45 protein-coding genes and 1 riboswitch (2 of these 46 only partly in view) are annotated in these 57671 nt (G+C 45.4%); of the genes, 8 read left to right on the plus strand and 37 right to left on the minus strand.

Annotated features, from left to right (window positions below; all coding sequences use genetic code 11):
* Nucleotides 1-4313 carry the 5' portion of a Spy0128 family protein gene (locus IGI73_RS15575; protein WP_142973488.1) on the minus strand. Its footprint begins 1870 nt before the window's first position, so the window shows 4313 of its 6183 coding nt (coding positions 1-4313); the start codon lies at nucleotides 4311-4313; the stop codon falls past the left edge of the window.
* 292 nt (nucleotides 4314-4605) lie between these two features.
* Between IGI73_RS15575 and IGI73_RS15580 the strand changes: the two genes are divergently transcribed.
* Nucleotides 4606-6021, plus strand: coding sequence for a helix-turn-helix domain-containing protein (locus tag IGI73_RS15580; RefSeq protein WP_142973487.1), 1416 nt, complete (start codon nucleotides 4606-4608; stop codon nucleotides 6019-6021).
* A 64-nt stretch (nucleotides 6022-6085) separates the two neighbouring features.
* Here IGI73_RS15580 and IGI73_RS15585 read toward each other — a convergent pair whose 3' ends face one another.
* The 8 genes from IGI73_RS15585 to rpoB all read right to left on the minus strand — a co-directional run bounded on the left by IGI73_RS15585 (nucleotide 6086) and on the right by rpoB (nucleotide 18902).
* A complete protein-coding gene (locus IGI73_RS15585) occupies nucleotides 6086-6985 on the minus strand; it encodes a ketose-bisphosphate aldolase (RefSeq protein ID WP_005230365.1) in 900 nt (299 codons plus the stop codon).
* Between the two features lie 21 nt (nucleotides 6986-7006).
* A complete protein-coding gene (locus IGI73_RS15590; protein WP_123834797.1) occupies nucleotides 7007-7861 on the minus strand; it encodes a class II fructose-bisphosphate aldolase in 855 nt (284 codons plus the stop codon).
* A gap of 17 nt (nucleotides 7862-7878) precedes the next feature.
* Entirely contained in the window at nucleotides 7879-8958 is a 1080-nt protein-coding gene (locus tag IGI73_RS15595) for a PTS fructose transporter subunit IIC (protein WP_086332800.1), read from the minus strand.
* A gap of 46 nt (nucleotides 8959-9004) precedes the next feature.
* On the minus strand, nucleotides 9005-9319 hold the full coding sequence (locus IGI73_RS15600; protein WP_005230357.1) for a PTS fructose transporter subunit IIB: 315 nt from the start codon (nucleotides 9317-9319) through the stop codon (nucleotides 9005-9007).
* A 16-nt stretch (nucleotides 9320-9335) separates the two neighbouring features.
* Nucleotides 9336-9833: a PTS sugar transporter subunit IIA gene (locus IGI73_RS15605; RefSeq protein WP_086332801.1), complete on the minus strand. Its 498-nt coding sequence runs from the start codon at nucleotides 9831-9833 to the stop codon at nucleotides 9336-9338.
* Nucleotides 9834-9835: 2 nt separating this feature from the next.
* Nucleotides 9836-11302 (minus strand): BglG family transcription antiterminator, encoded by a 1467-nt coding sequence (locus IGI73_RS15610; protein ID WP_142973486.1) that lies wholly within the window; start codon nucleotides 11300-11302, stop codon nucleotides 9836-9838.
* Nucleotides 11303-11546: 244 nt separating this feature from the next.
* Complete coding sequence (gene rpoC / locus IGI73_RS15615; RefSeq protein ID WP_034871965.1) at nucleotides 11547-15197, minus strand: DNA-directed RNA polymerase subunit beta'; 3651 nt, start codon at nucleotides 15195-15197, stop codon at nucleotides 11547-11549.
* Between the two features lie 87 nt (nucleotides 15198-15284).
* Nucleotides 15285-18902, minus strand: a complete 3618-nt coding sequence (gene rpoB / locus IGI73_RS15620; RefSeq protein WP_008381746.1) for a DNA-directed RNA polymerase subunit beta — start codon at nucleotides 18900-18902, stop codon at nucleotides 15285-15287.
* 433 nt (nucleotides 18903-19335) lie between these two features.
* On the opposite strand from rpoB, the gene IGI73_RS15625 reads away from it, so the two are divergent.
* Complete coding sequence (locus IGI73_RS15625; protein WP_016608366.1) at nucleotides 19336-20298, plus strand: biotin--[acetyl-CoA-carboxylase] ligase; 963 nt, start codon at nucleotides 19336-19338, stop codon at nucleotides 20296-20298.
* A 326-nt stretch (nucleotides 20299-20624) separates the two neighbouring features.
* Here the strand turns inward: IGI73_RS15625 and menA are convergent, their stop codons facing one another.
* The 3 genes from menA to pplA form a co-directional block, all read right to left on the minus strand.
* Complete coding sequence (gene menA, locus IGI73_RS15630; protein ID WP_142973485.1) at nucleotides 20625-21578, minus strand: 1,4-dihydroxy-2-naphthoate polyprenyltransferase; 954 nt, start codon at nucleotides 21576-21578, stop codon at nucleotides 20625-20627.
* 12 nt (nucleotides 21579-21590) lie between these two features.
* Nucleotides 21591-22667, minus strand: coding sequence for an FAD:protein FMN transferase (locus IGI73_RS15635; RefSeq protein ID WP_005230331.1), 1077 nt, complete (start codon nucleotides 22665-22667; stop codon nucleotides 21591-21593).
* 264 nt (nucleotides 22668-22931) lie between these two features.
* A complete protein-coding gene (gene pplA, locus IGI73_RS15640) occupies nucleotides 22932-23870 on the minus strand; it encodes an extracellular electron transfer flavoprotein PplA (protein ID WP_016608361.1) in 939 nt (312 codons plus the stop codon).
* A 270-nt stretch (nucleotides 23871-24140) separates the two neighbouring features.
* Between pplA and IGI73_RS15645 the strand changes: the two genes are divergently transcribed.
* The 4 genes from IGI73_RS15645 to IGI73_RS15660 all read left to right on the plus strand — a co-directional run bounded on the left by IGI73_RS15645 (nucleotide 24141) and on the right by IGI73_RS15660 (nucleotide 28264).
* The gene (locus IGI73_RS15645; protein WP_005230327.1) at nucleotides 24141-26081 is read left to right on the plus strand and encodes an NAD(P)/FAD-dependent oxidoreductase; all 1941 of its coding nucleotides are present in this window, start codon (nucleotides 24141-24143) and stop codon (nucleotides 26079-26081) included.
* A gap of 206 nt (nucleotides 26082-26287) precedes the next feature.
* Nucleotides 26288-26695 carry a NusG domain II-containing protein gene (locus IGI73_RS15650; RefSeq protein ID WP_010748871.1) on the plus strand — a complete coding sequence of 136 codons (408 nt, stop codon included), beginning with the start codon at nucleotides 26288-26290 and terminating at the stop codon, nucleotides 26693-26695.
* Nucleotides 26696-26705: 10 nt separating this feature from the next.
* Nucleotides 26706-27266 (plus strand): Gx transporter family protein, encoded by a 561-nt coding sequence (locus IGI73_RS15655; protein ID WP_005232987.1) that lies wholly within the window; start codon nucleotides 26706-26708, stop codon nucleotides 27264-27266.
* A gap of 11 nt (nucleotides 27267-27277) precedes the next feature.
* Nucleotides 27278-28264, plus strand: coding sequence for a polyprenyl synthetase family protein (locus IGI73_RS15660; protein ID WP_164890366.1), 987 nt, complete (start codon nucleotides 27278-27280; stop codon nucleotides 28262-28264).
* 75 nt (nucleotides 28265-28339) lie between these two features.
* Here IGI73_RS15660 and IGI73_RS15665 read toward each other — a convergent pair whose 3' ends face one another.
* Entirely contained in the window at nucleotides 28340-29128 is a 789-nt protein-coding gene (locus IGI73_RS15665; RefSeq protein WP_142973484.1) for a response regulator transcription factor, read from the minus strand.
* 211 nt (nucleotides 29129-29339) lie between these two features.
* Here IGI73_RS15665 and IGI73_RS15670 point away from each other — a divergent pair, with 211 nt between their 5' ends.
* Entirely contained in the window at nucleotides 29340-30695 is a 1356-nt protein-coding gene (locus IGI73_RS15670; protein ID WP_244323075.1) for an aldehyde dehydrogenase family protein, read from the plus strand.
* Between the two features lie 118 nt (nucleotides 30696-30813).
* Here IGI73_RS15670 and gor read toward each other — a convergent pair whose 3' ends face one another.
* From gor to IGI73_RS15760, 18 genes are all read right to left on the minus strand, one after another.
* A complete protein-coding gene (gene gor, locus IGI73_RS15675) occupies nucleotides 30814-32160 on the minus strand; it encodes a glutathione-disulfide reductase (RefSeq protein ID WP_142973482.1) in 1347 nt (448 codons plus the stop codon).
* 93 nt (nucleotides 32161-32253) lie between these two features.
* Nucleotides 32254-33495, minus strand: a complete 1242-nt coding sequence (locus IGI73_RS15680) for a peptidase U32 family protein (RefSeq protein WP_142973481.1) — start codon at nucleotides 33493-33495, stop codon at nucleotides 32254-32256.
* 13 nt (nucleotides 33496-33508) lie between these two features.
* Nucleotides 33509-34429, minus strand: a complete 921-nt coding sequence (locus IGI73_RS15685; RefSeq protein WP_074934236.1) for a peptidase U32 family protein — start codon at nucleotides 34427-34429, stop codon at nucleotides 33509-33511.
* Between the two features lie 269 nt (nucleotides 34430-34698).
* On the minus strand, nucleotides 34699-37179 hold the full coding sequence (locus tag IGI73_RS15690) for an ATP-dependent Clp protease ATP-binding subunit (RefSeq protein ID WP_008381720.1): 2481 nt from the start codon (nucleotides 37177-37179) through the stop codon (nucleotides 34699-34701).
* Nucleotides 37180-37184: 5 nt separating this feature from the next.
* Nucleotides 37185-37652 (minus strand): CtsR family transcriptional regulator, encoded by a 468-nt coding sequence (locus IGI73_RS15695; RefSeq protein ID WP_005230319.1) that lies wholly within the window; start codon nucleotides 37650-37652, stop codon nucleotides 37185-37187.
* Nucleotides 37653-37875: 223 nt separating this feature from the next.
* Nucleotides 37876-39879: a Stk1 family PASTA domain-containing Ser/Thr kinase gene (pknB, locus tag IGI73_RS15700; RefSeq protein WP_005232981.1), complete on the minus strand. Its 2004-nt coding sequence runs from the start codon at nucleotides 39877-39879 to the stop codon at nucleotides 37876-37878.
* Nucleotides 39876-40616: a Stp1/IreP family PP2C-type Ser/Thr phosphatase gene (locus IGI73_RS15705; RefSeq protein ID WP_005230317.1), complete on the minus strand. Its 741-nt coding sequence runs from the start codon at nucleotides 40614-40616 to the stop codon at nucleotides 39876-39878. The genes pknB and IGI73_RS15705 overlap by 4 nt, the downstream gene beginning before the upstream one ends.
* 14 nt (nucleotides 40617-40630) lie before the next feature.
* Entirely contained in the window at nucleotides 40631-41989 is a 1359-nt protein-coding gene (rsmB, locus tag IGI73_RS15710) for a 16S rRNA (cytosine(967)-C(5))-methyltransferase RsmB (RefSeq protein ID WP_086332808.1), read from the minus strand.
* The gene (gene fmt, locus IGI73_RS15715; RefSeq protein WP_042890360.1) at nucleotides 41979-42932 is read right to left on the minus strand and encodes a methionyl-tRNA formyltransferase; all 954 of its coding nucleotides are present in this window, start codon (nucleotides 42930-42932) and stop codon (nucleotides 41979-41981) included. Before fmt ends, rsmB begins: the two co-directional genes overlap by 11 nt.
* Nucleotides 42925-43416, minus strand: coding sequence for a peptide deformylase (def, locus tag IGI73_RS15720; RefSeq protein WP_005230314.1), 492 nt, complete (start codon nucleotides 43414-43416; stop codon nucleotides 42925-42927). Before def ends, fmt begins: the two co-directional genes overlap by 8 nt.
* A gap of 10 nt (nucleotides 43417-43426) precedes the next feature.
* Nucleotides 43427-45829: a primosomal protein N' gene (priA, locus tag IGI73_RS15725; protein ID WP_142973480.1), complete on the minus strand. Its 2403-nt coding sequence runs from the start codon at nucleotides 45827-45829 to the stop codon at nucleotides 43427-43429.
* 128 nt (nucleotides 45830-45957) lie between these two features.
* On the minus strand, nucleotides 45958-46263 hold the full coding sequence (gene rpoZ / locus IGI73_RS15730; RefSeq protein WP_005232977.1) for a DNA-directed RNA polymerase subunit omega: 306 nt from the start codon (nucleotides 46261-46263) through the stop codon (nucleotides 45958-45960).
* A gap of 5 nt (nucleotides 46264-46268) precedes the next feature.
* Entirely contained in the window at nucleotides 46269-46883 is a 615-nt protein-coding gene (gene gmk, locus IGI73_RS15735; RefSeq protein WP_005230308.1) for a guanylate kinase, read from the minus strand.
* A 124-nt stretch (nucleotides 46884-47007) separates the two neighbouring features.
* Nucleotides 47008-47289 (minus strand): hypothetical protein, encoded by a 282-nt coding sequence (locus tag IGI73_RS15740; protein WP_005230307.1) that lies wholly within the window; start codon nucleotides 47287-47289, stop codon nucleotides 47008-47010.
* Between the two features lie 13 nt (nucleotides 47290-47302).
* Nucleotides 47303-48187, minus strand: a complete 885-nt coding sequence (locus tag IGI73_RS15745) for a YicC/YloC family endoribonuclease (RefSeq protein WP_142973479.1) — start codon at nucleotides 48185-48187, stop codon at nucleotides 47303-47305.
* Between the two features lie 27 nt (nucleotides 48188-48214).
* Nucleotides 48215-48430, minus strand: coding sequence for a YdbC family protein (locus IGI73_RS15750; protein WP_005230288.1), 216 nt, complete (start codon nucleotides 48428-48430; stop codon nucleotides 48215-48217).
* Nucleotides 48423-50087: a patatin-like phospholipase family protein gene (locus IGI73_RS15755; protein ID WP_016621103.1), complete on the minus strand. Its 1665-nt coding sequence runs from the start codon at nucleotides 50085-50087 to the stop codon at nucleotides 48423-48425. The genes IGI73_RS15750 and IGI73_RS15755 overlap by 8 nt, the downstream gene beginning before the upstream one ends.
* A gap of 75 nt (nucleotides 50088-50162) precedes the next feature.
* Nucleotides 50163-50879 carry a class A sortase gene (locus IGI73_RS15760; protein WP_005230283.1) on the minus strand — a complete coding sequence of 239 codons (717 nt, stop codon included), beginning with the start codon at nucleotides 50877-50879 and terminating at the stop codon, nucleotides 50163-50165.
* Between the two features lie 231 nt (nucleotides 50880-51110).
* Here IGI73_RS15760 and IGI73_RS15765 point away from each other — a divergent pair, with 231 nt between their 5' ends.
* Nucleotides 51111-51899 carry a hypothetical protein gene (locus IGI73_RS15765; RefSeq protein WP_005230281.1) on the plus strand — a complete coding sequence of 263 codons (789 nt, stop codon included), beginning with the start codon at nucleotides 51111-51113 and terminating at the stop codon, nucleotides 51897-51899.
* A gap of 55 nt (nucleotides 51900-51954) precedes the next feature.
* Here IGI73_RS15765 and thiT read toward each other — a convergent pair whose 3' ends face one another.
* From thiT to IGI73_RS15795, 6 genes are all read right to left on the minus strand, one after another.
* Nucleotides 51955-52527 carry an energy-coupled thiamine transporter ThiT gene (gene thiT, locus IGI73_RS15770; protein ID WP_074934241.1) on the minus strand — a complete coding sequence of 191 codons (573 nt, stop codon included), beginning with the start codon at nucleotides 52525-52527 and terminating at the stop codon, nucleotides 51955-51957.
* A 52-nt stretch (nucleotides 52528-52579) separates the two neighbouring features.
* Nucleotides 52580-52681, minus strand: a riboswitch (TPP riboswitch).
* A gap of 181 nt (nucleotides 52682-52862) precedes the next feature.
* Nucleotides 52863-53837, minus strand: coding sequence for a ribose-phosphate diphosphokinase (locus IGI73_RS15775; protein WP_005230276.1), 975 nt, complete (start codon nucleotides 53835-53837; stop codon nucleotides 52863-52865).
* A gap of 115 nt (nucleotides 53838-53952) precedes the next feature.
* A complete protein-coding gene (gene glmU, locus IGI73_RS15780) occupies nucleotides 53953-55326 on the minus strand; it encodes a bifunctional UDP-N-acetylglucosamine diphosphorylase/glucosamine-1-phosphate N-acetyltransferase GlmU (RefSeq protein ID WP_142973478.1) in 1374 nt (457 codons plus the stop codon).
* A gap of 176 nt (nucleotides 55327-55502) precedes the next feature.
* Nucleotides 55503-56327, minus strand: a complete 825-nt coding sequence (gene purR / locus IGI73_RS15785; protein ID WP_005230273.1) for a pur operon repressor — start codon at nucleotides 56325-56327, stop codon at nucleotides 55503-55505.
* 151 nt (nucleotides 56328-56478) lie between these two features.
* Nucleotides 56479-57309, minus strand: a complete 831-nt coding sequence (locus IGI73_RS15790) for a metal ABC transporter permease (protein WP_034858542.1) — start codon at nucleotides 57307-57309, stop codon at nucleotides 56479-56481.
* Nucleotides 57282-57671, minus strand: the 3' portion of a protein-coding gene (locus IGI73_RS15795) for a metal ABC transporter ATP-binding protein (protein ID WP_005232967.1). 291 nt of this gene lie beyond the right edge of the window; 390 of the gene's 681 nt are visible here — the last part of the coding sequence; its start codon lies off the right edge, out of view — the gene reads right to left on this strand; it ends in the stop codon at nucleotides 57282-57284. The genes IGI73_RS15790 and IGI73_RS15795 overlap by 28 nt, the downstream gene beginning before the upstream one ends.

A 57671-nucleotide genomic window follows, 5' to 3' on the forward strand; every position in this document is an offset into this window, starting at 1 on the left:
CCGTCTTCATCGGTGACGGTCACGACTACCGCTAGTTCTTTTGCATCGTAAGTGATGGTACCGTCAGTTCCTGCTTTCTCACGGATGGTGTAGTGGTACTCACCTGCTTCCTCGTAAGGGAGCGCGTCAAAGTAGATCTTGCCAGTGGCATCATTGGCTTTTGTTTGAAGAACAGTTCCTTCTTCATCTACCAGTTCAAAGGCAAACTCGTTGGCTTCCAACGTGCGGCCGGTCAATACTTTCTCAGCATTCAGCACCACTTCGCCAGCTTTTGGCGTATAGTCATTTTCAAAGACTTGATTGCCTTCGTATTCCGCAACTGCGGTCAACTGTCCATCTTCATCCGTCACGGTCACAACTACCGCAAGTTCTTTTGCATCGTAGGTGATGGTATCATCAGTTCCTGCTTTCTCACGGATGGTGTAGCGGTATTCGCCTGCTTCATCATATGCGAGAGCGTCAAAGTAAATCTTGCCAGTGGCATCATTGGCTTTTGTCTGAAGTACAGTTCCTGCTTCATTGACTAATTCGAAGTCAAATTCTTCTGCTTTCAAATCACGACCAATCAGCACTTTCTCAGCGCTTAAAACGACACTGCCGGCTTTTGGTGTATAGTCATTTTCAAAGACTTGATTGCCTTCATAGACTGCTTTCGCAATCAACTGGTTGTCTTCTTCAGTGACGATCACGGTTACCTTTAGTTCTTTGTCGCTATAGGTGATGGTTGGATCATCGCCGGCTTTTTCCCGAATCGTGTAATGATATTCGCCAGGCTCGTTGTAAGTGATGGCGTCAAAGGCAACTTGACCGTTGCCGTCATTGGTTTGGGTTAGAATCACAGAGCCAGCTTCATCCACTAGTTGGAACGTAAATTCGCCGTCTTTTAGCTCGCGCCCATCAAGCAGCTTCTGAACATTCAAGGCGTGGGTCGTTTCTTTGATTTCCCGCTTGTTGGCTAGTTCAAAGACATAATTGACTTGCTTATCAGAAATAGTGAAGGTGTACTGAGTCGCATCTCGTTCGTATCCTTCCGGTGCGGTGATTTCTTGGATCATATAATCGCCGTAACGCAGATTGTCGATCCGATCAATGGCGTTGCCGTTTTCCATGATCTGATTGTTTTTGACCACCAGATTCGACAAGATGACTTCATAGGTATTTTGCGCATTTTTGCGGCTTAATTGGAAAACCGCTTCTTTATCGATCCCTCGTTCTTTGGTGCCGTCTGCATCGTATTTCATGATCGTCAAAGAGCCGTTCGTCCCAGAAGACGTTCCGCTGCCATCTGTCGATTTGATAGTGATTTCTTTGGTCACTGTGTGAATCTCGATCTCACTACCCGTCAAATTGACACTGTTGGCCACCCGTTCATTGTTCAAAATCCCAGGATCAAGCTGTGTTTGATAAACGATAAAGTATGGGTTATCAATCATTTCTTCAAAAGCGATCACTAACGATTGCGTCCCTGCTGCCACATCCGAGGTGATTTTCGGATTGTCCTCGTTGGTGAAGGTGACTTTTTCTCCTTTTTCCCACGTGCCATTGTTTAAGACCGCTTCATACACATCTACGATCACGTTATCGTCGGCATCGCGTAAAAAGGTGTGCTGATTGTAGTTGATGGTATCGGTCACTACCGCATTGTGGATTTTGCGACTGTCAGCGTTGATCATGATTTCCCAATCGAGCAACCGATTGTTCTCGGCATTCTGGCTGCCGTTTTTCATCAACCAGTCCGTTTTCGCGGACTTGTCGACTTGGCCATCGGCAGTCAAGGTTGTGTCATTGTCCGTCAATGTGATGGTATTTTTGTAGGTAAATACCTCTTCAGCTGCTTCGGTTGCCAAGAAGACCGCCAGTGTTTCAGACGTTTCTTTCAGCAAGGTGATCGTAACTTTCTTCGTGTCAGGGTCATAAGTGTAACTGTAATCCTCGTTTAGCACCAATTGCTCTTTCAGTGCTCTGACTTGTGTCGTATATCCAGTTACCGTGACCGTGTAAAGCGCCAAGTCTTTCAAGGTTTGGCCTTCTTGCAGCTGGTCCGTGATGATTGCATCTTTGTTGATTTTTTCTTTGTACGTATTGAATAGCCCCATCCAATAGACTTGATCGCTTGAAGCAGTCTGCTCATCAAAAATAGTTCCTAGATTCCGACCAAATACAGCGGTAATCGCTTTGGCGACATCTTCTCCTTCACCAATGAATAGGCCATATTTCAAGGAATTTTTTAACCAGTTGGTATCCATCCAAGTATTGGATTCAGAAGCTTCCGTGAACGTATTGCCGGCTTCATCTTTATAATGGACAAACGCTGCATTACTAAACCGGCTGCTAGAACTTCCTAATGCGATCTGCTGTGAAACATCGAAGCTGGTTTTGAAATTAGCAGTGATCGTTGCCGAGGTCGTTTGGTACGCTCCTTGCAACTTGATGCGAAAACCAGTCTCAAGTTCCTTCGTTGAGCCATCGGCTAGCGTTTTCGTTTCTGTGATCAGCTCTAGCGTATAGTCGGTATTGAGCTCTAAAGGCTCGGTCCCCCCGCTGGCTGTCACTACTAGCGTATCCGCCAATAAAGCTAAAGCACTGCTGTTTGAGCCAGAGATCAATTGATAGCGGTCTTCTATAATCAGGTCGCTAACTTTTTGCTGATTGGTATTGGCTTCAATTTTCCATGCGACAGTCTTCGTTTCATAGTCTTTGGTGCCAGCGGTTTTCACGACACCGATCGTTTTGGTTGGTGTCACTGTCCCGCTGCCCGTCAACGAGGTATTTTGATTGTCGCGGATCGAAGCGTAATTGTATATACGGGTATCGGCTAAAACCGATTCATACAACTGGGTGTCGTATTGGATCTTGTAGTAGCCAGCTTTGGCAAACGTGATGCCAAAGCGTACGATTTCCCCCTCTTTGTCCAGCTGGTATGACCCATCAAAGGACCAGTCTCCTGAAGGGACTTGGTTGCCATCTTTGTCTGTGATCACCAAAGTCTCTGGAACAAAAAAGTGCAGCGCGTTTTCATAAGCCGTTCCTGCATAGGTCTGATCAAAAAATTGAGCTTGGTCTTTGTCCAATGTAACGGAAATTTCCCAAGATGCTCGTTTCGTTTCTGGATCGTAGCCTTTAAATCGTTTGTATTCTGATTGTTCATCGTAGGTAACCGTTGCTTCTGCGGTTTTTTCTGTAAAATCGCTACCGTTGATTGTTGCCGTGTTTTTGAAAGAAGAAGCCGTTGGATCGGTGACTGCACTATTGATCACGATGCGGACCGGTTGATTAACTGTTTGATTGAAGGTAAACGTGTTGTTAACACTGTTAAACGTATATAAGCCATCGGTACGAATCCATTCATCGGTGGATTCATCGTACAAGTAGCCTGTCGAGGTACTATAAGCTAATCCTTGTGGCATCTTATCGGTGATCACAACATCATGCAATTCACGACTGGCTTGGTTAAAAATAATTTCCCAAACCACTGAACCGCTGGAAGTCACGTTACCCGTCTTAATGATATCGACCTCATAAATAGGCAATGTAATGATGATCTCATGGCCATCTTCATCGTAAATCCCGGTAGGAATGGTCACTTCCTCAGTAACGGTGCTTACACTTAATTCAGTGATCAGATCAATAGTCCCTGAGCGGTTGGAAAGTGTTTGTGCTGCCTCATTAAAAGTAACGGTCAATGTACCATCGAGTGCTAAGGTAAATCTTCCGATCGATTGTCCGCCGGAACGGGTCAATTCACCACTGACGGTGTTATGAATGGCAAAATAATTCGGCAATTGATACGTATAATAATCACCAGCACGAATTTCTTCCGTATCTGCTAACGACCAGTCAAAATGAATTTTGATATTGTCATTATACATCGGTGGATTTTCGGCAGTGAAAGGCTGATCGTTTAAGTCAGTGATTCGGACATTGTCAAAAAGCTGCACGCCCCGTTCATTCAGGTTGGCACTAAGATTTTCAGCGGTAGCAGAAGCTTCCGTTTCCGTCTCAGCATCTGGTGCTCGGGGTTGAATGCTGTTTTGATTCAGTGTCGAAGATGCTTGGGTTGCTTGACTTTCACTAGGGACGGTTGCTTGTTCTTCTTCTGCTTGACTCGTTGCTGACTGAACTGCTCCCGCTGTCGATGAATCCGTAGGTGCTTTTTCCGCATCGATCGTTCCGGTCACAGGTTCGGTACTTTCTAACGTTTCGGTTGTGCTTTCGGTTGCGTTGATTGCTTCTGCCAGTATGATCGTTGGTTCACAAAGGATAGAACCAAGCAAGACTAGCAAACATATATAGATAGAAAATTGTTTTTTCATAATTGTTCATTCCTTTTTATAAATTTTTTCAATTGATCTCGGAAGCGCTCGACGAATAATATTGTTCAACAGTGAGCAAGATATCCCAACAAACAACTGCTTTTTGCCTCCTCCCCATGATTCAAAAATTTTGGTCTTTGCTACTTGTATCAAACGTATTACTACTATTCCACACTTCTATTTTCCCAAAATTTTGGGGTGGGATGTATTCAAAAAAAATACAACACGCAATTTTTTTGAATACATGTAAAAACGTGATACTATTTACTTAAAAGGGGGCTCAGGGGCAATCATGTTACGGAAATTGTTATCATCTACAACACAAAAGAAACTACAGCTGATTGAGTATTTATTAGACGATCAGGGGACGAGTCTTCACGATTTGGCAGTGAAATTTTCCATTTCAATGTCTGCAGCGAAAACCTATATCGCGGAAATCGACAATGAATTTTCGTTTCTGGACTTACAATTTGACGATTATTCAGCTGTTCGCCTACACTTGCAGCCTTTCGCTACTCGACTAGACGTATACAGCCAGTTTTTAAATCGCTCGTCTGCGTTTCAATTGTTAGAACTACTCTTCTCATCAAGTTTCACTAGTTATGACATGCTGGCACTAGAATTAAATTTAAGCAAGTCATCGATCATTCGTTTGATCAAGAGGATCAATTTGGTTCTGGCACCGTATGATTTCTTCATCGCAACCAAACCCATCCAGTTAAAAGGAAATGAAAACAATATTCGCCAATTTTTTCTGATTTTCTTCTTAGAGAAGTACCAGTATGAATTTGTGGATGCCAACATTAACCAAGAGCAGGATTTCTTGAAGATCGCCCGTATCATGGCTGCTGCGACACCCTTAAAACTTTATTTTTCCGACATCAAAAAAATTGCCTTTGTAATCTATATCAACACGAAGCGCGATCGCTTATACGCTTCCAATCTCAATGGGAACCACATCGAATATTTCTTAGAAAAAATCGATTTAAGCGAATTTACTGGCTACAGTCGTGCTTACGTCGAGAAAATGGTCGGCTATATCACAACCCATATCGGTCAAGACCCCGCTGTATTTCGCGAGACCAAACAAGAGTTTTATCAAATGACCAAGCGTATATTTAAAAAATACAACTATCATGAAGCCAATTTTGAAGAGAAGTTGGATGCCGTCGTCTTTTCCTATTTTCTTGGAATCAACTTGCAGGTTCCTTACTGCATCTTGGATGATCGCTTTGCTCGTTTTGTCAATAACTGTGATTTGGTCCAACAGACAGTCAATCAAGACATCGTTCAGGTTTTGACCCATTCAAATTTGCCAATCATTCGACCAAGTACAATCAATTACCTAATTTATATTTTCCATACCTCTTTTCCAAATTTCGCCAAAGAAATCATCGATGCCCACGCTGACTTTCGCTTAGCTTTGTTTTATGATACAAATAGTTACCATACGGAATTTATCCAGACGAAAATCCAACAGTTTATTCCTTATCAGCTAACAATCACGATTTTAAATCCTCTGGACTCGTTTTCTCTGACCAAACTGGACGAGACTTATGATCTGATCATCGGCAATTTGACCCCCTCCTGCAGAAAAAATGTGTTTCATTATGCAGACATCAACCTGACTTCGAATGATTTGGCGTTTATCGCTCAGCAGATTCAGGAAAAGGGGATTCGGATGCTGCAAGAAAAGAATGCGCAATAAAAAAAAACCTCGAAAAGCCGCAATTTAGCGATTTTTGAGGGTTTTTTTGTTATTTATTTACTGTTTAATTTTGTTCACTACGCCATGGCTGGACGTTTTGCTGGCGATACAGAGCTGCTTTCCCAATTGCATTGAAGAGGGTCATTTTTTGCGTAACCACTGCTTTGGCTGCCTCAATGCATTCTGGGTAAATAGCATTTGGATCCCATAATTCTGTTTCAGCTAAAATTTGACGGCATTTTTTGTAAAAGGCGTATTTATAGTCAGAGGAGATATTTACTTTTTGGATACCGATTGCCACAGCCTGAGCGATTTCTTCATCGGGATTGGCCGATCCACCATGCAACACCAATGGGATATCGACACGATCTTTGATTTCTTGCAAGACATCCATTTTTAATTCCGGTTTGATATCTTTCGGATAAATACCATGGGCAGTTCCAATCGCAACTGCTAGTGTATCAATGCCTGTCTTCTCAATGAATTCTTGTGCATCTTCTGGACGAGTATAAATCACTTCGGAGACGCCCCCTTCCACGGAGGTTCCCGTATTGCCGATCGTCCCCAGCTCGCCTTCGACAGATACCCCAATCGGATGGCAAATCTCGGTAATCTGTTTTGTCAGAGCAATATTTTCTTCAAAAGGCAGCAACGACCCATCGATCATCACTGAGCTGAACCCGCAATGGATCGCCCGCATAATACTCGCTAGACTGTCGCCATGATCCATATGGATCACGATCGGCACAGAACTGTTTTTCGCTCTGGAAACTGCATAGTGGAAAAATTCATCCTTTGTAAAGGCCAATTCTGTTGGGTGGACCGCAATGATGGCTGGTGCATCGTTTTCTTCCGCTGCTTCGATAACGACGCGTAAGAAGTTACTGTCTGCGACATTAAAGGCACCAACAGCAAATTGATTTTCTTTGGCAACGGTCAGTAATTGTTTCATATTGATCAACATATAAGTGTGCTCCATTCTTTTTTAAAGTGATTTGTTTTTTGATCCAGATAATTCGATATACTCTTTAACGACTGCTTTTCCTGCTTCGATGGTTTGGTGGATCAGGGTCGGATAATCGCTCTCGGGACAAGCATCCAGCTGTTGGTGTAGGGCATTTCTTTGGGCTTTCATAAAATCAGCCCCTACATTGATTTTATTGATTCCTAGTGCCACGGAACGCAAGATATTTTCTCTGCCGGCTCCCGAGCCACCATGTAAAACCAGCGGCAGGTCAGTGGCTTCTTTGATGGTTTGAACGATATCAAAGCGAAATGTCGGGCGGTACCCTTCTGGATAATCCCCATGACTGGAGCCGTAAGAAAGAGCGAGACAGTCGACCCCGGTTGCTCGAATAAAATGGATGGCTTCCTCTGGATCGGTATACATCCCATCGCTGGTATACTGATCCCCAGCCACTGCTCCCATGTCCCCAACTTCTGCTTCGACACTGGCATTATAGGCTTGCGCAAATTGCACGATCTCTTTGGTGATGGCGATGTTTTTTTCTAAAGGATGCATAGAGGCATCCATCATAACGCTTGAGAACCCTTCGTGGAGACATTGTTTGACGAAGGCGATATCCTGTCCATGATCCAGATTGATGGCAACCTCCACATTGACATTTTCCGCCATTCGAACGATCGGCTGGGTTAAGTAGCGATAATCCAGATGGGCCTTTAAATGGTCTTGGAGCAAGTCGACTATAATGGGTGCATGTGATTCTGCCGCGGCATCGATTACAGCTTTAGCGGTTTCCAGGTTAAAACAATTGATCGCCATAACGGCATAGTTTTCTCGATTGGCTTTTTGCAGCATCTCTTTCATTGATACATACATTTTCTTCGCTCCTTTTTTTAGGAAATTTCAATCGACGAAAAGTCAATGTCTTCTTCCTCTTCCATGATCGGCGTTTCCACGGGCGCCTTTTTCAATGCAAACAGCAAAACACCGGTGATGGCAGAACCAATCAGGAGTGCGATGGTAAATTTCAGTGGATCCGTCATGGCAGGAATGATGAAGACCCCACCAGATGGCACTGGTGAACCGACGCCCCAAACCATGCTTAGACCACCGCCGACGGCTGCTCCGACCGTACAAGAAAAAATGACGCGAAACGGATCGACGGCAGCGATCGGGATCACTCCTTCTGTAATCATACAAAGGCCCATTGGAAAAGCGATCTTGATGTTGTCTTCTTCTTCCGTAGAATATTTGGGCCGGCGTAAGAGACGAGAGAGGACCCAAGAGATCGTAACACCAAAGGGCGGCACCATTGAGGCTAAAATTTTCACGGCTTCGGGTTCTTGAATGCCTTCCAGTAATAGCCCATCAGCAAATAGCGAGGCGACTTTGTTGACGGGTCCGCCAAAATCAAAGGCAGCCATGCCACCGACAATCGCGCCAAATAAGAAATTCCCCGAGCCTTGCAGATTCGTTAAGAAGGTAGTCAACGCCTCCGTAGCCCACACGATCGGTACACCGATGACGAAGAACATCAAAGCACCGACGATCAGTGTCGACAAGACCGGTACGATCATCATTGGCATCAGACCTTGTGCCCAACGTGGTACTTTAAGGTTTTTTACTAAGAATAAGACCAGATAACCTGCGAGATAGCCTCCTAACATTCCCCCTAGAAAGCCTGCGCCAATCGCATTGGCAATCAGTCCCATAAAAAGACCCGGAGCGATTCCTGGACGATCAGCAATGGAATAGGCGATCGCGGCAGCGATCACTGGCGCCAGTAGCCCCATCCCTAAAACGCCCAACGAAACCAGTGCATCCGGGATCGTATAGGCAGCATCGTAATTTTCAATGACCGTGCCGTTGGCAAGATTGCCGATAGCGATCAAAAGTCCGGCTGTTACAACGACCGGCAGCATATACGAGATGGCGGTTAAGGCATGTTTTTTCAACTGCAGCTGTTTCATCATTTGTTTCATCCCCCTTTAAATTTGAATTGTCAGAACATTTATTGATTCATCCCTGATTTAATTTTTCTTCAATTGTTTCAAGCAAACGCTTAGGCGCTTTGATCACCATACTAGTTGGAATTTCTACTATTCGCTTGCCTTCAAAGCGGTCTCTGCCGCCGATTTTGATATCTGCCGCAATAATGACAACATCGGCTGCTTGAATAGCGGCTTCCGTCAATTCACTTTCCGTCCCGATGGTTCCTTGGGTTTCGATATGGACTTCATGACCAAGTTCTTTCGCAGCTGTTTCGATTTTTTGCTTAGCGATATACGTATGAGCGATTCCTGAAGTACAAGCAGCTACACCAACGATTTTCATCTCTTCTCCCCCTTTCTTAGTTTTCTGCCATTGGATCTTTTGCAAGCAAGGCCATCATTTGATCCTTGGTCCCTGACGCAACGAGACGATCAATAAACGATTCATCCGCTAGTAGCATCGCTACCTTTTGCAGCAGCTTGATATGCATCGTATTGGCATCGGTATTTTTGACTGCAAACAAGATAATTACTTGAACGGGCGCTTCATCGATTGACTCCCATTCAAGCGGACGCTTGGTTTTTCCGATCACTAAAGAGGTTTTTTTCACACAGTCTGACTTTCCATGTGGGATTGCTAAGCCATGTCCGATACCGGTCATTCCTTCTGCTTCTCGGGCAAAGACATCTTGGGTGAACCCTGCTAAATCGGTAATTATCTGGTTTTCATATAAAAGTTCAGACAGTTCAGTGATCGCTTCTTCTTTTGAATTCGCTTCCATTTCCATCTTGATAAGATTGGGATTGATTACATCTGCGATGCTGAACGCTTGGATCGTTTGGCTTTCGTTTTTCATCTTTACATCTCTCCTAATAGTTGTTTGACTCGCTTTTCATCCTGTTTGGTAAAAACCGAATTGACTAAAATCGTCGGCACCTTCGTTTCTACTGGCAAATTAATGGTGGTTAAGATCAGATCGATATCCTGATAGTCTTGCGCATGCTTTCGGTACATACGAGCGGAAAGCACATCCACGATATCCAACTCTGGAAATGCCCGTTGGACTTTGACTTTCAGCAGTTCAGAAGTCCCTACGCCGCTGCTGCACATAATTAAGACTCGCTGTCTGCGCCGACGAATGACTTTAAATTTCACAAAATACAGCACCAAGAAACCAATCTCGTCTTCCGATATGGGATTCGTTCCATAGGTTTGCTCCACTTCCTTGCTGACTTGTGCCACTTGCTCAAAAATCCTTGGGTACTCCAGTTGGATGTCACTTAACAGGCCATTTTTCACGATAATTTTATTCTTTAGCCGATAGAGCATCGGCTGAATATGGCAAAGTAGATCGGTCTTGTCTGTTTGCTGGTTCAATTGAATACCCAGTGCTTTTTCCATCTGCTTAGTAAAAAACTCCGTGATTTCGCTGGCTTCTTTTGTCAGATTGGTCATTGCCAAGGGTTTGTTTTCCACTCTGGAAGACACTAAATACTGGTAGAGATAAAATACCTCACTTTCTGGCAGCTCCGTCACGAGATAGGCATTGATTTTTTCAATCACTTGTTGGGCAATTTGATAAAACTCTTGGTGCTGGTCAATCAAATGCTGTTCTTCCTCATCTAAGCCCTCAATAAATTCTTCGCGGTCAATTTCTCCTTCTCTCATTCGTAAAATCAGAATATACAGATGCGAGAAAATATTCATATTGTAAGGATACGCAATACTGTTCGCGAGTTTTCGCTCAATAAATTCAAGAATGGAGGTAATAAAGTTGATATCAAAGGCATTGATGGGATACTTTTGCGTGACCATTTCTTCATTCCACACATGGGTCTTCGTAAAGAGATCGTTGACACAGCGACGGATATTTTTTTCGGTACCAATCACTGCAATTCTCTTATCGGATCGGATCAACTGGAGTTCAAAGTACTGAAAATATTCCGCAAGTCGATTGATATCACTACTTATCACTGCTTCACTCAAATAGTAAGGGGCGAACAACTCTTTGATCATTAAACGCTTTGGTGATTTAAACAATACATGCAGTGCAATCGCATGACGCCGCTCAAGCGGCTCATCATATTGATCCGTTTCTTGATTTTCAATCGTGCCTCTTAGATACGCTTCATAGTCCAAACAAAATCCTTTGCCGATTTCAGACCGAATGATTTCTGAACCAGCAGCCTCATTGATCCGCTTGATCGTCCGATAAATGGTTTTTGTTGAAACCTTAGCAGCTGTGGCTAGTTCATTAGCGGTCAAATTCATCCCCTGTATCATAAACTGCTCAATCAAACGTGTTTCTCTCTTGCTCAGCTTCATACTGTCTCCCTCCGTATCTTTACTATAGCCCTCTTTGGCTCGAGTATTTCTTAATCGATGTCCACTGATTTGGACATTTCAAAAATAACGCTTTCATTCATTGTTCCAAATGCCCTTTTTCTAGGATGAAAGAAGGACGCATTCTTTTTCGTGACATCTCCTTTTGCTAAACAAAAAAAGCTTGCCATTCCGAAGAATGACAAGCTTTTCCGTCACACTGAGTCAATCAGGTGCTGGGCATTGATTAGTTTTGGCTGTTCAATGCGTCTTCAGCAGCCATTTGTGCTTCGATGTCTGAGATGCTGTAGACATTTTCGCTGGCAACTGTTACTTCTTTTGGTTCCATTTCACGGTAACGAGGCATACCAGTACCAGCTGGGATGATCTTACCGATGATAACATTTTCTTTCAATCCAAGAAGTGGATCTTTCTTGCCGCGGATCGCTGCATCGGTCAACACACGAGTGGTTTCTTGGAAGGACGCAGCAGACAAGAAGCTGTTGGTTTCCAAGGATGCTTTCGTGATCCCTAATAGGACTGGACGGCTAGTTGCAGGAACGCCGCCGGCTACCAATGTGTCGTAGTTGCGGTCTTTGAAGTCGGCGATATCCAACAATGTTCCTGGCAAGATGCCTGAATCACCTGGATCCATGACGCGGACTTTACGCAGCATTTGACGAACCATTACTTCGATATGTTTGTCGCCGATTTCTACCCCTTGCATACGGTAAACGCGTTGAACTTCCCGTAATAGGTAGTTTTCAACCGACAAGACATCGCGAACTTGTAACAGTTGTTTTGGATCGATCGATCCTTCCGTCAATGGCGCACCACGATGGATAAAGTCGCCTTCTGCTACTTTCATCCGAGCAGTATAAGGAACGGTATACGTACGCGTATCGGTTTCCCCTTTGATGGTCACTTCTTTGGTCCGAGTTGAAGGGTCTTCTGAGATATCGATGACTTCTCCGGTAACTTCGGTAATGACCGCTTGTCCTTTCGGATTACGGGCTTCAAAGATTTCTTGGACACGAGGGAGACCTTGCGTGATATCGTCTCCGGCAACCCCGCCGGTATGGAAGGTACGCATGGTCAACTGAGTACCAGGTTCACCGATTGATTGGGCAGCGATGGTACCGACTGCTTCCCCAACTTCAACTTCAGAACCAGTGGCTAAGTTGCGACCATAACAATGTTTACATACACCATGTTTGGTGTTACATGTGAAGACAGAGCGAATGGATACTGTTTCGATGCCAGCGTCCACGATGGCTTTAGCTAAATCTTCAGTGATCAATTCATTGACCCCTAGAAGGACTTCGCCAGTTTCAGGATGGATCACTGATTTACGTGTGTAACGTCCAATCAAACGTTCTTCTAAGGATTCGATGATTTCGTTTCCTTCGCGAATTGCTTGAATGTCTAAACCACGGTCAGTACCACAATCGTCTTCACGGATGATGACATCTTGGGCAACGTCAACGAGACGACGTGTCAAGTAACCGGAATCGGCTGTTTTCAAGGCGGTATCGGTCATCCCTTTACGGGCACCATGGGTCGAGATAAACATTTCTAAGACAGACAGACCTTCACGGAAGTTTGAGATGATCGGCAACTCCATGATTCGTCCGTTAGGCGCGGCCATCAATCCACGCATCCCAGCAAGCTGAGTAAAGTTGGAGATGTTACCACGGGCACCGGAATCAGACATCATGAAGATTGGGTTTTTCGCTTCCAATGATTCCATCAGTTTTAACTGGATTTCATCTTTGGCTGCATTCCAAACACCAATAACTCGTTCATAACGCTCGTCATCGGTAATTAACCCACGACGGAATTGTTTCGTGATCGTTTCAACTTGTTTGTGGGCATTGTCGATGATTTCATGTTTTTCGTGCAAGTTCATGATATCAGCGATACCAACGGTGATACCCGCCATTGTTGAATGGCTGTATCCTAAGTCTTTCATGCGGTCAAGCATGCGTGACGTTTCAGTGATGCGGAAACGTTTGAAGACTTCTGAAATGATATTTCCTAAGTTTTTCTTCTTGAATGGGCCAACAAGCTCTTGTTCTTTGATGAAGGCAGGCACATCTGTACCAGCTTCAATAAAGTACTTGTCTGGTGTTTGAACCGTCAAGTTGTAGTCAGTCGGTTCGTTCAAGAATGGGAATTCTGGTGGCATGATCGAGTTGAAGATCACTTTACCTACCGTTGTTACCATCAAGCGTTGTTTTTGCTCAGACGTGAATGGTTTGTCCCCTAAAGTGTTTGGATTGATGGCGATCCGTGTGTGTAAATGCACGTAGCCATTGCGCCATGCCGTAACTGCTTCGTCCATGTCACGGAAGATCATGCCTTCCCCTTCGCGGCCTTCTTCTTCCATCGTCAAGTAGTAGTTCCCTAGGACCATATCCTGAGATGGTGTTACAACTGGTTTTCCGTCTTTTGGATTCAAAATGTTTTGGGCTGCTAACATCAGCATACGTGCTTCTGCTTGCGCTTCTTCGTTCAATGGTACGTGAACGGCCATTTGGTCTCCATCGAAATCGGCATTGTAGGCTTCACAAACAAGTGGGTGCAAACGAATGGCACGGCCTTCAACTAAGACTGGTTCAAATGCTTGGATACCTAATCTGTGAAGCGTAGGTGCCCGGTTCAATAGCACTGGATGTTCTCTGATAACATCTTCTAAGACATCCCAAACTTCGTCTTCTTGACGTTCGATTTTGCGTTTGGCATTTTTGATGTTTGACGCGATTTCACGAGAAACAAGTTCCCGCATCACGAATGGTTTGAATAATTCGATCGCCATTTCTTTTGGCAGACCACATTGGTACATTTTAAGGAATGGACCAACGACGATAACTGAACGACCTGAGTAGTCGACCCGTTTTCCTAGCAAGTTTTGACGGAAACGACCTTGTTTCCCTTTCAACATGTGAGAAAGAGATTTCAATGGGCGGTTCCCTGGCCCTGCAACTGGACGGCCGCGACGACCGTTATCGATCAAGGCATCGACTGCTTCTTGCAGCATCCGTTTTTCATTTTGAACGATGATGTTTGGTGCATTCAAGTCTAACAAGCGTTTCAAACGGTTGTTACGGTTGATTACACGACGATACAAGTCGTTCAAGTCACTTGTGGCAAAACGTCCACCTTCTAATTGCACCATTGGACGCAAATCAGGCGGGATAACTGGGATAACGTCCATGACCATCCAGCTTGGTTTGTTTCCTGAAGCACGGAATGCTTCTAAGATGTCCAAACGGCGGATCGCACGGGTCCGTTTTTGACCAGTCGCGTTTTTCAATTCTTCTTTTAATTCAGCAACTTCGCCTTCAAGATCAACGCCATCTAATAATTGTTTGATGGCTTCGGCACCCATCGCTGCTGAAAATTCTTGACCGTATTGGTCACGTTTTTCACGGTATTCCCGTTCAGTCAATAGTTGTTTTTTCTCAAGGCTGGTGTTTCCTGGTTCAATCACTACGTAAGAAGCAAAGTAGATGATTTCTTCCAATGCACGTGGGCTCATGTCTAAGACAAGACCCATCCGTGAAGGAATGCCTTTGAAGTACCAAATGTGTGATACTGGTGCTGCTAGTTCAATGTGTCCCATGCGTTCACGACGCACTTTTGAACGTGTTACTTCCACGCCGCAACGGTCACAAACGATGCCTTTATAGCGGATCCGTTTGTATTTGCCGCAAGCACATTCCCAGTCTTTGGTTGGACCGAAAATACGCTCGTCAAACAACCCTTCGCGTTCAGGTTTTAACGTACGGTAGTTAATGGTTTCTGGTTTTTTTACTTCACCATAAGACCAGCTTCTGATTTTTTCAGGAGAAGCCAAACCGATTTGCATACTTTCGAATTTATTTACATCGATCAAAAAAGGTTCCCTCCATTTCATTTCATGGACATATCCGATAGAACGGGGGCTATTTCCGCTAGTGGCGGAAATAGCGAGGGCCGTCTATTATTGCAAGCGATCTTCTGCTGTCTCGATTTGTTGGTTCAACGCGTCGGCGGCATTTTTAGCTTCTGTTTGTGCTTTTTGTTCTAATTCGCGGGCTGTTTGTTGCTCCGCAAATTTTGTTAAGGCATCAACGGTGATCAAATCATCATCGTCATCATCCATATCACGTAGTTCGATCTCTGCATCATCGATATCTAGGACACGCATGTCTAGACCCAGTGATTGCAATTCTTTTACTAATACGCGGAATGATTCTGGTACACCTGGTTTTGGAATTGGTTCCCCTTTGACGATCGCTTCGTATGTTTTCACACGACCAACCACGTCATCTGATTTGTAGGTCAAGATTTCTTGCAAGGTGTAAGCAGCACCGTATGCTTCCAGTGCCCAAACTTCCATCTCTCCGAAACGTTGTCCACCAAATTGGGCTTTTCCTCCCAATGGTTGTTGAGTAACCAATGAGTAAGGTCCAATGGAACGGGCATGCAATTTATCATCGACCATGTGGGCCAATTTGATCATGTACATGACACCAACGGAGATACGGCCATCAAATGGTTCGCCGGTACGTCCGTCGTAAAGCACTGTTTTGGCATCGCTGGCCATTCCTGCTTCAGCAACCGTTGCCCAAACATCTTCATCGCTGGCACCATCAAAGACTGGTGTTGCCACGTGAATGCCTAGTTGACGCGCAGCCATTCCTAAGTGTAACTCTAATACTTGTCCAATGTTCATCCGAGAAGGTACCCCTAATGGGTTCAGCATGATATCGACTGGTGTGCCATCTGGTAAGAAAGGCATGTCTTCTTCTGGCATAATGCGAGAAACGACCCCTTTGTTTCCGTGACGTCCGGCCATTTTATCCCCTTCATGGATTTTCCGTTTTTGAACGATATAAACGCGAACGAGCATGTTCACACCTGGTGACAATTCATCGCCAGCTTCGCGGGTAAAGATTTTGACATCGTGGACGATTCCGCCGCCGCCGTGAGGCACGCGTAGAGAAGTGTCACGCACTTCGCGGGCTTTTTCACCAAAGATTGCGTGCAATAAACGCTCTTCTGCTGAAAGTTCCGTTACCCCTTTTGGCGTGACTTTCCCAACAAGCAGATCGCCATCTTTGACTTCCGCACCAATGCGGATAATCCCCATTTCGTCTAGGTCTTTCAAAGCGTCTTCCCCAACGTTCGGGATTTCGCGAGTGATTTCTTCAGGTCCTAATTTTGTGTCGCGGGCTTCTGATTCATATTCTTCAATATGGACAGAAGTGTAAACATCATCTTTCACCAAACGACGGCTCATGATGATGGCATCTTCATAGTTGTACCCTTCCCAAGTCATGAATGCGACTAAGACGTTTTGTCCTAGTGCCATTTCGCCTTGTTCCATAGATGGGCCATCTGCTAAGATGTCGCCTTTTTCCACTTTTTCACCAAGTGCCACTAATGGACGTTGGTTGTAGCTGGTTCCTGAGTTTGAACGACGGAATTTGGTAACAGAATAAACGTCCAATGCGCCGTTGTCACGACGAACGCGCACTTCGGCTGCATCCACGTATTCTACGATCCCATCATGTTTACATAACAAAGCAGCTCCTGAGTCATGTGCTGATTTGTATTCCATACCAGTACCAACCCAAGGTGCTTTCGGATTGATCAATGGTACTGCTTGCCGCTGCATGTTGGCACCCATCAAGGCACGGTTGGAGTCATCGTTTTCCAAGAAAGGAATACATGCGGTTGCGACTGCGACTACTTGTTTTGGCGATACGTCCATGTAGTCGACTTTATCGATCGAAACTTCCAAGTTTTCAGAAGTAGCACGCGCCATAACAACGTCGTTTACGAAAGAGCCGTCTTCATTTAACAAGCTGTTTGCTTGGGCCACAACGTAGTGGTCTTCGGTATCGGCAGTCAAGTAATCGATCTTATCAGTAACACGGCCTGTTTCGCGGTCAACTCGACGGTATGGTGTTTCAATGAAGCCATACTTGTTGACTTTGGCATAAGAGGCCAAGCTGTTGATCAACCCGATGTTTGGTCCCTCAGGCGTTTCGATCGGACACATACGGCCATAGTGGGAATAGTGAACGTCTCGGACTTCATAGCCGGCACGGTCACGTGTCAAACCACCAGGTCCTAAGGCAGATAGACGACGTTTATGGGTCAACTCACCCAGTGGGTTTGTTTGGTCCATGAACTGTGACAACTGAGAAGAACCAAAGAATTCTTTGATACTTGCGACAACCGGACGAATGTTGATCAATTGTTGCGGTGTCAAGGTTTCAGTGTCTTGGATCGACATCCGTTCACGCACGACACGTTCCATCCGAGCAAGCCCGATCCGGAATTGGTTTTGCAATAATTCACCAACAGAACGAATCCGACGGTTTCCTAAGTGGTCGATGTCATCGACATTGCCGATGCCTTCCATCAAGTTGAAGAAGTAGCTCATTGAAGCAATGATGTCTGCTGGACGAACGGTACGTGTGGCAGTATCTGGATAGCCATTACCGATCACGTTGACTTCTTGTTCTGGATCTTTTGGTGAAAAGACTTTGATGACTTGGACTGTCATTGGTTCGGTAACGACCCCATCTTCTGATGGATAGTACGTTACACTGTTTAGTCCATTATCGATAAATGCGCCTAGTGTTTCCATGACTTGGTGAGTCAAAACAGTGCCTTTTTCAACAATGATCTCGCCTGTTTCAGGGTCAACCAAGGTTTCTGCTAAGGTCAAGTTCAATAGACGTGTTTTCAAGTCTAATTTTTTGTTTACTTTGTAACGACCAACATTTGCTAAGTCGTAACGTTTTGGATCGAAGAAACGTGCGTTCAGCAAGCTACGTGAGCTGTCTGCTGTTTTTGGCTCGCCTGGACGAAGACGTTCGTAAACATCTTTCAATCCTTCTTCGGTACGAGAATCGCTTGCGTTTTTATGCAAGTCTTTTTCGATCGTGTTGCGCAATGATTCACTGTCGCCGAAAATTTCAAAGATCGTGTCATCAGAACCAAACCCTAGGGCACGGACTAAGACCGTCAAAGGAATTTTACGGGTACGGTCAATCCGTACGTAAGAGATATCTTTGGCATCAGTTTCCATTTCTAACCACGCACCGCGGTTAGGGATAACAGTTGAACCAAAGCCTTCTTTGCCGTTTTTATCGACTTTGCCATGGAAATATACACCTGGAGAGCGGACCAACTGAGAAACGATAACCCGTTCTGCCCCGTTGATGATAAAGGTTCCTTGTTCAGTCATTAATGGGAAATCACCAAAGAATACTTCTTGGGATTTGATTTCCCCAGTTTCACGGTTCGTCAAACGCAAAGTAACATGTAATGGTGCCGAATAGTTTGCATCATGGGCACGGGCTTCTTCTACTGTATACTTTGGTTCTTTCAATTCATAATCCACAAATTCTAGGGACAAGTTACCGTTGAATCCTTCGATTGGCAAAATATCTTCAAACATTTCTCTTAGGCCCTCATCTAGGAACCATTGGTAAGAGTCGGTTTGAATTTCAATCAAATTCGGTAATTCTAATACTTCACTGATCCGTGCGAAACTTCTACGTTCGCGATGCTTTCCGTATTTTACTACGTGTCCAGCCAAGCTCTTCACCTCTTCATAAAGTCTTTCAAAAAGGCTATCCGATTATTTACAAAACTGTAACAAATATTAAATATAGGTTACAGAAAGCATTTTTTGCGGCTTTTAGGCAAAAAAAAACCAAAAATAGAACGGATGCATTGGGCATTTTCTACTTTTGTTTCCTTATTCCTAAGCCGAAACGGACAATATTTCGTTTCTGCTTTTTTCGTTCAGATAGTTTTTGCAACTCCTTATTATACAGATGAAGCACTTTTCTGTCAAGCTTTCATTGGAAGTTACAATGCTTTTCTGACGCACCCATTTCCTAAGATTTTCTAAAGAAAAAAACAAGGCTGGTGAGGACTGTTTTTCGTAAGAAACTACTTTGCTTTTTGCCGATTTCTTGCTATGCTAACGAAAACGTTACACGTGAAACATTAGGAAGGATATCCTTATGACGACAAAAGAAAAAATACTGACCTTATTACAAAAAGAAGATACTGTACTGTCCGGAGAAAAACTAGCCCAAGCCTTGTCGATCTCTCGTACAGCAGTCTGGAAAGCCATTAAAGAACTTGAGAAAGAAGGCTATCATTTCGAACACTTGGCCAACGGCTATCGCTTTGTCTCCGCTGACCGCTACGATCAAGCAGCACTTGCAGCCGCCTTGCCGATGATCCCCACGATTCAAATCAAGGATGCTGTTGAGTCCACCATGAAAGAAGCCAAGATCGCCGCTTTGGACAGTGGACTGGCAACCCCCGCCCTTTTTTTGACCGAAACGCAAACAGGCGGTCATGGCCGCTTCGAACGACCGTTTTTCTCACCGAAAAAACAAGGGATCTACATGAGCTTGCTCTTAAAACCCAACCAAGCGTTTCAAGAATTGCCCCAATATACCGTTTTGGCGGCGGTGGCAGTCGCTGAAGCCATCGATGCCCTTCTAATGAAGGAAACGGCCATAAAGTGGGTCAACGATCTGTACTTAGATGGAAAAAAAATCTGCGGTATTTTGTCTGAAGCAACCAGTGACTTTGAAACAGGCCGCATTACCTCGGTTGTAATCGGTATCGGCATCAGTTTTTCGATTCCGCAACAGCAGTTTCCAGCAGAGATTCGGGAAAAAGCGACCTCACTCTTTCCTGCTGAAGAGTATCCAACCTTTTCTCGGGCAACCTTGATCCAAGAAATTTGGCGTCGGTTCTTCCAATTATTGGCAAAGCTGCCTGACATGGATTATATGGCCCGCTATCGGCAGAAATCCTTCGTTTTGGGCCGCACCGTTCAGTTTACACAACAAGGTGTGACCTATGAAGGGATCGCCAAAGACATTACTAACACCGGTGAATTGGTGGTGGAAACAGCAACGGAGCGCAAGGTGCTTTCTTCTGGAGAAATCAGTTTGGAACGGTATTGATGCTGCAAAAAGTCGCAAATCCGCTTGCTGATTCGCTGCTTTCGTAAGGAATCAGTCAAGCATAAATGCTCCATAAACAGACCTGCTTATTCCGAGGGGTCATACAAAAGAACAACCTAGGCAGCTCCCCTTTCTATCGGGTTTAGCCACTGTCACCAAAACTTTACTGTTGCAATCAGGATCGCAGAGAAAGCGAACCTCATCTTTTCATAATAAGTAGGATGCTCGTTCTTTTATCATGTCTTTTCTACAGTTTTTATGCGCTCTTTCATTCCCCACATAAAAAAGATCGACCTGCTCTTTCAAGAGCGGGTCGATCTTTTCTTTTACAGCAATTGCCACAGCAGGCACAAAATCAAGCCTAAGGCATAGCTGCTGTTGAATAAAATCATGTTCTTAATCGAATAGCCGAAGCTACGTGGGTGCGGCAGGCTGGCTTGATGCTCCTTCAAGTTTTGGCGGATTTTTGGCAGTGTCAGAAACACGAGCAAAATCGGCCATTGAAAGAGTCCAAACAAGAGGCCCAATAAAATAGCGGCATAAGACGCCAACATCATGCCTTGAAACAGACGGATACCCGCTTCGCGACCGATGTAGTACACCAGCGTGTAGCGATGGTTTTCGATATCGGCTTCCAGATCCCGTAAGTTATTGGCTAACATGATGTCAGCAATCGTGAAAATCAACGGCAAGGATGCCAACACGATGGCGCACACGGCCCAGAGGTTCCCCACTAAGCCAAAGGTTCCGTTCGCAAAATCCAGTGCCAGATAAAACACTTTTTGATCAATGGTATTGATATAGATCGTGATGGCAAAAATCCCTAATCCCATCGTTACACCGCTGAATACCTCGCCTAAAGGCATCCGCGATAACGGAATGGGGCCAAAGGTATAAAAGACCCCGATAAAACAAACCACCAGCCCCATCACTAGCAGCAGCCAGCCGGTAACAAAGGTCAAGTAAAGACCGATCAGTAAGGTTCCTGCCAGCATCGCAAAAATCAGATTGCGAACAGTAGCTTCTGAGATGTTTTCGCGCCCGATCACATTGTGCTGGTATTTGTAGGTCTCTGATTTGGCTTTTTTGAAATCCATATAATTGTTGATGGACGTCGTCGTCAAATCAAACAGCAGCATCCCCAGAAAAAAAATTACAGTATTCAACGGATGAAATTCATGAAAATACACCAACGAGAACAACACACCCATAATGAAGGGGAAGACACTCGCCACCTTGGTGCGGATCTCCACCACTTCTAAAAACACTGAAAGAGACATCTTTCACTCCTCCTATTCTAAATCCGCACGATCACCCATCGTGTAGCCTGATTCCTCTGAAAGTTCAAAGGTATCTTTGATACCGTCGGTTACATACACTTTGTCTTCTTTTGTGATAAAGATCGCATCGGTACCCTTTTCGGTATGTTGTTCGATATAGGCTAAGCCTTCCTTGACCCCTTTATCAAACGCCACCGTAGTTAACCCATCGCCATCGATGGATTTGTCGGTGATGACAGTTACACTTGCCACATCGCTGTCGTAAGGATAGCCAGTCTCAGAATCAAAAATATGGTGATACGTTTTGCCGTCTACTTCTAAGTAGCGTTCGTAGATCCCTGAAGTAACTACTGTTTTATTGGTTTCTTTGATACTGCCGATAATCGAGCCGCGAGATTTGTTTGGATCTTGGATTCCGACATTCCATGGCTCATCTGCACCGCGGTTGCTATGACCTAACACATAGACATTCCCGCCCAAATCGACGATCGCGGAAGTCACGCCATTGTCCTTCAGCACTTTGACGACTTCATCCGTGATGTAGCCTTTGGCGATCGCCCCAAGGTCAAGGATCATGTCCTTATCTTTTAAATACACCGTGTGGTCTTCGTCGTTAAACTCGACTTGTTCATAATTGATATGTTTCAACGCTTCATCGATCTCAGATTGCTCTGGCTTGCGGGCATCATCAAAGCCGATTCGCCATAATTGGGTGATCGCACCGATGGCCATATTAAAGCCGCCTTCTGATTTCACACTATAATCATAGGCTTCTTTCAACAAATAATAGATATCATCTGAGACCTTCACTGGCTTGATGCCAGCTTGCGCATTGATTTCATCGATCTCTGACCCTGCTTGGTTGATGGTGATTTTATCGCCTAACTCTCTGATGCGGTCAAAGGCAGGCTTCATAGCGTCCTCTTTGCCTTCATCATAAATGCGAATCCGAGTATACGTACCTAATAAAAATTCTTCTTGAAAATATGGTTCTTCGCGCAGCGTCGTTGCTTCCTGATCACTGCCACAGGCTGCCAACATTGTGCCTAAAAAAACAAACATCAGAAAAAACGTTACTTTCTTTTTCATGATTTTCCTCTTTTCTATTGTCTTCAACCTTCATATAATAGCCTTTTTTTGGCAGAATGAAAAGGGGCATTCCGTGATTCATCAACGTATTTTAGGAATCCTTAATCGAACCTTTTCTTCTTTGTAAAAAACAGTTCTTTTTTAAAAAAACCTTCCCACCAGATTGCTTCCTTTTGCACGAACTTGCTTTTGTGACCTTGTTGCCCACGAAAAAAAGACAGCACTCAAAACGAATGCTGTCCTCTTAATGGAAAGAAGTTGTGATTATTCAGTAACGAAGTTATCCACTTCGATTGTTGTTTGGTCGCCTTTTTCAGCGGCATTCAACAATTGTTGTGCATAGATAACAAAGCTGTGGAAGCTGTGGGTTGCCCCTGAAACAACATCCATGTCTGCCACAGAGCCGTCTTCGGCATTGACTGCAGAAACAAAGGCTTCATTGAAGTTTGGAATGAACTCTTCTGGACTTGTACCAGATTTTGCTTCCATGTTTTCGTTGTATGATGCATCATCTTTTTTCGACTCGCCTGCTTCGTTTAGGTAGTCGTAGTTTGATTCAGAGATTTTGCCGTCAGCTACAGTCATTGAGAAGACTACGCGGTAACCGTTTGAGTAGTTCTTTTCTTCTAATGTATAGGTTCCGTCTTTCAAGTCTGCACCATTGTCGATTTCAATGGTTTCCGTGTTGCCTGCTTGCGCCGCTTGAATCAATTGTTGTGCATAGTTTTGGAAGGAATCAAAGGAATGAGTCGCGCCAGAAACTACTTCGATTGAAGAAGGGCTTTGTGCGGCAACTAACTCTTCATTGAATTTAGGAATAAATTCTTCTGGGCTGATGCCTGCTTTTTCTTTCATTGTTTCATTGTATTCAGTGTTTTCTGTTTTTGATTCGCCATCCGCATTGACGTTGTCATATTTTGATTCAACGATTTTGCCGTCTTTGACTGTGATCTCAAATGTGACACGGTAGTCGTTTTTATAGTTCTTTTCTTCTAAACGATACGTACCATCTTGCATTGGCTCGCCTGCAACGACGGTTGCTTCTGAGCTTTCTGTAGTTGCAGAATCGCTTGCAGAAGTTTGTGATGTACTTTCACTAGTTGACGAAGAACCTGTATTGTTGTCGTCTGCTCCGCATCCCCCTAACAATAATGCTGCGAATGAAAATACCGCCATACCTACAATCAATTTCTTTGCTTTCATAATTATCCACCTTTTACTTGTTTATTTTCCCCACAAAAAAGTTTGTGATACATCTAACATTGTAAAGTAAATTTACGAGATGTCAACCGCTTCCTTTCCGCTTTTTCAATAAAAAATGACTTATTTTTTGATTTTCGCAAGTTTTCACGAATTTCAGGAAATATGCGTTTTTTTCATCAGAATCGTTAGACAAATGAACCATTTGTCTATATAATAGGAACGATTGTGTAATTATTATCATAGATTATTTTTATTAAGGAGAGATTTGCAATGGCAAAGAAAAACATTGTCGTTGTCGGTGCCGGTTATGCAGGCGTTTCTGCTACGAAGTACATGGCAAAGAAATTGAAAAAAGACAATGATGTTGAGATAACATTGATCGACCGTCACTCTTATCATACGATGATGACTGAACTGCATGAAGTCGCTGGAGGACGTGTAGAACCTACCGCAATTCAATATGACTTGCAGCGCTTGTTCTCACGCAAGAAAAATGTTCGTTTAGTAACCGATACAGTAACTGGGATCGATAAAGAAAATAAAACCGTCCAAACAAAATTAGGCAGCTATTCATTTGACTACTTGATCTTAGGGATGGGTGGCGAACCGAATGACTTCGGTACACCTGGTGTCAAAGAAAATGGCTTTACTCTATGGTCATTTGACGATGCTGTCCGCATTCGCGAACACATTGAAAAAACTGTCGCAAAAGCAGCGATCGAACCAGATGCAGCATTACGTAAAGCAATGTTGACGTTTGTCGTTTGTGGTTCTGGGTTTACTGGGATCGAAATGATCGGTGAACTGATCGATTGGAAAGATCGTTTAGCTTCCGATTATAAATTGGACCCAAGTGAAATCAGCTTGAAAGTCGTTGAAGCAATGCCAACGATCTTAAACATGCTTGATCGTAACGATGCAGCCAAAGCAGAACGTTACTTGAAGAAAAACAATGTTGATCTTGTCTTGAATGCACCAATCGTTGAAGTGGCACCTGACCACATCAAACTAAAAGATGGTTCAACGATCCCAACCCACACATTGATCTGGACTGCCGGCGTCAAAGGAACTAGCGATGCTGCTGATTTCGGTTTAGAAACCGCTCGTGGTTTCCGTCTAGTTGCCAATGAGTACATGGAAGCAAAAGGCTACGAAGACAAAAACATCTATATTATTGGTGACTTGGTTTACTTCGAAGAATTCCCGAACACACCAACACCACAAATCGTGCAAGCAGCTGAACAAACTGGGCACACTGCAGCAACGAATATCGTTTCAGCCATCAAAGGCGGCGAAAAACATAAATTCAAAGGAAACTACCAAGGATTTATGGTTTCCATCGGTGCCAAATGGGGCGTGGCGAACTTATTCAATAAGATTCACCTGAGCGGTTTCTTAGCGATCATTATGAAACATATCGTTAACTTGAAATACTTCTTTGATATTCGTTCTGGTTACTACATGTTCCAATACTTGATGCATGAAATCTTCCACATCAAAGATGACCGGACAGTCGCTCGTGGTCATACGTCTCGTTACGGAAACGTCTTGTGGAGTGTTCCGCTTCGTATTTTCTATGGTCTTGTCTGGTTCGTTGAAGCCTTCAAGAAAATTTTGGGTACGAATGGGGAAGTCTTCAAACCTGGTACATGGTTCGGTGAAGGTTCTTGGTTCCAAGGCAACAGCGTTTTCCCTTGGACTTGGGAATACCAAACAGTCGCTGATGCAGCAAGTGGTGCTAGTGAAGCAGCCGATGCAGCAAGTGCCGCTAGTGGTGCCGGTGAAGCAGCCGATGCAGCGACACAAGCCGCACACTTCGGTTTGAGCTATGCCTACGGTGAGCAACCAATGATCGTGATTGAAAAATCACCTGACTGGTTCACAAAAGTTATGCAATTTATCATGCCAAACAACGACGTTGCCATGTTCTTCCAAAAATTCATGGTCTTCTTTGAAATTGCTTTAGCTCTTGCATTGATGGCTGGTCTTTTCACTTGGTTAGTGAACGCAACGACTATCGTTTTAGTGTTGACTTTCTGTATGTCTGGTATGTTCTACTGGGTAAACATCTGGTTCATTCCAGTTGCATTTGCCTTGATGAACGGTTCAGGACGCGCAGTCGGTTTAGACCGTTGGGTAATCCCATGGTTGCAACGTACCCTTGGAAAATGGTGGTACGGTACCCCTCGCTCCTTATATGGCAATAAATAAGCCAGCAAAATAGAATACCTGTACGACTTCATGAGACTAAGACATTCTGATTTTCAATCAGTGTCTTGGTCTCTTTCCAAGTACAGAACTTTTTCTTGATCGTCCTTGCACAGAAATCGGTGGATTATTGAGGATTCAGCTAGTAGAATCTTGTCTTCTTATGCTAGAATGAGACACATCACATGAAAGAACAGGAGTCTTTTTTGATGAAATTAAAAGAATTTATCCGCGATGCCCATTTAAAACCATGGGATGGCGTCATCATACTTGTTTTGATCCTCAGCTCTTTTTTACCGATTTTTATTTTTGGCCAGACGCAAACAGCGGACAAAGAAGCCGTCTTGCGGGTCGATGGGACAGAAATCAAGCGTTTTGACTTAGTTGAAGGTCAAAAAACGTACACCTATCTTTATGAAGATGAAGATGGCGATACCAATTTACTGGAGATCGAAGGGGATCGGATCCGAATCAAGGAAGCCGATTGCGGCGACCAGATTTGTGTCCGCCGTGGCTGGGCCAGTAAAAATGGGGAAACCATTGTCTGTCTGCCTCATAAATTGGTGATCGAAATCCAAGCCGCAGATGGGAGTGAGACCGACGATCTAATCTATTGATCGTTTGCTTATGAGTCGATTACAACGAATAATTTTCATCTCACTGCTGGTCGCCCAAGGGGTCGTGATTGGTTTAGTTGAAAATATGATCCCTTATCCATTTGCCTTTGCGCCTGGTGCGAAACTAGGTTTGGCAAATTTAATTACCATTATTGCTTTGTTCACCATGCCAAAAAAAGACAGCTTTCTCTTGATTTGGCTAAGACTGATCTTAACGACGTTACTAGGAGGAACGGTTTCGACCTTCTTATATAGTATGAGCGGTTCCTTATTGAGCTACTTTGGGATGTCTTTGGTGAAACAGTTGGGGCCTAAGCGTGTCAGTATCATCGGCATTAGTGCGGCCGGCGGGTTCTTACACAACGTCGGACAGTTGATCACTGCCTCATGGATCGCTCAATCCTGGAGCGTGATGCTCTACTTGCCGGTCCTGTCTTTCTTTGGGATCTTGTCCGGGATCGCTATCGGAATCGCCGCCAACTACTTGCTGCGCCGTGTCGAAACACTGCGCCGTTTTCAAATTGATTATGAACGCCAGACCAAAGTCAAATGGCGCTCGGATTCAGAATAAAGGAGTTAATTATGAAACTTCATTCCATGTGGCAAGAGTATCCAGCACTGCAAGCTGACTTATCTGCCTCCTTGCAATTGATGGAAAAATCATTAAAACTAAAAAACAAAGAGGTCGAACAAGCGATCCTGTCCATGATCCATTCAGGTGGGAAACTGCTGCGTCCTGCTTATCAGCTGCTCTTTTCTGCTTATGGCAGCGACAAAGATCGTGAAAAAGCCGTCGCATTGGCGGCCTCGATCGAAATGCTCCACACTGCCTCGTTGATCCACGACGATATCGTCGATCATGCGGACACCCGCCGCAAGCTGCCGACCATTCGTTCCGAATTTGGCAACGATGTCGCTGTCTATGCTGGTGATTACCTCTTTGTCTGCTGCTTTAAATTGATGGCGGATTATGCCAGCTCCATGAAAAGCTTGCAGATGAATTCCCGTAGTATGGAAAAAATCCTGGCCGGCGAATTAGGACAAATGAGCAAACGATACGATTTGTCCGTCACTGTCGAGGATTACTTAGAAAACATTCGCGGCAAAACCGCTGAGTTGTTTGCTTTAAGCTGCTTCATTGGGGCTTACGAAAGCGGCACCTCCTTGCGCTTTGCCAATCAAGCCCGTGAGATCGGTGAAGCCATTGGCCTTGCCTTTCAAATCATGGATGACGTCTTAGATTACAGCCAAGATGCGGCTGCTTTAGGAAAACCAGTATTGGAAGATGTTCGGCAAGGCGTCTATTCCCTGCCGCTGTTAATGGCATTGAAAAGTGACCGCCAACAGCTGCTCCCATTGCTGGAAAAACAAGACGCCATGACGGACACCGACACCCACGAAGTCTATCGGATCGTCCAAGAAAGTGCTGGGATCGAGGAAGCCAAGAAACTCGCAGCCGACTATACGAAAAAAGCTTTGCAGGCGATCCAGAAATTACCTGAGACCAAAGATGAAACCAAAACGTATCTTTACCAGATCACTGCTCAGATCCTTGGGCGAAGCAATTGATCTAATGAACGAACACCAAAAAGCATGGTCGCTGCCAAAAGCGATCATGCTTTTTTAGTTGAGCAAGGGAATCCCTCATGAACTCATTTCTCTTTGGGCAAACACTAAATCTGCAGCAACATAGGAAGAGGTAAAGGTTTTGCGGTATTGGTTCGGTGTATAGCTGGTTTCACGTTTGAAGATCCGGGCGTAATAACCCGCATCATCATACCCCACTTGTTCAGCGATGGCAGCAATGGAATCCTCCGTAGTAACCAGCAGCTTTTTGCTTTGTTCTATTCGATAAAACGTCAAATATTTAGTAAAAGTCATCCCAGTGGCTTCTTTAAAAATCCGGCTGATATAGTTGCGATGCATGTGGCTGAAAGCAGCAAGGACATCTAAGGTTATCGGCTGTTGATAGTTGAGATGGATGTATTCAATGATCTGATTGACTTGTTCAGCGATATTATCAGTGATCCCTGACGTAGAATAGTGCAATAGGGAAATTTGATTCAACGAGAGAATACTACGGTGGATACTGTGCTGAAGCTCTTGCTTGCTTAAAGGCCGCACTAAGTAATCGATGGCTCCGCAGCGCAGTGAGCGATGAAGATTGTCGAAGTTCTTCGTCTCATCAATCAAAATCAGTTTGATGTTCGGCTGTTTTTTCATGACTTCGGCTGTCCAATAAAAAGGATCTTCGGCCTCATTAGAGATTGACAAGATGAGGATATCAACGTGTACTTTCCCAGCGATCGCTACCGTTTCAGCCATTGTCCAAGCATCTTGCAAGAGCGTGGCGTTAAAAAAATCTTTTCTGACCACTTGTTTTATCTGATTTCGTTCCTTTTCATCTGGGGTGGAAACTAAAATGTAGCACATGAAAGCAGCTCCTTTCCGTGTTCTCTTTTTCAAATTATACCATATTTAATCATTTATCATTAAGTTTATTGCTTTTTATGAACAATAACAACACATGTTAAAAATATAACAATCTTGGATAAAATTGTCCTGAAACAGCATAGAACCCTCCTAAAGAAAACGCTTACTTTCGCATATAATTAAAGTATAAAAAACAAGGAGGATGATTGATATGATGACAGAGACAAAGATGCACAGTCCCTTAACACTGGTTGATTCCTTAATGAAACAAGCGTCAGACGCCCAAGAACTTTATCGTACTGCCTCGCAAGAAACGGTTGATTACGTGGTGGGAAAAGCTGCAGAGAAACTGACAAGCCACTCGATGCACTTAGCAAAATTGGCACAGAAAGAAACCGGCTTTGGAAACGCAGAAGATAAAAACATCAAAAATTTATTTGCCAGTGAAATATTATATAACAGTATCAAAGATATGCCGACGGTTGGAATCGTAGAAGAAATTCCTGAGAAAAAGATGCTAAAAATCGTTGCGCCATTGGGGGTCTTAGTTGCTTTGATCCCCTCCACCAATCCTACATCCACCACGATTTTCAAAGTACTTTTGGCATTGAAAACGAAAAATGCAATCATCTTGTCCCCTCACCCCCGAGCGCTGCAGGCAATCAAGGAGACCGTGTCCCTCTTTAAAGAGGTGCTGCAAGCATGCGGATTGCCGATCGATTTGGTTCAATTACTAGAAGAACCGACAATTGAGGATACCCAAAAATTGATGGCACATCCCGATACCGATCTAATCTTGGCTACTGGTGGTAAAGCGATGGTTCGAATCGCATATTCTTCGGGCAATCCAGCAATCGGTGTCGGCCCTGGTAATACCCCTGCACTGCTAGAAAAATCTGCAGACATCGCGAAAGCCGTTGATCAGATCATCCGTAGCAAAACCTTCGATTATGGGACGATCTGCGCCTCTGAACAGGCATTAGTCGTTGAGCAATCGATCAAAGATGCAGTGATCTCTGAATTGAAAGCAAATCACGGCTACTTTTTGAATCAAGAAGAGTCTGAAAGGCTGGCTGATTTTATCACCACGGCTGAGGGCGGTCTGAATCCCCGGATCATCGGTCAGCCAGCAGTTAAAATTGCCGAAATGAGTGGTCTGTCGGTCCCAAGTGATACGAAAATCCTCGTTTCGGAACAGACGGTCATCGCTAAAGACAATCCCTATGCGCGGGAGAAACTTTCGCCGATCCTCGCGTTTTATACCGTGGCTGATGCCGAGGAAGGCATTCGTTTTTGCCAAGAGTTGCTAAAGATCCAAGGTGCTGGACACACCGCTGTCGTTCATACCAAAGACGATACCTTTGTTCGTGAATTTGGGCTGGCGATCCCTTCTGCCCGAATCTTAGTCAATACCCAAGCAGCTTTAGGAGCCATTGGAGGCACCACGAACTTAAATCCTTCCTTGACTCTAGGTTGCGGGTCCCATGGAGGCGGCAGTACTTCAGAAAATATCCATGTCGCACAGCTTTTAAACACTCACTACATCGCTTACGATGTCGAAAAATAAAGAACCTAAGTGCTTCAAGATAAGCGGCTGAACAATACAGCCCCTTCCTTTCATAAAAACGAGCAGGGAAGAACGATCCATTCGTTTTTCCCTGCTCGTTTTTTCTTCTATTTACTAGTTAACGCATCGTCACAAATTCTTCTGACCCCGTCGGATGAATGGCAACGGTTTGATCAAAGTCTGCTTTTGTAGCACCCATTTTGATGGCTACAGCGAAGCCTTGCAGCATTTCATCGACACCGATCCCGATGCCGTGCAGACCGATGATTTTTTCTTCTTTTCCTAAGCACACCAATTTCATCTCACATTTTTGGCGATACTCATTTAAAGCAAAGTACATCGGTGTAAAGCGCGAGCGATACACCTTTATCTGCTCTTGGCCGTATTTTGCCAAGGCTGCTTCTTCGGATAAACCAATCGTGGCAATCGGTGGATGAGTAAAGATGACCGTCGGTACTAAGTGATAATCCAAGTACGCATCGCTTTGACCGTTGAACAAGCGTTCAGACAAGCGTCGACCGGCGGCGATCGCAACCGGGGTCAAATCCAATTTTCCGATGACATCGCCCACCGCAAAAATCGAGTCAGCTGTGGTATTTTGATATTTGTCCACAATGATAAACCCTTTTTCATCCAATTGGACATCGGTGTTTTCCAGACCTAACTTATCCGTATTCGGCACACGACCACCAGCAAAAAGGACGCAATCGCCGGTCAAGGTTTCGCCATTTTCAAAGTGAACGAGATACTCGTCACCTTCTTTAATGATACGAGAGGCCACGTAGCCTGCATAAGTTTCGATTCCTGATTCTTGGTACATCTCCACGAGATTATCCGCAAGCATCTTGTCAAAGGTTCGTAATGGCCGCTCTTTGCGGTACGCCCAAGCCACTTGGCTGCCCAGCTGTTGGCTGACACCGCTGATTTCGGCTGCGATGTAGCCTGCCCCTAAGACGACCATACGCTTTGGTGCTTCTCGCAACGCAAAAAAACCATTCGAGTCAATGGCGTACTCACCGCCGGGAATATTCATCGCGCTAGGTTTTCCACCGGTGGCAATCAAAATGTTTGTTGCATGGTAGTTTTCCCCATTGACGGTAACCGTGTGGTTATCCACAAACTGTGCATAACCGTGGATAACTTCTACATTGTTACTGTCTAAGCCTTTTTGATAGGCTGTGTGTAAAAAATCAATGTATTTTTCACGGTTATCCACAAGCTCAGTAAAATTAAATTTATCCACATGTGGATAAATACCGTAGCTAGTTGCATCCCGTTTGATCATTTCTAACATCTCACTAGCTTGCCACATGACTTTTTTCGGTACACAACCGACATTGACACAGGTGCCGCCTAATTCATTGCCTTCGATCAATAATACTTTGGCGCCGTGCATCCCTGCCCGATTGGCTGAGGCGATTCCGCCGCTGCCGCCACCAATTACTATGTAGTCGTATGTTTCCATATTTGTTGTTTCCTCCTTAAGATTGTCTATGTTCTCATCGATCCTTTTTGGCTGGATTGATTCAACAAAAAAAGCCGAGAGAAACTCTCGACCTTATTTTTTCTTCCGAATCATGTCTCCGACTTCCACCGGTTCTTTGACCGGCATCGTCAACAGCATCATAGGATTTGGTGCACGATCGATGGATTCACCGTCTTCATTATACATGACTTCGACGGTTTGGTGAAAGTGATGGAATCCGGGACCGTAAAATTCGATTTCATCGCCAACGGAAAAGTGGTTCCGTTGCCGAATCGTAGCTGTTTTTGTTGCCGGATCATACGCCATGACTTCCCCAATAAATTTGTATTGCGGAATTTTCCGACGCGGACCGAACAACTGCTCATTTTCACTCGGGGTATCATAGTAAAAGCCTGAGGCAAGCTCTCGCTGCGCAACTTTCCACAGTTCATCGATCCATTCTTGTTTGCAGACATAGTTTTCTGGATCGGCCATGTAACTGTCCACGGCTGCTTTATAAACGTTCGCCACGGTTGAAACATAGTGGATCGATTTCATGCGGCCTTCGATTTTGAAACTATCCACGCCGTTTTCAATCAGCTCAGGGATATGTTCGATCATCGACATATCCACGGCACTCATGGAAAACTCTTCTTCCACTGTCCCGTTTTTAGTCAAACTGTTTCGTTCCGTTGCAAAGGGCATGTCAAACAGATCATATTTCCAGCGGCAAGATTGCGAACAGCCGCCGCGATTGGCGTCTCGCATCGACATATGATTGGACAAAGTACAACGGCCAGAATAAGAAATACACATGGCGCCATGAATAAAGGCTTCGATCTCCACGCTAGTATTTTTGCGGATCTCAGCGACTTCCTCCATGGACACTTCTCGGGCGAGAACGACCCGTTCTAGACCTTCTTCCCGCCAAAATTCCAATGTTTCATAGTTCGTGGCACTGGCTTGGGTGGACAAATGGATCGGTAGACCTGGCGCTTCTGTTGCGCAGATCTGGATCAAAGCGGGATCAGAAACGATCACTGCCGAAATACCGACATCTCGCAATTCCCGAAAGAATTCCCCTGCACCTTCTTGATTGCCCTCATGGGTCACCATGTTGGCTGCTACATAGACTTTTGCGTTGTGGGCTTTGGCAAAAGCCACCCCTTCCGCCATTTCTTCATAGGTAAAGTTTCCCGCGCGACTCCGTAGACCATAGGCATTGCCGCCGATATAGACAGCGTCAGCGCCATAGTGGATCGCTGTTTTTAATTTTTCTAACGTACCAGCTGGTGCTAACACTTCTGGTCGTTTCAATGCTTGTTTAACGGTCATTTGTTCTTGCTCCTTACTTGATATCGTCAGGATCGATGGCATAAAATCCAGTGTCCAACCCACGTTCTGCTGGATGAAGTTGGGCAACTTGTTCACTGAGCACAGTTGCTTGCTCTGCTTGCCACTTCCCACTTTCCACAAGGCTCTTGGCTTGGGCAAACAGCTTAGCAATTGCCACAAAGGCAGCCCCTCGTGTATAGATTCCGTCCAGCTTCCAGGTTTGAAAGCCTGTTGCGGCTAATTCCCCCAGCTGCAGCATCAGATTGATGTCGTTATTGGCAAAAATGTGCGTGCCGTGGCTATCTTCATAAATGGAATAGTGAGTTTCTTCTTTTTTCGGTTCAGATAAAAACAACCCACGGTCGTGGTTCTTTTCTTCCGATTGTTGGGTATAGTTATAATAATTTTGTAAAAGCGGACGCTTCGATTGGTGAATGCAGGTCGCACCATAAACCAATACTTCCACAGGAATATTTAGTTGTGGTGCCATGATTTTCATTTCCTCGAAAGGAACTTCTCGCGCTAAAACGGCTGCCTTTGCTCCTTTTTGTCCCCAAAAATTGATTTGACGAGCGCTCGTTACTAAGGTTTCCCCTGCATAAATAAATGGCACGGCACATTCTGGATTTTGCTTCATGCGGTAAATGATCCCAGGATCTCCGAGAGCGATTTGATCGGCTTGATTGGTCTTCAGAAATGCTAGGTATTCTGGAATCCGCTTCATTTTTTCTGGATGCATGATGCCATTGACTGCGATCGTCACTTTCTTTCCAGCTTCGTGGGCCATGTCGATCAGTCTGATTTGCTCTTCACGAGAAAAAGAGGCCGGTAGGCGCAGCCCGAATGTCTCTTCTCCAAAAAACAATGTATCAACATAAGGGATGAGCTGCTGTGCTTGCTCGATCGATTCCACCGTGGCGATAATCTCAACCATAATACTCCTCCTTTTTTCAACTCATTCATAGTATCACACAGCAGGATTCTTTCCAAGAGGTCTCGTTACTCTTTTTTTCACGAATAGCGCTTTGATCATTAATCAACCGTTGTCATAAAGCTATTTAGAAGGATATTTTTTTGTGAATCATCAATCATAATCAGTGGAGACTTCTTGATCACTACTAGACATAACAAGACAAAAAAGCGGCGTTCCTATGGATGCCGATTGCTCGACCATAGAAACGCCACTGCCGTTATTGGCTCGACTTAAACTTGTTGCAAGACCCGTGCTTGTCCCTCTTTGACATTGAGGGTGATCGATCCTTTGGAAGCACCGATCGTCACTTTGTCACCTAAATGAATTTGTCCTGATAGGAGTGCTTCACTTAAACGGTCTTCGACTTCTTTTTGCAAGGCCCGACGAATCGGCCGTGCCCCATATTCTGGATCAAAACCAGCTTTACCGATCACATCAATGGCAGATGGCGTGATCTTCAATTGGATGTCTTGGTTGCCTAATCGTTTGATGATCGCTTTGCTCATGATCTTCACGATCTCGTGGATCTCCCCTTCACCTAAGGATTGGAAGACCACTGTTTCATCCACACGGTTCAAGAACTCTGGACGGAAGGCTTTTTTCAGCTCTTCTAAGATCCGTTTTTGCATCGCTTGGTGATCTTTCGTTAAATCAGTGACATTAAACCCAACGCTTTTTTCTTCGCGGATTTGTTGAGCACCGATATTAGAGGTCATGATCAAAATCGTGTTGCGGAAATCGACCTTCCGACCTTTGGCATCCGTCAAATGACCATCATCTAGCACTTGCAAGAGGATATTGAAGACATCGGGATGGGCTTTTTCCACCTCGTCCAATAAGATGACGGAGTATGGTTTTGAACGGATTTTTTCCGTCAATTGCCCACCTTCATCATAGCCGACATAGCCTGGCGGTGAACCGATCAAACGGCTCGTGCTGTATTTTTCCATAAATTCGGACATATCGACACGAACCAAGGCATCTTCACTACCAAACATCGCTTCTGCTAAGGCTTTGGCAAGCTCGGTTTTCCCGACACCGGTCGGGCCTAAGAACATGAAGGAACCAATTGGACGGTTCGGATCTTTCAACCCACTGCGGGCGCGGCGGATCGAACGAGCGACTGCCTTGACTGCTTCTTCTTGGCCAACTACCCGTTGATGCAAGATCTTTTCAAGATCCAACAAGCGTTCGCTTTCTTTTTTCTCCATCTGCTGCAAAGGTACGCCGGTCCATTGGGAAACGACCGTAGCAACATCTTCTGCAGTAACACTATCGGCATAGCCTGATGCTTCTTTGACTTCCATAAACGCTACTTCCGTCAGCTGTTGGGTCAATTTCTTTTCCTTGATCCGTAAACGAGCTGCTGCTTCAAAATCTTGCTGACGAATAGCGGCTTCTTTTTCTTCGATCAAGTTGGCGATCTCGTTTTGCAGATCTGCCAATTCTGAACTTTCATCGGTTTTGTCTAAACGCACTTTGGCAGCTGATTCATCCATCAAATCGATGGCTTTATCTGGTAATTGGCGCGAATTGATGTAACGCACGGACAGTTGCACAGCGGCGTGTAACGCATCATCAGAAATTTCCACCCCATGATGTTCTTCATAACGAGGACGCAAGCCCCGTAAAATTTCTTCCGCTTCTTCTGGTGTCGGTTCGTCGACTTGCACCCGGGCAAAACGGCGTTCTAACGCAGAATCTTTTTCAATGTATTTTTGGTACTCATCTAGTGTTGTGGCACCGATGGTTTGCAATTCCCCACGGGCTAAGGCTGGTTTCAGAATATTCGAGGCATCAATCGCCCCTTCTGCTCCGCCGGCCCCAATCAGTGTATGCAATTCATCAATGAATAAGATGATTTGACCATCTTGATAGATCTCATCAATGATTTTTTTCATTCGGTCTTCAAATTCGCCCCGGTATTTCGTTCCGGCAACTAAAGCCCCCATGTCCAGCATCATCAAACGCTTGTTTTGCATGTCTTCTGGGACTTCCCCATTGATGATTTTTTGGGCTAAGCCTTCGGCGATCGCGGTTTTCCCAACACCAGGTTCCCCCACGAGAACAGGGTTGTTTTTGGTCCGACGGCTAAGGATCTGGATCAGGCGTTTGACTTCTTTGGCACGACCGACAACAGGATCCAACCGTTTTTCACGGGCTAATTTGGTCAAATCACGGGCTAAGGAATCCAAGGTTGGTGTTCCTTGCTGCGCTTTGGCTTGGGCTGGACGACGACGACCAGCACTTCCGTTGGTTTTGCTTTCATTGAAGCCCATTTTTTTCTTCAAAAGCTGACGCATTTTCGCGAGACTCAAGCCGAGATTCAGCATGATTCGTGAAGCCAAAATGTCTTCGTCTCTTAATAAGCCTAATAATAGATGTTCGGTACCAATCTGCGGTGCCCCTAAACGCTTGGCTTCATCCCCTGCATAAGCAAATGTATGTTTTGCTCGTGGTGAATACGCGAGATAGGCATTTTCTGGGTATTGACGAACGGTGCCGTACCCTGTTAAATGTTCGATTTCTTCACGAATATCGTTTTCTGTGATATTCATTTCCCGTAACGTTTTGCCGGCGATCCCGTTTTGTTCAATGACCAGTGCCAATAGAATATGTTCAGAACCTACCGCTTGGTGCTTAAAGTATTTTGCTTCTTCTTGGGCGATAGCCAAAACGGCTTTCGCGCGTTGGGTGAATAATTCATCCATCTCTTTCACTTCCTGTCTTCGTAACTTAATCGTTCTAGAATTGCATGGAGCAAATCAGCTCGTGTTCTATTTTCATAAGGAGAACGTCCTAGAACTGCTTTCGCGATGACGGTCAATAATAAGTTGCCTTCTCGCTTGGACAGGATTCCTTCCTCATAAAGTTTCTGGATTATTGCATACGCATCTTTTTCCGAGATGGTTTCATCGAATAGTTGATTCATTTCTTTTAAGTAGTGGTGGCTGTCCGTGATTTTGACTTTTTCGATCCGAATATAGCCGCCCCCGCCGCGTTTGCTTTCAACCGCATAGCCTCTTTGAACGGTGAAGCGGGTATTGATCACGTAGTTTATTTGTGAGGGCACGCAGTTGAACAAATTTGCCATTTCCGCGCGACGAATCTCAATGGTTTCACTATCTTCAAGAATTTTCTTCAAATATGCTTCAATCAAATCGGAAGTGTTGTGATGACTCAATTCATTCCCTCCCTTGACTAATTCTGACCTTCATTATACCCAATTTTTGAATCCTTGGAAAGATGTACGCTTGCACAAAAGGAAGGTCTAAAGGAAATTTTAAAGACACCTGTGTCTCACTATAAGGTTTAGAAACAAAAACAAGCAGCTGGACGGGGAACAAAAAGAAAATTCTTTGGTCCCCGTAGGCTGCTTGGTTAAAGTATTTGATTTTAGCTAGTTTCTAATCACTTTCTGAGCTACTTTCACTCGTAGCGCTTGAATCAGAGGAATCATCTGAACTACTGCTTGGCGTCGATGAGGACGAATCATCTGGTTCAGGTCCTCTAGAGATCGTGACCGTTACAGTAGAGCCAACTTCGACGGAGGTTCCAGCACCTGGAGAGACACGGACAACATGTCCAGCTGGTACCGAGTCATTATAGCCGTCCTCTTCCTCAAAAGTTGAGTCCAATCCCGCTTCATTCAAGTCTGCTTCTGCATCGGCTTGGCTTTTCCCAACGATTCTTGGTACATTGACCATTTCCTGCCCACTGCTGACCGTCAAAGTGATGGTCGTTTGGGAAGTCACCACCGTTTCACCTGTTGCGGGTGCTTGGGCGATGATCGTGCCTGATGGTTGACTGCTAGATTGATAGTTCACTTCGATCTGTGATCGGTCGACACCACGAGACGTCAATGCTGCTCGTGCATCTGCCTCTGTCATGCCATAATAGTTGTCCATTGCGAAGCTATCTGGTCCGGAGCTGACCTTAAAGGTGATTTCGTCTTCTGCTGGGGAAACTTCCCGCCCTGCTGCTGGTGATTGACTGATAATATCCCCTTCATCGACATCATCTGACGACTCTAGCTCTTCTTTGATTCTGTCTTCATCAAAGCCCAAATCGATCAACTCTTTTTTGACATCATCAAAGGAGCGACCTTCATAGTCATCAAGGGTGATTTTCTTGGTTCCGCTACTGATGTAGAGGGTCACGACGGAATTCTTTTTGACTTCATTGCCTTCTGGCGGATCGGTCTTGACGACATTGCCTGCTTCGACTTCATCGTCTTCGATTTCTTCTACCTCGTCTGCCACTTGTAAGCCAGCGGCTTCCAGTTCGGCCCGGGCGGCCGCTTCTGTCTGGCCGTTGACTTCAGGAATCGCTACATCCCCCCGACCACCGCCGAATAGGAAGTAACTGCCTATGCCTAGCAGTGCGATCACCATAATGACCGGCAGCAGCAGCCAGCGTTTGCGTTTTTTCTTTTTTGGTTTCGCTGATTCTTCGGCTTGATCCGCAGCCGTTTCTGCCACGGGTTCTTCCACTGGCGGCGTTTCAACTTGGGCTGCTTCTACAGGGGTCAGCACTCTCGTTTCATCCATCAGGGCATGAGGTTCCCATCTCGGTTCATTGAGTCGATCAGGTGACAATACAGTATCAAGATCCGCTCGCATTTCATCGGCAGTTTTGTACCGATCCGCCGGTTCTTTGGCGGTCGCCTTCAATACGACGTTTTCCAGCGATTGCGGAACATTTTTGTCATAGATCCGAATCGAAGGGATCTCATCTTGGAAATGTTTCAAGGCGATCGTTACGGCTGATTCGCCATCAAAAGGTACTTTGCCGGTTAAAATTTCATAGAGAATGATCCCAATCGCATAAATATCTGATTGATTGGTCGCCATACTGCCTCGTGCTTGTTCTGGTGAAAGATAATGCACCGAGCCTAGCATCGAGTTGGTTTGGGTGATCGACGTTTCGGATAGGGCGATCGCGATCCCAAAATCGGTGATTTTCACCACGCCGTCTTCATTGATCAGCACATTCTGGGGCTTGAGGTCCCGGTGAATGATGCGGTGTTGATGGGCCAGCGCTACCGCTGATAAGATTTGTTGGATGATATCAACGATCTGCAAATAAGGTACTGGATAGTGCGTTTGGATATAGCGCTTGAGATCCATCCCTTTGACATATTCCATCACCAAAAACTGCATGCCGTCTTCTTCGCCGACATCATAAACGGTTACGATGTTGGGATGAACCAGCTCAGTCGCCGCCAATGCTTCTCGTTGAAAGCGCCGAATCGCACTTTGGTCGTTTTGGAAGTCAAAACGAAGCACTTTGATTGCCACTTCACGGTCTAAGATCAAGTCATGCGCCAAAAACACATTTGCCATTCCGCCGCTGCCGATATTGCCGATGATTTTGTATCGGCCGTTTATCTTCTTCCCAATTTCGATCATGGGCGCTCTCCTCCAACTTTAATCAATAATACCGTGATATTGTCGACACCGCCGCGTTCGTTGGCTTGATCGATCAATGATTGCACTGCTTCTTCCAGCACAGGGGTTTCTTGGATCGTTGCTGTGATCTCTTCATCTGAGACCATGTTGGTCAATCCGTCTGAACACAGCAGCAAATAATCCCCGTCTGCAATAAAGTGGATCGCCACATCGACTTCGACTTCGCTTGGCATGCCGATCGAGCGGGTCAAAACGTTTTTGCGAGGATGATTCAAGGCCATTTCTGCTGTGATTTGTCCTGACTTCACCAATTCATTGACCAGTGAATGGTCCTCTGTGATTTGGGTCAGCACTTGATTGCGTAAAAGATAGGCACGGCTGTCCCCGACATTGGCAATCGTAAACTGGTCGCCTAATAAGGCCACAGCAATGATCGTGGTGCCCATGCCGCTAAGTTCTTCTTGTTCTTGTCCTTTTTGGAAAATCACTTGGCTTTCTGCTTGGATTTTTTGGATCAACCATTGGGCAGTTTTTTCACTGTCTGTCAGCTCTGTCTGTTCCCAAGCGGTGCCAATCTCACTGACTGCTTGACGGCTAGCGACATCTCCGGCCCGGTGGCCCCCCATGCCATCGGCAAGCAAGGCCAATGTCACATTGGCTTTATTTACATAGGTTGCTGCAAAATCTTGGTTTGTGTTGCGACGTTTGCCGACATCTGTTTGAAAACGAATCTCCAATTTCTTTCACCTCGTTACTTTTTGCGTAGACAACTGATAAAAAAGCCATCTGTCATAAAATCTTGCGGATAGATCGTCAACATATCCTCTTGAACCGCTTCGGCTGCCAGCGGTCCTACCGCAAGAGGCATTTGCTCAAATTCAGGATGGTCAGCGAGAAACGCTGCCACGACTTGTTGATTTTCTTCCTCTAGAATCGTACATGTGCTGTAGACCATTATACCCGATTTTTTCAAGGTTGGGGCGGCACTTTCCAAAATCTCTCGCTGAATCCGCGGCAAGCGTTGGAAATCGGCCTCCGTCTTGCTATATTTGATGTCCGGCTTACGGCGCATCAACCCTAATCCAGAACAAGGGGCATCCACTAAGATGCGATCAAATTGTTCGGGGGCAAAGGTTTGAGCCGTCTCTCGGGCATCCATCACGCGGGTTTCCACAACTGCTTCTACGCCTAAACGTTGGGCATTTTGCTGAATCAGCTTAACTTTATGGGCATGGATATCCAGTGCTGTCACTTTGCCGCCCTCTGCGGCAGACAAGAAGGCAGCGATATGGGTCGTTTTGCCTCCTGGTGCGGCGCACGCATCCAATACTTGATGGTCCCGGGCTACTTGTAAAACGGGGGCAACCAGCATCGAACTTTCATCTTGGATCGTCAGTAAGCCTTCTTTGTAGAGGGAAGAGCCCGCCATAAAGCCTTTGTCAGCCACAACCCCATAGGGGGAAAGCTCACTTGGTCGTGCGTCAATGCCTTCTTCTTGCAGCCGTTCGATCGCTGCTGCTTGCGAGATGCGCTGCAGGTCGATACGACCACTGGCATGATTGGGTTCAAATAGGGCATAGCCTAGCTCACTGGTTTCTTCGATCCCAATTTGTTTGACTAGTTTCTTCGTTAGCCATAAGGGCAGGCTGATTTCCGTTGCTAAACGTTCCATTGGGTCTTTGATCAATGCCAAGTCTGGCACTCCTTGTCGTTGGATCGTGCGCAGCACGCCATTGACGAATTTACCAGTCCCCGGATTGCCCTTGGCTTTCGCAATATCCACGGCTTCATGAATGATGGCATGGGCTGGTACTTTATCGAGATACAGCATCTGATACAAGGAAAGTCGCAGCAGCGTTTTGACCCACGGGTCGACTTTGCGGGCATTTTTAATAAACCGGTCCAAATAATAATCCAATAAAAGCTGACGACTGATGGTGCCGTACACCAATTCAGTCAGCAAGCGACCGTCCTTGTCATTTAAACGCCCTTGATTCATCAATTCCCGCAGCAGTAGATTGGAATAAGCACCGCCTTTTTCGATTCGTAACAACGCTTCTAGTGCCACAAAACGCACTGTATATTGTATGTCTCCAAGATTACGCTTCATAGGTACCTACCTGATCCCCTTTTTGAATCTGTTGTCCACTGCCGTTTAAGAATGCGGCAATGTCTTGTCGGCCTTTTCCAGCTGGCTGCAATTCATCGATAGCCAATACCGTGCCTTCCCCACAAGCGATCAGCAACGTTTTTTTCGTCCGTTCAATGATCGTTCCTGGTTCGGCTGTCGTCGTTTGCTCCAGCGGTGTTACTTGCCAAAGTTTCCAGCGGTTGCCATTTTGTGTCGTAAAGGCGATCGGCCATGGTCGCATGCCTCGGACTTGGGCATCGATTTGCACCGCCGTTTTCTGCCAGTCGATGGCTTCTTGTTCACGGCTGATATTTGGTGAAAAGGTGACTTTTGCTTCTTCTTGCGGGACAGGCTGCAGCTCTCCCGACAAGATTTTCGGCACAGTTTCCAGCAGCAAGTCTTTGCCTAATAGGCTCAACTTATCAAACATCGTCCCCACATCATCTTGGGCCGTGATCGGCAAATGAGCTTGAGCAAAAATACCGCCAGCATCCATTTTTTTGATCATTTCCATGATGGTTACACCCGTTTCTTGCTCGCCTTCCATGATGGCATAATGCACAGGTGCTCCGCCCCGATATTTCGGTAGTAGGGACGCATGAACGTTGATAGCGCCATACTTCGGTACTTCTAGTAAAGCACTAGGTAAAAATTGGCCGAAAGCTGCCGTGATCAGCAGATCAGGTGCTAAAGCTTGAATTTGCTCCATTTCTGGTGACCCACTGATTTTTTCTGGTTGTAAAACCAACAAGCCATGCTTCAACGCCGCTTCTTTGACGGGTGTCGGAGTGATGGTTTTTTTGCGACCGACGGGACGATCCGGCTGGGTCACGACTGCTGCCACTTCATAGCCGGCTTCAAGCAAGCCTTCTAAAATTGGGACGGAAAACGCCGGGGTACCCATAAAGACGATTTTAGTCATTTTCATGTTCCTCCATATACTTTTCTAAGTCTTCTTCAGGAATGCGTTCGACGAGCTTGTCGACAAACAGCACGCCATTTAAATGATCGATCTCATGCTGCATCGCACGCGCCAAGTAACCGAATGCTTCCACTTCCATTTCTTCTCCTTCTCGATCGAAATAGCGGACAGTGATCTCGTCTGCTCGTTTGACGGTCCCAAAGGTGTGGGGAATACTCAAGCAGCCTTCCACATCAAGGGATTCACCAGAAGAAGCGATGATCTCAGGGTTGATCATTTCAAAGCGATCGTCTTCTTCGACTTCCACGATCGCCACTTGCAGGTTTTTGCCGACTTGCGGTGCGGCAATACCGATCCCGTCATGGGCGACCATCGTTTCATAAAGGTCGTCTAGTAGCTGAACGAGTTCATCGGTAATTACTTTGACGGGTTTTGCTTGCCGACGAAGACGTTCATCGGGGGTGATAATAATAGGATAACGCATATTTTCTCCTCTAAATAAAATTCAACGGCTCTTGGTCAATCGATACGTACAATCCTTTGCGCTGATCGATTTGACTTTGATCCAACAGACGGGTCAACAAAGCAGGTAGCTGCGGTTCATTTTTGTATTTAATGATCAATTGGTAGTAATAACGGTTTTTCACCCGCAAAATCGCACTTGGTGCCGGACCCAACAAAATACTTTGCGGTGACAGCTCCTGCTGCAGATCCCGCGCGATCGCAAACATCTTCTGAGCGGCGACTTGCTCTTCGGGATGGCTGCAGGTGATTTTGACGGTGAAATAATACGGTGGATAACCGCTTTGGTGCCGCATCCACATCTCTTTTTGATAGAAATCTTCGTAGTCTTGCGACTGCGCCAACTGGATGGCATAGTGCTCAGGGTTGAATGTTTGGATCACCACTTCGCCGTTTTTTTCCGCCCGACCTGCCCGACCACTGACCTGAGTCAGCAGCTGGAACGTCCGTTCACTCGAACGAAAATCTGGCAAGTTCAAGGCGGTATCGGCATTCAAGACCCCTACCAGTGTGATATCAGGGAAATCCAAGCCTTTGGCGATCATTTGGGTCCCCAACAAAATATCCGCTTTTTTCTCCCCAAACAAGGTCAAGATTTTTTCGTGGGCGCCTTTTTTGCGGGTGGTATCGACATCCATCCGTAAAACCCGCGCTTCGGGAAACAGTTCCTTCAACTCTTCTTCCACTTTTTGCGTGCCCGTTCCGTAATAACGAATCTTGTCTGCATTACAGTTGGGGCAACGATGGGGGATGTGTTCTTCATGTCCGCAATAATGACAGCGCATCGTTTTGGTATCCATATGGAGCGTCAAGGAGATGTCGCAATTTGGGCAAGGCAAAACATACCCACAATCGCGGCACATCACGAAGGAAGAGTAGCCGCGCCGATTCAGCAGCAAGACGATCTGTTCTTTGCGGGCCAAGCGGTCTGTGATTTTTTCCTGTAACGGACGAGAAAAAGTTTGATACTTTTTATTGGCAAATTCGGTACGCATATCCACGACTTCGATCTGCGGTAATTGCGCACTGGTTTTTGCCCGCTGATTCAATTTCAATAAGCGGTAGACTTCTTTTTGGGCCCGAGCACGAGATTCTAATGACGGCGTCGCACTGCCTAACACCACTGGACAGTGATGGTACTGGCTGCGCCAAATCGCTAAATCTCTCGCATGGTAACGAGGGGCTTCATCTTGCTTGTAGGAAGCTTCGTGCTCCTCATCGACGATGATGACCCCGATGTTTTTCAACGGAGCAAAAATCGCCGAGCGGGCGCCAACCACCACCTGCGCCTCCCCACGTTCGATCTTACGCCATTCATCGTATTTTTCACCTTGGGACAAGCCGCTGTGTAAAACAGCCACTGCGTCGCCGAGACGGCTTTTAAAGCGTTCGACCATTTGCGGGGTCAAAGCGATCTCCGGTACGAGCATGATCGCAGTTTTGCCTTGTTTCAGCAATTGGGCGATCGCTTGTAGATAGACTTCTGTTTTTCCACTGCCGGTGATCCCTTCCAGTAAAAAAGTCTGCGCCTCTTGGTTATCCGCACAAGCAGTGATTTGCGCTACTGCAGCTGCCTGTTCTTCATTTAATTCAAGGGGGACCGTTTTTTGAAATTGACGGTCTTTGTAAGGATCACGGTAGGCTTCAACTTCCGTAAAGGTCAGCCAGCCAGCTTCTTGCGCTTGGTTCAAAGCCGCGGTGGAAATCCCTTGTTCGGTAAAAAAGGAAACCGGCAAGCGGGCTTCCTCTGTCAAAATCTGTAAGATTTCCAGCTTGCGTTTGGCCCCTTTGCGCAGCTGTTGCTGGACGGCGGGGATTTCTGCTGGCTCGATCTTGCGTTCAATGTAACGGGTCATTTTCGCTTTGTTTTTATTTTTCACGAGATACTGCAATTCAACTACTGCGGCTTCCCGCAAAGGCTTCAACTGCGGCAGCAGCCCTGCACTTTCGGCGGCTTGCCAGCTGAGGATGCCGTCTTCGGGAAAATATTCTTTGATGGGATGATTTCCTTCCAGTAAAACGATCTGCTTTTGGTACTCGGCTTTCATCACACTAGGCAGCATCGTCTGCAAGCAAGTAATCTTAAAGGCAAAGGTCGTTTCCTTCATGTAGTCGGCTAATTGGAGAAGTTCTTCATTGACGACAGGCGACAAATCCAACAAACGAACGATTGGTTTTAAGGTCTGTTGCGGTTCGGCAACTTCTGAAAGCCCGACGACGAACCCTTGGATATGACGGTCACCTTTGCCAAATGGCACTTCGACCCGCATTCCTGTCTCAATGGTGGCTTGTAATTCTGATGGGATCAGATAAGTAAAAGGCTGATCGGTCTGCATCGTGGGAACATCCACGATCACTTCTGCTATGTACGCCATCTCTTCTCCTCCTTTTAGGTTCTATTTTACTAAATGGGCTGGGGTTTGTCTGTACCCCTTACAAAAATTTAACCATCGCCATTCAAAAGAAAAAGCCAGAACACAGGCGTGCTCTAGCTTGCTTTTGTCTATAGCTTTTGTTCGTCGCGGATACGCGCTTCTAATTCTTTTTGTTCTTGGTCTTTTTGCGCTTTGCGCTCTTCTTGTTCCATTTTCAAACGGGCCCGTTTGATTTCCGGATGCGGATCATTAACGACTAATTCCGCTTCGATTTCTTCAAGCGCTTGACCCACGCTTTTCACTGAATCAAAGTTTTCTAATGTTGCTTGCGCACCGGCATCAAGTTCATGCGCCCGTTTGCTTGCTAAGATCACTAATGAATATTTTGAGTTGACACGATCCAACAAAGAATCGATTGAAGGTTTTAACATCATATTTCTTACAGCTCCTCTAACATTTTGATATAGGTTCCGATCACTCGGTCAACGCGAAAATGTTCACTCGAAATAATTTCGCGAATTCGTTGGACTGCCTTAGGTACTTCATCATTGACAACGGCATAATCATATAAAGCCATCATTTCGATTTCTTCACGGGCGACACGCATCCGTTCATCGATCACTTCGGCAGAGTCGGTTCCTCTTCCTGTAATACGAGAGCGTAATTCTGCCAGATCAGGTGGCGTCAGAAAAATAAACACACCATCGGGAACTTTGTCTTTTACTTGTTTTGCCCCTTGCACTTCGATCTCTAAAAATACATCTTTTCCTTGATCCAGTGTTTGTTGGACATAAGATAATGGGGTGCCATAATAATTGCCGACATATTCGGCGTATTCCAGCATTTCACCGGCTTCGATCAAGGCTTCAAATTCTTCCCGCGTGCGGAAATAGTAATCGACCCCTTCCACTTCCCCCTCGCGTTTTTGACGAGTGGTCATTGAAACGGAATATTGAAAATCGTTGTCGTCACTCTCAAAAATTGCTTTGCGCACGGTCCCTTTCCCTACTCCGGAAGGTCCTGATAAAACTATAAGTAATCCTCGCTCTGACATAATGACGTCCTTTCACTGACATTTGCTTAACGTCTATTTTGCACTTTTTTTCAGCAACTTTCAAGAACTACTTTATTATAATGGGAATTTCATGAAATTGCTAGTCTACACTTCGGCTGCTTTCTTAAAAGCCCATGTTGCTTAAGGTATTGATGACCCCTGCTAATTCGTCTTTGGCAGTGATTGCTTTTTCGGTCGGATCCGTCACTTCTTGGCAATCGATACGCACGATGTACCGACGATTTAAAGAAACAGCTACGCCATCAACTAGTAGATGAAGAAAATCCGGCTCGATGGCTACGCAGGCATCTTCCCACGCAGAGAAATTCTCTTTATCAGAGGGAATACTGCGCTTGATGACATTTTTCCCGCTCAGTTCGTGAAAGGTGATATCGTAATATTTCATTGGTTCATTCCTCCTACTCGATGTTTTGAACTTGTTCTCTGATTTTCTCAATGATCGTCTTCATTTGGACGACACTGTTTTTGATTTGGATCGGACTTGATTTTGAGCCAATCGTATTGACTTCTCGGTTCATCTCTTGGATCAAGAAATCCAGCTCTCGACCTATCGGCGTCTCAGCTGCCAGCAGCTCCGTCATCGTCGTTAAATGGATACTTAAACGATCCAGTTCTTCGTGGATATCGCCGCGTTCCAATAAAATCGCCAACTCTGTCAGTAAACGATCGCGCTCGACTTCTTCCCCTAGATAGGCAGTCAGTTTCTTTTCAAAGCGTTCTTGGTAGTCCGCTTCATAGAGGGTCACGAATTGTTTGAGTTCTGTTAGTTTTTCCTGCAGCTGTCGCTGATTTTCTTGTAAGATCTGCAGAATGCCTTGCCCTTCCACCCAGCGGCTTTGGTCGATCGCTGCCAACGCTTGGTCTAATGCTTCCATCACGCCATCGGCTAAGGTGCTTTCTTCTGGCTCTTGATCAGAGATCGTTAGAAAAGCCTCATGGAGCAGGAATTGTTCCAGCAATGCTGTTTTTGGCAGCTCTGTCAGGTCAAAACGGGCGTTGGCTTCGGTATCGATCTCCTGCATGAAACGTTCCAGCAGGTCCCATTGGATCTCGATCTGTTTCGTATTTGCGGTTTTTTCTTTTAACGTCACATACAATTCGATTCGCCCCCGCTGGAGGGTCTGCTTGATCGACTGCCGTAAAGCACCTTCTAGAGGATTCAATTGTTTGGGCATTCGCAGCTGCAGGTCCAAAAAGCGCTGATTGACACTTTTGATCTCAATTTCGATCTGCACATCTGGCGTTTCTGCACTGCCTTTGCCAAAACCAGTCATACTTTTCATTTGATCACTCCTCACCGTTTTGCTTTCTTACATGGAAAGCAGGGCTTTTTTAAGTTCTGCAAATTCTTCATTGGATAAGGTCACGCCTTTGCCCATCTTCTCGTGCTCTGGACCCCAATCTCTCAGATCAAATTTTGGCGGACGCCCATTCCAGCTCACCAAATTCAATTCTTTGCGCCAGCCTCTTTGATTTTCCGAAAGCACGGCGATCTCTTCAACGATTTCATACGAAAATTTATCCATTTTCTGCTCCTTTCAAAAGATAGTGACTATACGCTGCCATTAAAGCAGTCAGCGGGTAACGCCGACGAATCTGCTGAAGGGCGGGCAGATTCAATTGCTGCGTCCGATAAAAAAAGAAAAAGCGGTTTTGCTCGGACAAGACAAAAAAACGGTCGCGATAATAGCTCAGCCACTCGGTGATCGACCAGGCATCGGCTTCTTCCACTGCCTTTAGCGCAATTTTTTCAGCTAAAGCCGTTAGAATCGTTTCCTGCTCATAAATCACCGTAGGCGCTAGATACAATACTTTCGCGGTACACTCTATCAGTATACGCCCCCACTGCTCAAATGGCACATCCTGTTGATAGAATTTACGCATTTTTTTCCAAAATTCTTTTTTCTTTAGTTCCTGATAAAGCAACGGGTCTGTCTGGCGTAGCTCTTTCAAAAAGCCCCGCCATAACGGCTGAAAATCAACCGTCTTTTCAAAGGTATACCAATGGCCTTGGTATTTGCCGAACACTTTCAAGGTTTCCAAATAGCCCAAGGTCATATTATCCAGCGAACGCTGGGCATCAAAAACCAAAAAGCTGCCTAAGGACCAAGGAGACCCTAACGAAAGTTGCGCAGTTTCTTCCGTCAAAACCGTCCTTTTATTGATGCCGGGTCCTTGGACATCCACGGTGATACATTCCGTTGCCCCCTGCTGTAGAGCGACATCGATGGGCAGGTTGTTGCGATAGCCGCCATCGATGTAATAGGCGTCATTAATTTTTTGCGCCTGCATCGCTGGATAAAATGAGGCGGATGCCAATAACCAATGCAGGTTTTCTTCTACTGCTGATGGATCAAAGGCATAAACCGTCTCCTTGAAATCTGGCAGACGAGTCGTACAGATTAGCAAATGACAAGCAGTTTGGCTGAATTTTTCTTGATCAAAGGTCTTTTGCAAAAGCTTTGCCAAGGGTTCGGTACTGGCGCCGTTGCTTTTAACCGCTTCACGGACCAGCGAGTTGGCTTGATTCATCAAATCCCGCAGTGTTTGGGCTCGTACCGAAGCAAGCGGATAGTGCAATACTTGCTCGCTGGAGATATTTGCCCATAAATCGACGGCCGCTTCCACATCGTTCATTAAAATCAAGGCACCATTCAAGGCACCGACGGAAGTTCCCGTGATCCATTCAAAGGTGATGCCCCGTTCTTGCAGCGCTTGCCAAACACCGATTTGATACGCCCCGTGAGCACCGCCACCGCCTAAAACCAGCGCCGTCTGATAAGCTAGCGCTTTTTGATACCCTTGAGGGACCACCTGATACCCTTGCTGGATAAACCACTCAGCCAAGGGGGGCCGATGAGGAAGCTGCCACAAGACGGCTGCTACAAAGCGACTGCGGGCGAAGTTTTCTGTCACGGCCAGCAGTTGTTTCCAAGTAAACTCGGCGGCCGCTTCCACCAGCAGATTGGTGATAGTCAGTGTCTTTTGGTCAAAATCAAACTGCCCAGCAAGGTAAAGACGTCCGTAACGGCTGTCGATCTGCCAGCCCTGCTGCGCTATATCGGCTAGAAAGGCTCGTCGCGCTTTTGAATGCGACTCAAAAAAGGAAAAGACGAGTCGGCTTTCTTGAAATCCTGCCCTTTGTGCAAGAAAATCGATCGAAGTCAGTTTTTTCACTTTCATCAAGACGCCTCCTTATGCAAAAAAGAATAGACGAATGACACGCCAGCTGCCGTACCACTCGAGCTATTCTTTTGATTAAAATGTTCGTTGTGCCATGTTGAATGCTGCCAACATCTCATCCGTTGCTTCGTCGACAGGCGTTACAGATTCCAGATCACCTTGGATCACACGACGGGTGACACCGCCCATTTCCCCACAGGTGATCAGCGTGATCATTTTGCGGCCTTCTACTTCGTCAAGCAAATAAACATCGGTCGGGTCGACCCGCACAGAAGAAGTCGCGGTATACGTGTAAATATTTTCCAGATCGGTCACATAGATAGCCGCTCCGATGGCGACATCATCCAAGGGTGTAAACAAAAGCTCTGGCGATTGAGCGCGATGGCTAGCTAACGCGTAATTGCCTTCCCCCATTTTTTGGGTGGGACTTAACGTACCAGCACCATACAGCAAGGCCTCGTTGGCCAAGCCTTTAAAAATCGGCAGATTGATCCCCACGCTAGGAACCGCCACGCCGCCGATCACTGGCAAGGCTTTGTTGCTCAGCTGCGCCCGTAAGACTGCTTCTGAACTTGCCGGCTCCACGGCATCAAAATCAAAGGTCGCTTCCGCTTCCATATTTTTTTCCACATCACTGCGATCAATGGTGCCGACTGCGTAAGCTTCACCTGTTTGTTTAATAAAATAATTTTTGATTTGATTATTAAAAATCAATGCTAAACCAATCAATAACAGCAAAAGCAAAAAGAGATTGCTCAGCCAATTTGAAAGTCTGCGTTTCTTTTTTCTCATAGGTTTTCGTCTCCATTAGTTTCTTCTTTTATCATACCAAAATCCTCATAAAGACGCCAATTTTGGCCAGTTTTTTTACGAAAAGACAAGATTTGCCTTTTTTTGTCGAAAAAGGGAACTTAAAAATTGTTTTTTCTGTTATTTTGTAATATAACTTTAAACGAAAAGATACAAGCAATTTTCAGCGCTTTGTTGTAGAATGAACTTAGTATATAGGAGGGATCGATCGGCATGTCTAACACGATTTACGTACATATTGATACAACCAGCAATGCCGTCTTGACCCGCGGGCTTGCCCCCCAAGATTTTAACAAGAGCATCGTCCATCAGCCCAAGAATTTGCTCTTGCTTGATCCTTCCAGTGATTTCGGCGAATTCGACGGTCATACGGGCTTAAAAGTGATACGCGGAATGGAAGACGTCCAACTGTTTTTTCAGCAAATCAACAAAGGTCGTGTTGCCGAAGAAATGAAGTGGATCGATTTTAATGATTACGAGATGGTCAAAGAATTGACGCCTTTAGAGATCTCCGAGTTGTTATATTTTGGCCACATGAAGACACACCTCCACTCCCCTTTCTTTTACAAACTGCAAAATAACTTTGTTTTCTTTGACTTAAAAGATGCACGTTCCCGCGTTTATTATCGCTATTTAGATGAATATTATCGGATCTTGGCGGATCGGATCACCCGCATCGTCTTAGAAAAAATCAATGATCGCCTCTCCTTTTTTAAAAAAGCAACACCGGTGGAAAAGCTCGATTTTAATTTGCTGAAAGAATTGCGGGGAATCATGCAAGAAGGCATCGTCTTTTGTCTGACACAAGAACAATTGATCGACAGAACCTATACGATCCCGATCTATCTGTCAGAAGATGCTGGCTTAAAAAACACGCTGGTCAATCAAAAAGAGCTGGATCAAATCGCTGTTTTACGCTATTCAGCCAGCAAAAAAAGCTGGTCGTTGGAAATCGACCAAGAAGATCTAGCGTTTGGCTTTATCGACAAAAAAATGTCTTGATGCTTCTCTTTCTCAAAGAGCATCAAGACATTTTTTGATGGTTCCATTTCTAAAACTAAACTTTCGGGACAAATAATTTCGGGGCTGCCTTGACTAAGAGACCTAGGACGACCCCTACATAAACGATATTGATAATGACCGATGATCCATTAAAGATCAAGGAATACAGATACGGACTTTGTCCTGGCGGTGCGTACATTCCCCAGACAAAGACCCCAGCCCAATAATGCCAAAACCAACGGCTGATCACCGCCACGATGCCCCCTAAGACGACATACCACGTAACGGTTTTGCTGTTTTGACGGATCGCTTGCTGGATTTTATTAGCAAACAAGCCGCCCATCCCGCCAAAAGCAAAGGCAAAGGGGTATTCAAAGATAATCTGTGGAACGGTGATAAAGTTACGCATGGCGCTACCAATCAAAATATTCAGCAAGCCCCACATAAATCCAGCCGTCATTCCCGGCAGCACTCCGCGACGATACGAATACAAGACCAAGGGCACGAGACCTAGAGACAAGTCGATACTGGAATTGGCTGTCTGGATCGGGATATACGACAAGACGACCCCAATTGCAGCGATCATCGTTCCTTCCGTCCAGACCTGCAGCGACATTTTTCGTTTCAAAAAAAACTCCTCCTTTAGAATCATCACAATTCACAAAGGAGAAGTGTTGGACACTTCAACTCGTCACAATTCCTACGTTCGCATGATCGAAACAGGTACGAAGGGTTTAGAGTACTCTCATTCTCAGCCTTTGCAGACTCCCCTTTGTGATTAGATTCTATTTTATTTTTTGCTTGCATTTCGCAAGTCACTTTCAAGAATACCATAAATTGGTGAAAAGAAACATGACTGCGATCGTTTTTTCTAAAAACATCCTGAAACTCCTCAGAAAAAAACAGCCAATGAGGGGCTAAAGACCGACCATTGGCTGTTGTTCTCATGCTTATGAGACACGATTAAATTGATAATTTTGATTCAAACAGTGGACTGACTGGTTTGTTCTCATGGATTCGTTTGATCGCTTCGCCCATCAAGGCACCGACACTGATCTCATCGATTTTTTTCGACTTGCGGTCTTCTGGCAAGTGAATCGAATCTGTCACAACTAGATGCTCAATGGCAGAATCTTCGATCCGTTCCAAGGCAGGTCCTGACAAAACAGGGTGGGTACATGAGGCGTAAACACTTTTAGCACCTGCTTGTTTCAACGCATTCGCAGCCAATGTGATGGTACCAGCAGTATCGATCATATCGTCGATCAAGACACAAGTTTTGCCCTCAACATGACCAATGATATTCATGACTTCTGCTACGTTGGCTTTCGGACGACGTTTGTCGATGATCGCGATTGGTGACTTAAGAAACTCAGCTAATTTACGGGCACGAGTCACGCCCCCGTGGTCTGGTGAAACGACGACGACGTCATCGCCTTGAATGCCTCTTTCCAAGAAGTAGTTGGCGATCAATGGTGCACCCATCAAGTGGTCAACTGGGATATCAAAGAACCCTTGAATCTGTGAGGCATGCAAATCCAGTGTAACCATGCGGTTCGCACCGGCTTTTTCGATCATGTTTGCTACAAGTTTTGCGGTGATTGGTTCTCTTGATCGCGCTTTGCGGTCTTGTCTTGCATAACCATAATAAGGCATTACTACATTGATCGTCTTCGCACTGGCGCGCTTCAAAGCATCGATCATGATCAGCAATTCCATTAAGTTATCGTTTACAGGGCTGCTGGTTGATTGAATCACGTAGACGTGGGCACCACGAATACTTTCTTCAATATTCACTTGGATTTCACCATCGCTAAATTGTTTGACTGAACACTTACCTAATTCAACACCTACTGCAGCTGCGATTTTTTCCGCCAAAGGACGATTTGAGTTCAGAGAAAAAATCTTCAATCTTGGATCAAAATAATGATTTGACATGAGAACCTCCACTTTCTTTGCGTTCATCTAGAAAAAAATGACTCCTTTTACTAGAATCTTCTTCCTAATAAATAGTAGTCATTTTTCCTTAAGAAATCAAGTCATTTCGCTATTTCTAATTTAGATAAGGCAACTTTTTCGCGTAATCCGCTTTATTTTCCTGACGGGCGCGGGCAATCGCCATACTGTGTTTAGGAATATCTTTGGTGATCGTTGAGCCAGCAGCGATCATCGTTTCCTCTTCAATGGTCAATGGTGCAACTAGATTGGAGCCAGAGCCGATAAAGCAATTGTCGCCGACAGTCGTTTTGAATTTGCTCTTGCCGTCATAATTAACAAAGACTACGCCGCAACCGACATTGATGTTTTTGCCTAAGGTCGCATCGCCAACATAAGACAAGTGTCCGACTTTGGTGCCTTCACCAATCGTCGCATTTTTGACCTCCACAAAGTTCCCGATATGGGCATGGGCCAAAATTTCCGCATGGGGACGAAGATGGGCATTGGGACCGACATCGGCGCCATCATGAATGATGCTCTCCTCGATCGTCGATGCCTTGATCGTCACTTGGTTGCCGATCTTGCTGTCTTCTATTTCAGAAGCTGCCGTAATGACACAGTCTTCTCCGATCGTCGTCCTCCCTTTGATGGTGACACCGGCTTCGATCAGAGTATCTGAGCCGATCACAACACCTTCGTCGATATAAGTCGTTGCCGGATCGATCAAGGTCACACCATTTTGCATGTGCTGACGATTGATCCGCTGACGCATCAAGCGATTGGCTTCGGCTAAGGCGATGCGGTCATTGACTCCTAATGATTCATGAAAATCTTCGGTTTGATAAGCAGCGATGATTTTGCCGTCTTCCTTTAAGATCTCGATGATATCAGTCAAGTAGTACTCCCCTTGGGCATTGTCCGTATCTAATTTTGCCAAGGCGTCAAATAACAATTCATTGTCGAAGCAATACGTCCCTGTATTGATTTCTTGGATCAGCGCTTCTTCGATCGACGCATCTTTTTGCTCAACGATTTTCTCCACGATACCGACACGATCCCGCACGATTCGGCCATAGCCTGTTGGGTCTGCCGCTTGCGCCGTTAAGATCGTCGCCGACGCATTTTTCCCTTGGTGGTAATCGAACAAGTTATTCAAGGTTTCCGTCGTCAATAACGGTGTATCCCCACTGATCACTAAGGTCGTCCCTTTTTTGCCTTTTAAAAATGATTCGGCTTGAACGACAGCATGGCCAGTACCCAATTGTTCGGCTTGTAAGGCATAGTTGGTGCGATCCCCCAGTTGCTCTTTGACCATTTCTGCCCCGTGACCGACGATCGTCACGATCTCTTCAGGATTTGTTTCCACCACTCGATTCAGGATGTGCTCCACCATTGGTTTGCCACAAACAGGATGTAACACTTTATATAACTTCGATTTCATGCGCGTGCCTTTTCCAGCCGCTAAAATTATTGCAAAACGTGCGTCCACGTATTCCACTCCTATCAATCTGAACGATTTTTGTTCATTGAATTTCCTATAAACAGTTTAGCCCAAGTACTTGTAAATTTCAACGATTTAAGGAATCCCCACCTAGACCAATCAAAAAAGACTGGCGGCCGCCGTTTAAAAAACAGCTGCTTGCGCCAGTCTAAGAGCCACAAAAATCAGGCTTTTTTCTCAAAGTAATTTCCCGGTACTACCGAGATCGTTTTGGTCTGGGTATCGACATCTTCAACATACAGCAGAGAACTGTAATCGCTGATGGCCCGCTTGCCTTTGAATTTCGTTTCGGCAAAAACCGTAATACCGACTAATTCGGCCTCAAATTCTTCAATCAAGCTCTTCATCCCATTGACCGTGCCGCCGCCTTTCATAAAGTCATCGACCACCAATACTCTAGAGCCGCGCTTTAAGCTGCGCTTGGATAATTCCATTTTTTCGATGCGCTCTGAAGAACCAGAGACATAATTGACACTCACGGTCGAGCCTTCAGTGATCTTGGAATCACGACGAACGATCACGAAGGGAACATTCAAGTAGTAAGAGACTGCTTGAGCGATCGGCACTCCTTTAGTAGCAACGGTCATCACCGCATCGATTTGTTCGCCTAAATATTTGGAAGCGATGATGCGGCCGACTTGACGCAGCAATTCCGGTTCGCCCAATAAGTCAGATAGATAGACATAGCCGCCAGGCAGCAAACGGTCTTGCTCAGACAAGCGTTCTGCCAGCCCTTCGACGTACGCATACGCTTCTTCTTCAGAAATTTCAGGCACAAAAAAAACACCGCCAGCAGCGCCTGGCACGGTATCAAGAATGCCTGTTCCTCGTTCTTTAAAGGTCTTTTTGATAATAGATAAATCTTCGCTAATCGATGATTTTGCAGAGGCATATCGTTTAGAAAAGAAGGACAATGAAATCAATTCATGGGGATGATTCAACAAGTAATGTGTCATATCGATCAGTCGTTCACTTCGACGTATTTTCACACCGGACAACTCCTTTAGTTTATTCGCCTTATTATAAGGCTTTTTCGGGATAAATGCGAGCATTATCTAAAATATTGCTTATATTGTTCGGTTTTGATTAGAGTTTAAAAAAAAGAAACGAAAATTCTTCGTTTCTTTTTCATAAAGCCCTTTATTTTAGGCGTTGTTTTCGTTGCACGAGGATCACGATGCGTTTGATCAAATTGATCACTAAGAAAAGAGCGATAAAAACCAGCGTGATCGTCGCTCCCGGTGGTGTGTCCAAATAAAAGGAACTGGTCAAACCAGACATCATCCCAATCATGCCGATCACGACACTGATCAAAATCACGGCATTGAAGCTCTTGCCTAAACGCATACTGATGGCAGCTGGTAAAACCATGATCGCAGAGATCAACAATGCACCCGCAATCGGGATCATCATGGCGATTGCCACCCCCGTCAAGACATTAAAGAGCATCGACATCACTCGCACAGGCAAGCCATCGACATGAGCGGTATCTTCATCAAAGGTCAAAATGTACATGGGCCGTTTGAATAAGAAGAATAAAGCAAAAACGACTAAAAACAAAAAGCCTAAGATCCAGACTTGTTCTTGTGTGATCGTAACGATCGACCCAAACAAATACGATTGGATACTCGTTGCGGAGTTCCCCCCGCTAAGGTTCATCAAGACGAGGGCTAACGCTAAGCCGCCAGACATCAAAATGGCGATCGAGATCTCTGAATAACTGCGGTACAGTGATCGCAAGTATTCCAAAATGATTGCGGCAATGACTACGATCAATAGCGTCGTCAAACTCGGATTTAGATTTAGAAAGAAGCCCAGTGCCACCCCTGCTAAAGAGACATGGGACAGCGTATCAGCCATCAATGACTGTCGCCGAATCACTAGAAAAACCCCCAGCATCGGTGCGATACCAGCAATAAAAATCGCCGCAAGAAAAGCTCTTCTCATGAATTCATATGAAAGCAACGCCATGGTGAATCCTCCTTCCGCACTAAACGGATCTGACGGTCCGCGTATTCTTTGATATCTTCGTGATCATGGGTGATCATCAAAATCGACTTGCCGTGGTCATGAGCATTGTGCCGTAGCAGTTCATAAAACAGATTGCGAGATTGTTCATCCATCCCCGTAGTCGGTTCATCTAAAATAAATAAATCAGGGTCCGTGGCAAAGACCCGTGCCAAGCTGATCCGCTGCTTTTGGCCACCGGACAACTCGCCGATCCGTTTATGACGCACGTCCCACATCCCGACGGCATCTAATGCACGGCGGACATGTTCATGGTCTCGTTTCGTCAAGCGCTTGAACCAGCGATCTCTTGGGTAGCGGCCCGA

This window comes from Enterococcus sp. DIV0755f (genome assembly GCF_051713725.1).
GTDB lineage: Bacteria > Bacillota > Bacilli > Lactobacillales > Enterococcaceae > Enterococcus_D > Enterococcus_D casseliflavus.

Bases quoted from the DNA above. Each gene is read 5' to 3' on its own strand.
- IGI73_RS15580 (WP_142973487.1), top strand. From the start codon at position 4,606: ATGTTACGGAAATTGTTATCATCTACAACACAAAAGAAACTACAGCTG.
- IGI73_RS15585 (WP_005230365.1), bottom strand. From the start codon at position 6,985: ATGTTGATCAATATGAAACAATTACTGACCGTTGCCAAAGAAAATCAA.
- IGI73_RS15590 (WP_123834797.1), bottom strand. From the start codon at position 7,861: ATGTATGTATCAATGAAAGAGATGCTGCAAAAAGCCAATCGAGAAAAC.
- IGI73_RS15595 (WP_086332800.1), bottom strand. From the start codon at position 8,958: ATGATGAAACAGCTGCAGTTGAAAAAACATGCCTTAACCGCCATCTCG.
- IGI73_RS15600 (WP_005230357.1), bottom strand. From the start codon at position 9,319: ATGAAAATCGTTGGTGTAGCTGCTTGTACTTCAGGAATCGCTCATACG.
- IGI73_RS15605 (WP_086332801.1), bottom strand. From the start codon at position 9,833: ATGAAAAACGAAAGCCAAACGATCCAAGCGTTCAGCATCGCAGATGTA.
- IGI73_RS15610 (WP_142973486.1), bottom strand. From the start codon at position 11,302: ATGAAGCTGAGCAAGAGAGAAACACGTTTGATTGAGCAGTTTATGATA.
- IGI73_RS15625 (WP_016608366.1), top strand. From the start codon at position 19,336: ATGACGACAAAAGAAAAAATACTGACCTTATTACAAAAAGAAGATACT.
- menA (WP_142973485.1), bottom strand. From the start codon at position 21,578: ATGTCTCTTTCAGTGTTTTTAGAAGTGGTGGAGATCCGCACCAAGGTG.
- IGI73_RS15635 (WP_005230331.1), bottom strand. From the start codon at position 22,667: ATGAAAAAGAAAGTAACGTTTTTTCTGATGTTTGTTTTTTTAGGCACA.
- pplA (WP_016608361.1), bottom strand. From the start codon at position 23,870: ATGAAAGCAAAGAAATTGATTGTAGGTATGGCGGTATTTTCATTCGCA.
- IGI73_RS15645 (WP_005230327.1), top strand. From the start codon at position 24,141: ATGGCAAAGAAAAACATTGTCGTTGTCGGTGCCGGTTATGCAGGCGTT.
- IGI73_RS15650 (WP_010748871.1), top strand. From the start codon at position 26,288: ATGAAATTAAAAGAATTTATCCGCGATGCCCATTTAAAACCATGGGAT.
- IGI73_RS15655 (WP_005232987.1), top strand. From the start codon at position 26,706: ATGAGTCGATTACAACGAATAATTTTCATCTCACTGCTGGTCGCCCAA.
- IGI73_RS15660 (WP_164890366.1), top strand. From the start codon at position 27,278: ATGAAACTTCATTCCATGTGGCAAGAGTATCCAGCACTGCAAGCTGAC.
- IGI73_RS15665 (WP_142973484.1), bottom strand. From the start codon at position 29,128: ATGTGCTACATTTTAGTTTCCACCCCAGATGAAAAGGAACGAAATCAG.
- IGI73_RS15670 (WP_244323075.1), top strand. From the start codon at position 29,340: ATGATGACAGAGACAAAGATGCACAGTCCCTTAACACTGGTTGATTCC.
- gor (WP_142973482.1), bottom strand. From the start codon at position 32,160: ATGGAAACATACGACTACATAGTAATTGGTGGCGGCAGCGGCGGAATC.
- IGI73_RS15680 (WP_142973481.1), bottom strand. From the start codon at position 33,495: ATGACCGTTAAACAAGCATTGAAACGACCAGAAGTGTTAGCACCAGCT.
- IGI73_RS15685 (WP_074934236.1), bottom strand. From the start codon at position 34,429: ATGGTTGAGATTATCGCCACGGTGGAATCGATCGAGCAAGCACAGCAG.
- IGI73_RS15690 (WP_008381720.1), bottom strand. From the start codon at position 37,179: ATGGATGAATTATTCACCCAACGCGCGAAAGCCGTTTTGGCTATCGCC.
- pknB (WP_005232981.1), bottom strand. From the start codon at position 39,879: ATGATCGAAATTGGGAAGAAGATAAACGGCCGATACAAAATCATCGGC.
- rsmB (WP_086332808.1), bottom strand. From the start codon at position 41,989: ATGAAGCGTAATCTTGGAGACATACAATATACAGTGCGTTTTGTGGCA.
- fmt (WP_042890360.1), bottom strand. From the start codon at position 42,932: ATGACTAAAATCGTCTTTATGGGTACCCCGGCGTTTTCCGTCCCAATT.
- def (WP_005230314.1), bottom strand. From the start codon at position 43,416: ATGCGTTATCCTATTATTATCACCCCCGATGAACGTCTTCGTCGGCAA.
- priA (WP_142973480.1), bottom strand. From the start codon at position 45,829: ATGGCGTACATAGCAGAAGTGATCGTGGATGTTCCCACGATGCAGACC.
- rpoZ (WP_005232977.1), bottom strand. From the start codon at position 46,263: ATGATGTTAAAACCTTCAATCGATTCTTTGTTGGATCGTGTCAACTCA.
- gmk (WP_005230308.1), bottom strand. From the start codon at position 46,883: ATGTCAGAGCGAGGATTACTTATAGTTTTATCAGGACCTTCCGGAGTA.
- IGI73_RS15740 (WP_005230307.1), bottom strand. From the start codon at position 47,289: ATGAAATATTACGATATCACCTTTCACGAACTGAGCGGGAAAAATGTC.
- IGI73_RS15745 (WP_142973479.1), bottom strand. From the start codon at position 48,187: ATGAAAAGTATGACTGGTTTTGGCAAAGGCAGTGCAGAAACGCCAGAT.
- IGI73_RS15750 (WP_005230288.1), bottom strand. From the start codon at position 48,430: ATGGATAAATTTTCGTATGAAATCGTTGAAGAGATCGCCGTGCTTTCG.
- IGI73_RS15755 (WP_016621103.1), bottom strand. From the start codon at position 50,087: ATGAAAGTGAAAAAACTGACTTCGATCGATTTTCTTGCACAAAGGGCA.
- IGI73_RS15760 (WP_005230283.1), bottom strand. From the start codon at position 50,879: ATGAGAAAAAAGAAACGCAGACTTTCAAATTGGCTGAGCAATCTCTTT.
- IGI73_RS15765 (WP_005230281.1), top strand. From the start codon at position 51,111: ATGTCTAACACGATTTACGTACATATTGATACAACCAGCAATGCCGTC.
- IGI73_RS15775 (WP_005230276.1), bottom strand. From the start codon at position 53,837: ATGTCAAATCATTATTTTGATCCAAGATTGAAGATTTTTTCTCTGAAC.
- IGI73_RS15790 (WP_034858542.1), bottom strand. From the start codon at position 57,309: ATGGCGTTGCTTTCATATGAATTCATGAGAAGAGCTTTTCTTGCGGCG.